At 32.3% G+C, this 57,671-nt stretch carries 51 protein-coding genes and 2 tRNA genes (1 of these 53 running past the window's edge); 15 read left to right on the top strand and 38 right to left on the bottom strand.

Translation table 11 applies throughout. The features are described from left to right. The 3 genes from WNY60_RS13800 to WNY60_RS13790 form a co-directional block, all read right to left on the bottom strand. Nucleotides 1-43, bottom strand: the 5' portion of a protein-coding gene (locus WNY60_RS13800) for a hypothetical protein (protein WP_342862700.1). The gene continues 1,724 nt to the left of window position 1, outside the view; only the first 43 of its 1,767 coding nucleotides appear in the window; its start codon is at nucleotides 41-43; its stop codon lies off the left edge, out of view. A 438-nt stretch (nucleotides 44-481) separates the two neighbouring features. Further along, a complete protein-coding gene (locus WNY60_RS13795) occupies nucleotides 482-1,417 on the bottom strand; it encodes a hypothetical protein (protein WP_342862699.1) in 936 nt (311 codons plus the stop codon). 191 nt (nucleotides 1,418-1,608) lie between these two features. Further along, nucleotides 1,609-3,795: a glutamine synthetase III gene (locus tag WNY60_RS13790; protein ID WP_145000546.1), complete on the bottom strand. Its 2,187-nt coding sequence runs from the start codon at nucleotides 3,793-3,795 to the stop codon at nucleotides 1,609-1,611. 188 nt (nucleotides 3,796-3,983) lie between these two features. Here WNY60_RS13790 and WNY60_RS13785 point away from each other — a divergent pair, with 188 nt between their 5' ends. Then, nucleotides 3,984-5,003, top strand: coding sequence for a glutamine synthetase beta-grasp domain-containing protein (locus tag WNY60_RS13785; RefSeq protein WP_145000548.1), 1,020 nt, complete (start codon nucleotides 3,984-3,986; stop codon nucleotides 5,001-5,003). A gap of 82 nt (nucleotides 5,004-5,085) precedes the next feature. Here WNY60_RS13785 and WNY60_RS13780 read toward each other — a convergent pair whose 3' ends face one another. Next, a complete protein-coding gene (locus WNY60_RS13780; protein ID WP_145000550.1) occupies nucleotides 5,086-6,027 on the bottom strand; it encodes a calcium/sodium antiporter in 942 nt (313 codons plus the stop codon). 181 nt (nucleotides 6,028-6,208) lie between these two features. Between WNY60_RS13780 and WNY60_RS13775 the strand changes: the two genes are divergently transcribed. Together WNY60_RS13775 and WNY60_RS13770 are read left to right on the top strand one after the other, a co-directional pair. Next, the gene (locus tag WNY60_RS13775) at nucleotides 6,209-6,568 is read left to right on the top strand and encodes a BlaI/MecI/CopY family transcriptional regulator (RefSeq protein WP_145000552.1); all 360 of its coding nucleotides are present in this window, start codon (nucleotides 6,209-6,211) and stop codon (nucleotides 6,566-6,568) included. 2 nt (nucleotides 6,569-6,570) lie between these two features. Beyond that, nucleotides 6,571-8,469, top strand: coding sequence for a M56 family metallopeptidase (locus WNY60_RS13770; RefSeq protein ID WP_342862698.1), 1,899 nt, complete (start codon nucleotides 6,571-6,573; stop codon nucleotides 8,467-8,469). 71 nt (nucleotides 8,470-8,540) lie between these two features. Here the strand turns inward: WNY60_RS13770 and WNY60_RS13765 are convergent, their stop codons facing one another. Beyond that, nucleotides 8,541-10,508, bottom strand: coding sequence for an endonuclease (locus WNY60_RS13765; protein ID WP_342862697.1), 1,968 nt, complete (start codon nucleotides 10,506-10,508; stop codon nucleotides 8,541-8,543). 547 nt (nucleotides 10,509-11,055) lie between these two features. Here WNY60_RS13765 and WNY60_RS13760 point away from each other — a divergent pair. After that, nucleotides 11,056-11,208: an SsrA-binding protein gene (locus WNY60_RS13760; protein WP_145000557.1), complete on the top strand. Its 153-nt coding sequence runs from the start codon at nucleotides 11,056-11,058 to the stop codon at nucleotides 11,206-11,208. A gap of 65 nt (nucleotides 11,209-11,273) precedes the next feature. Continuing rightward, nucleotides 11,274-11,347 (top strand) — tRNA-Arg (locus tag WNY60_RS13755). A gap of 113 nt (nucleotides 11,348-11,460) precedes the next feature. Here the strand turns inward: WNY60_RS13755 and WNY60_RS13750 are convergent. From WNY60_RS13750 to WNY60_RS13655, 20 genes are all read right to left on the bottom strand, one after another. Further along, nucleotides 11,461-11,736 carry a helix-turn-helix domain-containing protein gene (locus WNY60_RS13750; RefSeq protein WP_191101293.1) on the bottom strand — a complete coding sequence of 92 codons (276 nt, stop codon included), beginning with the start codon at nucleotides 11,734-11,736 and terminating at the stop codon, nucleotides 11,461-11,463. 407 nt (nucleotides 11,737-12,143) lie between these two features. Next, nucleotides 12,144-12,584: a heavy-metal-associated domain-containing protein gene (locus WNY60_RS13745; protein ID WP_339876274.1), complete on the bottom strand. Its 441-nt coding sequence runs from the start codon at nucleotides 12,582-12,584 to the stop codon at nucleotides 12,144-12,146. 21 nt (nucleotides 12,585-12,605) lie between these two features. Then, nucleotides 12,606-14,384 carry an efflux RND transporter periplasmic adaptor subunit gene (locus WNY60_RS13740; protein WP_339876277.1) on the bottom strand — a complete coding sequence of 593 codons (1,779 nt, stop codon included), beginning with the start codon at nucleotides 14,382-14,384 and terminating at the stop codon, nucleotides 12,606-12,608. Then, on the bottom strand, nucleotides 14,374-14,856 hold the full coding sequence (locus WNY60_RS13735; RefSeq protein ID WP_138434445.1) for a DUF305 domain-containing protein: 483 nt from the start codon (nucleotides 14,854-14,856) through the stop codon (nucleotides 14,374-14,376). Before WNY60_RS13735 ends, WNY60_RS13740 begins: the two co-directional genes overlap by 11 nt. A gap of 18 nt (nucleotides 14,857-14,874) precedes the next feature. Next, nucleotides 14,875-17,376 carry a heavy metal translocating P-type ATPase gene (locus tag WNY60_RS13730; RefSeq protein WP_342862695.1) on the bottom strand — a complete coding sequence of 834 codons (2,502 nt, stop codon included), beginning with the start codon at nucleotides 17,374-17,376 and terminating at the stop codon, nucleotides 14,875-14,877. A gap of 86 nt (nucleotides 17,377-17,462) precedes the next feature. Continuing rightward, nucleotides 17,463-18,701 carry a TolC family protein gene (locus tag WNY60_RS13725; protein ID WP_191101287.1) on the bottom strand — a complete coding sequence of 413 codons (1,239 nt, stop codon included), beginning with the start codon at nucleotides 18,699-18,701 and terminating at the stop codon, nucleotides 17,463-17,465. Continuing rightward, a complete protein-coding gene (locus WNY60_RS13720; RefSeq protein ID WP_342862694.1) occupies nucleotides 18,698-22,405 on the bottom strand; it encodes an efflux RND transporter permease subunit in 3,708 nt (1,235 codons plus the stop codon). Before WNY60_RS13720 ends, WNY60_RS13725 begins: the two co-directional genes overlap by 4 nt. A gap of 324 nt (nucleotides 22,406-22,729) precedes the next feature. Further along, nucleotides 22,730-23,143, bottom strand: coding sequence for a hypothetical protein (locus tag WNY60_RS13715; protein ID WP_342862693.1), 414 nt, complete (start codon nucleotides 23,141-23,143; stop codon nucleotides 22,730-22,732). Between the two features lie 63 nt (nucleotides 23,144-23,206). Continuing rightward, entirely contained in the window at nucleotides 23,207-25,168 is a 1,962-nt protein-coding gene (locus tag WNY60_RS13710) for a heavy metal translocating P-type ATPase (protein WP_191101285.1), read from the bottom strand. Continuing rightward, entirely contained in the window at nucleotides 25,165-25,527 is a 363-nt protein-coding gene (locus WNY60_RS13705; RefSeq protein ID WP_191101284.1) for a DUF3703 domain-containing protein, read from the bottom strand. Before WNY60_RS13705 ends, WNY60_RS13710 begins: the two co-directional genes overlap by 4 nt. Nucleotides 25,528-25,583: 56 nt before the next feature. Further along, entirely contained in the window at nucleotides 25,584-25,997 is a 414-nt protein-coding gene (locus WNY60_RS13700) for a transcriptional repressor (protein ID WP_191101283.1), read from the bottom strand. A 2-nt stretch (nucleotides 25,998-25,999) separates the two neighbouring features. Beyond that, nucleotides 26,000-27,205, bottom strand: coding sequence for an efflux RND transporter periplasmic adaptor subunit (locus WNY60_RS13695; RefSeq protein ID WP_191101282.1), 1,206 nt, complete (start codon nucleotides 27,203-27,205; stop codon nucleotides 26,000-26,002). A gap of 4 nt (nucleotides 27,206-27,209) precedes the next feature. Next, entirely contained in the window at nucleotides 27,210-31,544 is a 4,335-nt protein-coding gene (locus WNY60_RS13690) for a CusA/CzcA family heavy metal efflux RND transporter (protein WP_191101281.1), read from the bottom strand. A gap of 92 nt (nucleotides 31,545-31,636) precedes the next feature. Continuing rightward, the gene (locus WNY60_RS13685) at nucleotides 31,637-31,948 is read right to left on the bottom strand and encodes a DUF6660 family protein (protein WP_224742434.1); all 312 of its coding nucleotides are present in this window, start codon (nucleotides 31,946-31,948) and stop codon (nucleotides 31,637-31,639) included. Nucleotides 31,949-32,535: 587 nt separating this feature from the next. Then, on the bottom strand, nucleotides 32,536-33,732 hold the full coding sequence (locus tag WNY60_RS13680; protein WP_191101279.1) for a primase-helicase family protein: 1,197 nt from the start codon (nucleotides 33,730-33,732) through the stop codon (nucleotides 32,536-32,538). 2 nt (nucleotides 33,733-33,734) lie between these two features. After that, nucleotides 33,735-34,052, bottom strand: coding sequence for a hypothetical protein (locus WNY60_RS13675; RefSeq protein WP_191101278.1), 318 nt, complete (start codon nucleotides 34,050-34,052; stop codon nucleotides 33,735-33,737). A gap of 6 nt (nucleotides 34,053-34,058) precedes the next feature. Next, the gene (locus WNY60_RS13670) at nucleotides 34,059-34,460 is read right to left on the bottom strand and encodes a hypothetical protein (protein ID WP_041301242.1); all 402 of its coding nucleotides are present in this window, start codon (nucleotides 34,458-34,460) and stop codon (nucleotides 34,059-34,061) included. A gap of 72 nt (nucleotides 34,461-34,532) precedes the next feature. After that, complete coding sequence (locus tag WNY60_RS13665) at nucleotides 34,533-34,865, bottom strand: helix-turn-helix domain-containing protein (RefSeq protein ID WP_013868959.1); 333 nt, start codon at nucleotides 34,863-34,865, stop codon at nucleotides 34,533-34,535. 111 nt (nucleotides 34,866-34,976) lie between these two features. Continuing rightward, entirely contained in the window at nucleotides 34,977-36,026 is a 1,050-nt protein-coding gene (locus tag WNY60_RS13660) for a hypothetical protein (protein WP_191101277.1), read from the bottom strand. A 2-nt stretch (nucleotides 36,027-36,028) separates the two neighbouring features. After that, nucleotides 36,029-37,273 (bottom strand): site-specific integrase, encoded by a 1,245-nt coding sequence (locus WNY60_RS13655; RefSeq protein WP_191101276.1) that lies wholly within the window; start codon nucleotides 37,271-37,273, stop codon nucleotides 36,029-36,031. Nucleotides 37,274-37,557: 284 nt separating this feature from the next. On the opposite strand from WNY60_RS13655, the gene WNY60_RS13650 reads away from it, so the two are divergent. Next, nucleotides 37,558-37,761 carry a DUF2892 domain-containing protein gene (locus WNY60_RS13650; protein ID WP_342862691.1) on the top strand — a complete coding sequence of 68 codons (204 nt, stop codon included), beginning with the start codon at nucleotides 37,558-37,560 and terminating at the stop codon, nucleotides 37,759-37,761. Nucleotides 37,762-37,807: 46 nt separating this feature from the next. Here WNY60_RS13650 and WNY60_RS13645 read toward each other — a convergent pair whose 3' ends face one another. From WNY60_RS13645 to WNY60_RS13615, 7 genes are all read right to left on the bottom strand, one after another. Next, a complete protein-coding gene (locus WNY60_RS13645) occupies nucleotides 37,808-38,083 on the bottom strand; it encodes an ATP-dependent Clp protease adaptor ClpS (RefSeq protein WP_145000780.1) in 276 nt (91 codons plus the stop codon). A 96-nt stretch (nucleotides 38,084-38,179) separates the two neighbouring features. Beyond that, the gene (locus WNY60_RS13640) at nucleotides 38,180-39,010 is read right to left on the bottom strand and encodes a M57 family metalloprotease (RefSeq protein ID WP_342862689.1); all 831 of its coding nucleotides are present in this window, start codon (nucleotides 39,008-39,010) and stop codon (nucleotides 38,180-38,182) included. Between the two features lie 235 nt (nucleotides 39,011-39,245). After that, entirely contained in the window at nucleotides 39,246-40,085 is an 840-nt protein-coding gene (gene prmA, locus WNY60_RS13635; protein ID WP_342862739.1) for a 50S ribosomal protein L11 methyltransferase, read from the bottom strand. A gap of 146 nt (nucleotides 40,086-40,231) precedes the next feature. Continuing rightward, nucleotides 40,232-40,981, bottom strand: a complete 750-nt coding sequence (gene tpiA / locus WNY60_RS13630) for a triose-phosphate isomerase (protein ID WP_339809582.1) — start codon at nucleotides 40,979-40,981, stop codon at nucleotides 40,232-40,234. An 11-nt stretch (nucleotides 40,982-40,992) separates the two neighbouring features. Beyond that, nucleotides 40,993-42,069 (bottom strand): ABC transporter permease, encoded by a 1,077-nt coding sequence (locus WNY60_RS13625; RefSeq protein WP_339809609.1) that lies wholly within the window; start codon nucleotides 42,067-42,069, stop codon nucleotides 40,993-40,995. A gap of 98 nt (nucleotides 42,070-42,167) precedes the next feature. After that, the gene (locus WNY60_RS13620; RefSeq protein WP_342862688.1) at nucleotides 42,168-43,496 is read right to left on the bottom strand and encodes a BT_3928 family protein; all 1,329 of its coding nucleotides are present in this window, start codon (nucleotides 43,494-43,496) and stop codon (nucleotides 42,168-42,170) included. Nucleotides 43,497-43,530: 34 nt separating this feature from the next. After that, entirely contained in the window at nucleotides 43,531-44,070 is a 540-nt protein-coding gene (locus WNY60_RS13615; RefSeq protein ID WP_145000792.1) for a DUF1599 domain-containing protein, read from the bottom strand. Nucleotides 44,071-44,185: 115 nt separating this feature from the next. Here WNY60_RS13615 and folP point away from each other — a divergent pair, with 115 nt between their 5' ends. From folP to WNY60_RS13595, 4 genes are all read left to right on the top strand, one after another. After that, nucleotides 44,186-45,010: a dihydropteroate synthase gene (gene folP / locus WNY60_RS13610; protein ID WP_342862687.1), complete on the top strand. Its 825-nt coding sequence runs from the start codon at nucleotides 44,186-44,188 to the stop codon at nucleotides 45,008-45,010. Continuing rightward, nucleotides 45,003-45,680: a hypothetical protein gene (locus WNY60_RS13605; protein WP_342862686.1), complete on the top strand. Its 678-nt coding sequence runs from the start codon at nucleotides 45,003-45,005 to the stop codon at nucleotides 45,678-45,680. The genes folP and WNY60_RS13605 overlap by 8 nt, the downstream gene beginning before the upstream one ends. Before the next feature lie 40 nt (nucleotides 45,681-45,720). Further along, nucleotides 45,721-46,506 (top strand): diadenylate cyclase CdaA, encoded by a 786-nt coding sequence (cdaA, locus tag WNY60_RS13600; protein WP_145000797.1) that lies wholly within the window; start codon nucleotides 45,721-45,723, stop codon nucleotides 46,504-46,506. 73 nt (nucleotides 46,507-46,579) lie between these two features. After that, a complete protein-coding gene (locus tag WNY60_RS13595; protein WP_145000800.1) occupies nucleotides 46,580-46,981 on the top strand; it encodes a hypothetical protein in 402 nt (133 codons plus the stop codon). 58 nt (nucleotides 46,982-47,039) lie between these two features. Here WNY60_RS13595 and WNY60_RS13590 read toward each other — a convergent pair whose 3' ends face one another. Continuing rightward, entirely contained in the window at nucleotides 47,040-48,815 is a 1,776-nt protein-coding gene (locus WNY60_RS13590; protein WP_342862685.1) for an ABC transporter ATP-binding protein, read from the bottom strand. After that, nucleotides 48,808-49,557, bottom strand: coding sequence for a tRNA pseudouridine(38-40) synthase TruA (gene truA, locus WNY60_RS13585; RefSeq protein WP_342862684.1), 750 nt, complete (start codon nucleotides 49,555-49,557; stop codon nucleotides 48,808-48,810). The genes WNY60_RS13590 and truA overlap by 8 nt, the downstream gene beginning before the upstream one ends. 154 nt (nucleotides 49,558-49,711) lie before the next feature. Between truA and WNY60_RS13580 the strand changes: the two genes are divergently transcribed. Beyond that, nucleotides 49,712-50,206, top strand: a complete 495-nt coding sequence (locus WNY60_RS13580) for a metallophosphoesterase family protein (RefSeq protein WP_342862682.1) — start codon at nucleotides 49,712-49,714, stop codon at nucleotides 50,204-50,206. Nucleotides 50,207-50,264: 58 nt separating this feature from the next. On the opposite strand, the gene WNY60_RS13575 is transcribed toward WNY60_RS13580, so the two are convergent. After that, on the bottom strand, nucleotides 50,265-50,678 hold the full coding sequence (locus tag WNY60_RS13575) for a DUF4293 domain-containing protein (RefSeq protein WP_145000808.1): 414 nt from the start codon (nucleotides 50,676-50,678) through the stop codon (nucleotides 50,265-50,267). A 260-nt stretch (nucleotides 50,679-50,938) separates the two neighbouring features. Here WNY60_RS13575 and rho point away from each other — a divergent pair, with 260 nt between their 5' ends. Next, nucleotides 50,939-52,624 (top strand): transcription termination factor Rho, encoded by a 1,686-nt coding sequence (rho, locus tag WNY60_RS13570; RefSeq protein WP_342862681.1) that lies wholly within the window; start codon nucleotides 50,939-50,941, stop codon nucleotides 52,622-52,624. Nucleotides 52,625-52,943: 319 nt separating this feature from the next. Here the strand turns inward: rho and rpsT are convergent, their stop codons facing one another. The 3 genes from rpsT to proS form a co-directional block, all read right to left on the bottom strand. Beyond that, on the bottom strand, nucleotides 52,944-53,195 hold the full coding sequence (gene rpsT / locus WNY60_RS13565) for a 30S ribosomal protein S20 (protein ID WP_028282655.1): 252 nt from the start codon (nucleotides 53,193-53,195) through the stop codon (nucleotides 52,944-52,946). Between the two features lie 30 nt (nucleotides 53,196-53,225). After that, nucleotides 53,226-53,297: transfer RNA gene (locus tag WNY60_RS13560), tRNA-Glu, on the bottom strand. 146 nt (nucleotides 53,298-53,443) lie between these two features. After that, nucleotides 53,444-54,922 (bottom strand): proline--tRNA ligase, encoded by a 1,479-nt coding sequence (proS, locus tag WNY60_RS13555; RefSeq protein WP_145000812.1) that lies wholly within the window; start codon nucleotides 54,920-54,922, stop codon nucleotides 53,444-53,446. Between the two features lie 101 nt (nucleotides 54,923-55,023). Between proS and WNY60_RS13550 the strand changes: the two genes are divergently transcribed. From WNY60_RS13550 to WNY60_RS13540, 3 genes are all read left to right on the top strand, one after another. Next, nucleotides 55,024-55,959: a hypothetical protein gene (locus tag WNY60_RS13550; protein WP_342862679.1), complete on the top strand. Its 936-nt coding sequence runs from the start codon at nucleotides 55,024-55,026 to the stop codon at nucleotides 55,957-55,959. A 20-nt stretch (nucleotides 55,960-55,979) separates the two neighbouring features. Then, the gene (locus tag WNY60_RS13545) at nucleotides 55,980-57,500 is read left to right on the top strand and encodes an outer membrane protein transport protein (RefSeq protein ID WP_342862677.1); all 1,521 of its coding nucleotides are present in this window, start codon (nucleotides 55,980-55,982) and stop codon (nucleotides 57,498-57,500) included. A gap of 94 nt (nucleotides 57,501-57,594) precedes the next feature. After that, a partial coding sequence (locus WNY60_RS13540) for a dodecin domain-containing protein (RefSeq protein WP_342862737.1) occupies nucleotides 57,595-57,671 on the top strand: 77 nt, incomplete at its 3' end.

The following is a 57,671-nucleotide window of genomic DNA, read 5'->3' as shown; positions in this document are numbered from 1 at the left end:
TTCCACACATTAGCGCAGCTGCGCTGAAAAATACTTTTTTCATGTTTAAATATATATTGATTAATAGCAATTCAAAGATAAAGAATTTATTCACTCCTAAAATTTGATAACCAAAAAAACATGTGTTTTTAACTATATATTCGTTAATAATTGAGATTTACACGTTAAAACGCATGTTTTAAAAAGAATTTTCCTACAATATTTTTGGATTCAAAATAACACCTAAACCCCTAATACACTTGAATATACGTACAACTACGTATAAAAAAAGAGCAAAAAAACCGTAGTAAGACAACGCACCTTAACCTTTGTAGTCTTCCTAATATAATTTTAAAGAAATTTAAAGAGAATAAATAATTCAAATTATATGTTGAAGAATTTTTTATTGACCTTACAATAATTACTTCAATATAATTTATAGGCATAAAAAAAAGAGGATTCTTTAAAGAACCCTCTTTTTTAAAATAACACTTTTTTAATATTAATCGTTTTGAGTAACGATAGATATATTAGAATCACCTATTTGATCTACATCACTCATATGTGTATTACCACCTTGATCAACTGTACTTGCATTAAAATTACCAGATTGATAAACATCACTTAAATGAGAAAGACCAATTTGACCTACCATACTACTATTAGAGTTACCTAATTGCAACGTTGCAGAATCGTTTTGATCACCATTTTGTATAGTAGAGGCCATATTATTATTTCCTGTTTGACTTGTTGTTTCAACATTATCATCTCCATCTTGTGATACATAAGAATCGTTTAAATTACCTATTTGATCAACTAACGAAGAATTATTAATACCTACCTGAAAAACTCTAGATTCATTATTGTTACCAATTTGATCTACATCACTAAAGTTATCTCCTCCTGTTTGTTTTTGGTTAGAAAAGTTTCTGTTTCCAACTTGTGTTAAGTAAGCTGTATTTCCTGCAGACTGATTAGGTACTGCGTTTTGATTTTGTCGTCCTACATTTCTGTTTCCATCTTGATCAATATCTCCAAAGTTATTGTCAAAACGCTGGATTTGAACTGATTTGTTTCGGTTACCAAATTGGTTTGTGTAAGCTATATTATCTTCTGCTGCACTTGTACCTTGATCAATACGAGCGTTGTTTCTGTTTCCTTCTTGATAAACATCACCAAGATTTCTATCTCCTGCTTGCTTAACTTTAGACTTGTTTAAATTTCCTAATTGAAATACATCAGAGTCGTTTGCTTCACCACTGTTTGGATTACCTGGAACAGATCCATATTGATCTACATCAGAGTCATTATTTGCTCCTTGTTGGAATACGTCAGAGTCGTTAGAAACACCAGTTTGATCTACATCACTAACGTTTGATTGCGCGAGCATGACTGACCCACACATTAGCGCAGATGCGCATAGAATGATTTTTTTCATTTTGAATATAATTTGATTAATAGCATCTCAAAGATATATATTATATGTATCAAAAAATGATAATACCATATAAATCAGCATATTTAAAGCAACTTTTCGATAATCTCATAATTTTCTCGGACAAACAGAATTATAGAGCACAAAAAAGCCTCAATAAATATTGAGGCTTTTTTTTATAACTATTTATCCATTTATTTAGTAAACAACAACTCTCTGTACTTTGTTAAAGGCCACAACTCGTCATCAACTAACAATTCAAGTTTATCACAGTGGTATCTAATATCATCAAATAAAGGCTTAACCTTGTTACAATAAGCTTTAGCTTTGGTTTCTATATTTTCATCTTTATTAGACTTTTTACGTGCTTCAGTCATTTTAGTCACGTTAGAATTAATAGATGCAATATGCTCTGAAATTTCTTCAATTAAATTAAGTTGTTCTTTCGCAAACTTTTTAAAATCTGCTCCATAGATCTCTTTTAACCCTTTTACATTTTTAATTAGTATATTTTGATATCTAACAGCTGTAGGTACAACATGGTTTCGAGCAATATCACCTATAACACGACTTTCAATTTGCACACGAAGTACATACTCTTCCATTTCAATTTCATAACGCGCTTCAGACTCAATCTTATTCATGACACCTAAACCTTCAAACAGCTCTAAAGTTTTTTTAGATACTTTTGCCTTTAAGGCTTCTGGTGTCGTTTTATTATTACTTAAGCCTCTTTTTTCTGCTTCCTTCTCCCAAGCTTCACCATATCCATTACCTTCAAATAATATGTTTTTAGATTTTTTGATGTATTCTCTTAATATATTAAAGATAGCATCATCTTTTTTCATATCCTTTTTCTCTATTAAGGTATCTACCTCTTTTTTAAAGTCGATTAATTGTTTTGCAACAATACTATTTAAAACCGTCATTGGGTTAGCACAATTAGCAGTAGATCCAACCGCTCTAAACTCGAATTTATTTCCTGTAAAGGCAAAAGGAGACGTCCTATTACGATCAGTATTATCTAGCAATACATCAGGTATTTTACCAACAACATTAAGTTTTAAATCTGTTTTTTCTTCTGGAGACAACTTGCCATCCGTTACATTTTCTAACTCATTTAAAGTTTTAGTTAACTGATCTCCTATAAATACAGATATAATGGCAGGAGGCGCCTCATTAGCTCCTAAACGATGATCATTACTTGCAGATGCAATTGCAGCACGCAGCAGCTCTTCATTATCATATACCGCTTTAATAGTATTTATAAAAAAGGTTAAAAACTGAAGATTACTCATAGGTGTTTTTCCTGGTCCTAATAAGTTAACTCCAGTATCTGTACTTAAACTCCAATTGTTATGCTTCCCAGAACCATTGACTCCTGCAAAAGGTTTTTCGTGAAATAGAACTTTAAAATTATGTCTGTCTGAAATCTTATCCATCACATCCATTAATAATGAATTATGGTCTACAGCCAAATTAGCTTCGTCATAAATTGGTGCTAATTCAAATTGATTAGGTGCCACCTCATTATGTCTAGTTTTTACCGGAATGCCTAATAGCATGCACTCTGTTTCAAGATCTCTCATAAAAGCCATAGCACGATTTGGTATTGTCCCAAAATAGTGATCATCTAACTGTTGTCCTTTAGCTGGAGAGTGTCCTAATAATGTACGACCTGTTTGCACTATATCTGGTCTAGACATTGCCAAATCACGATCTATTAAAAAATACTCTTGCTCCCAACCTAAAGAGGCATTTACTTTTTTAACATTTTTATCAAAGTACTTACACACAGCTACAGCTGCACTATCTACAGCCTGTAATGCTCTAAGTAAAGGCGTTTTATAATCTAAAGCTTCTCCTGTGTAAGACACAAAAACGGTTGGAATACACAATGTTGTACCATATATAAAAGCAGGAGACGTTGGGTCCCAAGCTGTATAACCACGAGCTTCAAAGGTATTTCTTATTCCTCCATTAGGAAAACTTGATGCATCAGGTTCTTGTTGCACTAATTGTCCACCTCCAAATTTCTCTATTGCTAATCCGCCTCCAATAGTTTCAAAAAAAGCATCATGCTTTTCTGCTGTTGCACCTGTTAAAGGCTGAAACCAGTGTGTGTAATGAGTTGCTCCTTTAGAGATAGCCCATTCTTTCATTCCTGTAGAAATATGATCTGCAACTATTCTATCAATTTTTTTTCCCAATTTAATAGCATCACTAACACTTTCAAAAGCTTCTTTAGTTAAATATTGACGCATGGTGGACTCATTAAAAACATTGCTTCCAAAAATTTCTGAGCGTCGTTGTTTTTCTTCAATTACAACAGGACGTCGTTTTAATGATTCTTTTATAGCATGAAATCTTAATGTTGACATATTCTTTTTTTTAATTAGTTGAATTACGAATTTACAAAAAATAACACTTGTAAAATGTCATACCCTAAAAAAAACAGGGTTATTAACATTCTTTTAATAAAATTACCAATTACACCCATATTTTTTTAGAGGTGAATTCAATTTTATTCTATATTTGCCTTAACATATAACTAAAATGAGTTTTTACCATGAAAAAATCTAAATTAGAATACATCTGGTTAGATGGATACTTTCCAACACAAAACATGAGAAGTAAAACTAAAGTTGAAAATGACTTTAGTGGAAAATTAGAAGACTGCCCAATTTGGTCTTTTGATGGTTCATCTACTAAACAGGCTTCAGGAGGCGCTTCTGATTGTCTTTTAAAACCTGTCGCAATTTACCCAGATCCTGCAAGAAGAGATGGTTATTTAGTAATGACAGAAGTTTTAAATGCAGATGGCACACCACATGTATCTAATGGTAGAGCCACTATTGAAGATGAAGATGAAGATTTCTGGTTTGGTTTTGAGCAAGAATATTTTATAATGGATAACAAAACACAATTACCTTTAGGTTTCCCTATTGGTGGTTATCCTGCACCACAAGGTATGTATTACTGCTCTGTTGGCGGAAGACATACACATGGTAGAGATTTAGTTGAAGAGCATGCAGACTTATGTATCGATGCTGGCCTAAACTTTGAAGGAATTAACCAAGAGGTTGCTTCTGGACAATGGGAATTTCAATTATTTGCTAAAGGTGCTAAAAAAGCAGGAGACGAAATCTGGATTGCAAGATATTTGCTTGACAGATTAACTGAACAATATGGTTATTATATTGAATACCATCCAAAACCATTAGGTAAAGATATGGATTGGAATGGTTCTGGTATGCACGCTAACTTCTCTAACACTGTTTTAAGAACATGTGGTAGCCAAGAAACTTACGAGAAAATTTGTGAAGCATTTAGACCAGTAGTTAAAGAGCACATTGCGGTTTACGGAGAGTTTAACGATCAACGTTTAACTGGAGATCACGAAACAGCATCAATCCATGACTTTAGTTATGGTGTGTCTGATAGAGGTGCATCTATACGTATTCCAATTATCACTGTAGAGAAAGGATGGAAAGGTTGGTTAGAAGACCGTCGTCCAGCATCAAATGGTGATCCATACAAAATAGCAGGTCGTATTATTAAAACTGTAAAATCTGCTAATATTAGTTAATATTGATTACATAGTTAAATCCATTAAAAAACGCTTTCTATAACTAGAAAGCGTTTTTTTTATATATAAACGATAAACTAAATTACCCTCTAAAAACTAATATTATAAAAACTGCATAAATCAATACTAAGCCAAAACCTTTAATTTTACCAATTTCATGCTGCTTAGGCAACAATCCTAGCACTAAAACTAAAGCTGCAAAAATTAACATCCAAAATATATCTCTGGATAAAATTAAAGATTCTGTTACAGGAATTGTCTTTATCATAGATGTTAAACCCAACACAGACCCAATATTAAAGATATTTGATCCAATCAAATTCCCTAAAGAGATTGCTTTTTCCTTTTTAGCTGCTGCAATAACCGATGCTGCCAACTCAGGCACGCTTGTACCAATTGCAATCATAGTTACACCAATTACCGCTTCACTAACACCCAAGCTTGTAGCTATTTGAGTAGCACCTTTAACTAGCCATTCACTACCAAAATACAAAGCTGCTGCACCAATAAATAACCAGATACCAATTTTAAAGTTAGACACCACAGCTAAGGCATCATCCACTTCCTCTAAATCATCCGTAGATTTTTGTGTTTTAATCAAATAGACTATAAAAACAATTAATCCAACAAAAAGCACTAAACCTTCCATAGCAACTAATTGGTTATCATTCCATAAAAAATAATATAACGCCATAGAAAACAACATCATAACTGGCCAAGTCAATTTATAAAAAGACTTATCTATTGCGATTGCACCTACAATTGCTGTTATACCAAGCACTAAACCTATGTTTGCTATATTGGAACCCACCACATTATTAATTGCAATTGCAGGCGACCCACTTAAAGCTGCTTGCAAACTAACCAACAATTCTGGCGCAGATGTCGCAAAGGACACAACTGTCATACCAATAACAATTTTAGAAATATTAAGCTTAAAGGACAAGGCTACAGATGATCGCACCAAAAACTCTCCTCCCACTACTAATAATACAAAACCTAAAATAAGATATACTACACTCATAATGATATAATTTTTGCGAAGATACATTTTGAAATCTTCAAAAAGAATTAGGACTTAATTTTTTTCGCTGTAGCGGAAAACACTTTTGTAAAACTAAAAAAATAGTTAAAAAACTACATTTATAGTTATATAACTATTTTTTTAGTTATTATTGTATTAACACAAAAACAAACATCTGATTATGCAAAAGTTAACCAATAAAGAAGAAGAAATAATGCACATATTATGGAAGCTTGAAAAAGCTTTTGTAAAAGATGTCATGTCAGAAATAAAGGACGACAAACCACACTACAACACTCTATCCACTATGGTTAGAAATCTGGAAGAAAAAGGCTATGTAAGTTACGAAGCATTTGGAAAAACACATCGCTACTATCCTATAATTTCTAAAGAAGCCTATCGTAATAAATTCATGAATACAGCAATAGACAATTACTTTAATAGCTCTTATAAAAATGTAGTGTCTTTTTTTGCTAAAGAAGAAAAAATTAGCGTTGAAGAATTGAAAGAAATTATTCGTTTAATAGAAAACCAAGATTAAACATGGATTATTATATAAAAGGGACTGCCATAATAATACTTTTTTACAGCTGTTATAAATTGTTTTTACAACGCGACACTTTTTTTCAAGCCAACCGTTGGTTTTTACTAGTAGGCCTATTTGCTGCAACAATACTACCTGTTATAGTGATACCTATTTACATACACTATACACCTACACAAATAAACCTTCAAAACAACCTTCAATTTACTTCGTTACAATCGACTACAGCAACAAATTTTGATATTTGGTCACTAGTTCCTGTTTTATACATCATAGGATTTCTTTTCATCTTAGCAAAGGTGTTACTTCAATTTTTATCATTATACAAACTGTTTAAAAACAAAATGCAGACCAAAGAAGGTCCTTTTATATTTATTCAAACTAAAACACCAACAGCACCTTTTTCTTTTTTTAATCGCATTGTTATTAATAGCAATCAATTTACCAAAACAGAGCTTGAATATATAATCACCCACGAGAAAATTCATGCTTCGCAATATCACTCTATTGATATTATACTAATACAATTAGCCACTATCGTGTTCTGGTTTAATCCGTTTATTTGGTGGTATAAAAAAGAAATTCAACAAAATCTAGAATACATTGCAGACCACCAAACACAACAAAAAATAAAGTGTCCAAAAAGCTATCAAACAGTTTTGTTAAAAGCCAACTTAAATCAAAATCAATTAGCTTTTACTACTAATTTTTATCAATCATTAATCAAAAAACGAATTATTATGCTACAAAAATCAAAATCAAAAAACAGTAATTTATTAAAACTCACTATCGTATTACCTTTTTTAGCGCTATTTCTAATGAGTTTTAATACAAAAAAAGTATATATCGCTAATGCGGAAATACAACAAAATCCAACTATTAACGAAACATTTATAATCACCTACAAGTCTACTGACCAACAGCTTGAAAATATTAAAAATAAGTTAGAAGACCAGTTAGACGGAATAAAAATTAAATTTTCAGACATTAAAAGAAACCAAAATAATGAGATCATAGCTTTAACAATAGCCACAAAAAATATAAATCAAATAGATTTTACAAAACATATCACTTTTAATAAATTAGACAGTACACCCATAAATAACACTACTTTACAAATTGTAAATAACCAGCTATTAGTAAGTGATGACAAAAATGGATCTGTAGTTGCTATATCAAAAAATTGGACCACAACATCAACAACGACTCCATTAATTACAGAACAAGTTAGCAATAAGACCAACACAATACATACCCAAGATAATGGTGACAATATTAAACTAATAATAGAAAACACAAACCAAGAAAGCAACATATCAAGCTATAAATTTCAAACCACAAATAATGGAGAAGAAAAAAGCAAGCTTGTCATAGAAGAACAAAGTAACACACCCTTGCTTGTTATAGATGGTCAATTAACAAACAAAACTATTAGCTCTTTAAAGACAGAAGAAATAGCAAAAATGAGCATATTAAACGAAAAAACAGCCATTACAAAATATGGTGCAAAAGGAAATAATGGAGCAATAGAAATTACAACCAATAGCAAAACCACTGAACAAAATAGCAAATGGATAATTGGTGAAAAAGTTGAAACAACAAGCTTATTCTATATTAACGAAGAGGATGCTTCAAAAAATAGAAGCACATTACATATTGATAAAAACACACCTGACTTGGTTTTAAACCAGCACAAAGCGTTTTTAACAAGTCAAAAAATAGATATCCAATTCTCAACCATAAAACGCAATAGTAAGGATGAAATTATCAAAATTAAAATCTCAACAAAAGACAAAAAAGGAAATAAAACTAAAACGACTTATCAATCTAATAAAGGAATAAGTCCTATAGAAATAAATTTAGATGGTACAGGAGAATTAGAAATAAATTCAAAATAAGTTACCAAATAAATCTATTAATAAAAAAGCCCAAACTATATGTTTGGGCTTTTTACTGTATAGCATAAATACTATTCTACAATTATTTTTTTTGTAATACGTTTATCTTCAGTTTCAATTACAACCATATATAAACCGCTTGCTAGTTTTAAATCAATATAGCTATTATTAATAACCGTTTGTGATAAAACAGCTCTTCCTTCCGAAGAAAAAATTGACAAATCATACATTTGATTTTCTCCTGAAATAAATAATTTATCTGTTACGGGATTTGGATATAGTTTTAAAGTTTTAGTTGTAAAATCAGCAACACTTAAAGACTGATTCCATGTGTTACCAACTTGATTGCCCCAAATATATTCAACCAAATCAGGTTGATCAATAAAAGGGTTTCTATTTACCTGCCATTCATAAACCACATTGTTTCTGTTCATTTCAAAATCATCTGGCGGATCGTTTCTATGCCAATCTAAAAGCGTCGCTAAATCACCCATTTGACCTGATACGCTAGGATAACCGTTTACAACACTTAATCCATTATAACGGATTTGCATATACAAAACACTTCTAGCAACATCACCTTTAAAGCTTCCTGCTGTACCTGCAGGTCCATTGTATTCTCCGTAGTGTTGATTTCCTCTAGAACTGTTTTCTGGTCCATCTGCAGCACGCAATGCGTGTCCATCACTATTACCATGACGTAGGGAATCTGCTGTGGTATTCCAAAACACATCTTTACCGTCTCTAAAGTCATCTAAATCAATACTATTGTAACCTGCTAATGACCTTGGAAAAGTATGTTCTCTATTCCAAGTACCTGTATTATTAGATGTTGTCTGATAGTCTAACTTTGGACGACCAATCTCAGAGTATACTAGCCAAACCTGATTACTATTAGCAGGATTTTGGTCTGCTGCTTCTAAAATATCTATTATATCAGAATAGGTTTGCGCTTTAACCACGCCTTCTTCTGCAACGATGTCTTGCAAAGCTTGCTGTAAAGCAACTCCAGATAAGCCATCTAAACTATCATAATAACCAGCAGGTTGAGTACTAGACACAATACCATAAGTTGGGTTTAAAGGTGTTCCAAACGGAGCAACAACAAAATCATTATCCACAACTCTCACTTCTAAGTTATTGTTAAGCGCAATATAAACCGTAGGCAAACTAGAAATCACAATTTTTAAAACCTCATCACCTTCATCTAAAACATCGTCTATTAATGTGATCGTTGTAGAAATAGTATTTTGCCCTAATGGCAAAACTACAGATGTACTTCCTGAAAAATCAGAGGTATTAAATCCTCCATTATTTAAAGTAAAATCAATAGTTAAATCAGAATCCACATTTTGCTCTGTAGTAAAAGTAATATCAAAAGCAGCTCCTTCGTCAACTTGCGTTTGCGTTACAGATGTTAACACACCATTTAGTATAATACCGCTTCCATCATTTAATGCTCTTGGTGTTGGCACTGTAGACACATAAGTTACACTATCTGGATTACCCAAACCGTCATCAAAACGCTGAATTGAATTTGTATTATTTCCAGAACCCTCATTAATCTGCTCAGTCACACCAAGCAATGCCATTAAACCTGTATCATCAGAATCCGCAGTATCATAAACTAATGCATCCACTAAATTAGTCTGTGTAGCTAAAGTCCCTTCCGGAAAATCAGTATCATCACCTAAATATACAGCCACAGCATCTGGACCATTTTGAATAAGATTAGCTGGTATAATTAACTGAGGAAAAGGAGAAACACCTGTACTACCAATTAATAATAAACCATTAACATCGGTCGTATAACCATCTAAGTCTAAGGCAAAGTAACTTGAATCTCCTCCAGATGCAGAACCATTAAACAGCACAACGACATATCCATCTAAAGAAAAGTTAGGCGTACTTGATAGCAGCTCTATAAATTCTTGATCATCAATTCCTGGTGTATCAGAGTCTAACTCGTTTATAACAACAGATTGAGAGTACCCTATTGCCGAAATAAGTATAATAAAAAGTAAAGTAATTTTTTTCATCCAATTATTTTTTTGCAAAGATAGCAGATATTATTAGCTGACCTTTTAAACAATAGTTAATTAACTTTTTAATAATCAAAAATAATCAAAACCTCTTTTTTGATTTAAAAACATAACAAAATCCCCTAGAAAAAAAATATACTATTAAAAAAAGCCCTACATAGATATCAAATAGAAACCATAAAATAACTTTACAACTACAAATTAAAACCTTAATGAAGACAGTTAATAAAATATTGAAATAGATTAGATCTTTTTACTTTAATAAGTAAAGTCAAATGTATAGATATATCCTTTTTTGCTTGGAGAATAATATCTAAAAAATATATCTTCAAAAAACAATCCTGAAAAGTATTGCTATTATTAACCCTTAAACTTAAAATTATGCTAACAATCGCCCAATTAGTAATCGATATTATAACATCGATTATACTTTAAACCAAAAAAATGTAAAACTTAGTCTAGAATAGGTTTTACTATTTTTAAATATTAAGGGCTATTTGGCTATCAATTACTAAAGCAATAATTTTGAATTTAAATTTAAATTATGAAAAAAGCAGGATTCAAGCTTTTAGCAAAGCTCAATAAGCTTATACTACCAAGTTACACGAAACAAAAATTAGACCTCAGCAAAGCCACTAAAATACAGTTGGCTATTTTTGGATGGAAGGTATTTGTTACAAAAAACGCATTAAATTAAATTAATTCATCAAAAAGTTTTGATGTTATTATAAAAAAGTAATATATTTGCACCCACAAAAAAAAGGCCTCGTGGCGCAACTGAATAGCGCACTTGATTACGGCTCAAGAGGTTACAGGTTTGAATCCTGTCGAGGTCACTAATAAAACCAATACTTTACAAAGCTTTTGTAAATGTTGGTTTTTTTTATTTGCAGAAAATTTGCAGAAAAATAACTGTATAATTTCGCTATTACTGCCTGTATAATTATTGTTATTTTCTGAGTATAGCTAATATTTCCTGTTTATTGTAATAGCGTTTATTACCAATAGCGTAACTCTTTATAATACCTTTGTTTGTCCAATTCCAAAGTGAAACTAAACTAATTTTTAAAAAATCTGCCGTTTCTTGTCTTGTTAAATACGCTTCATTTCCATTAGTATGCAAATCATTTAAATAATGTTTTATTTTTATTAAAAGCTTATCTGCTACTCTATCTGCTAATTCATCTACTGTAATTTCTTGTACTTCTATTGTTTTTGTTATCATACCTTATTATTTTTTATAAAATGAAAGTTAACGAAATGAAGCAAACAAAAACTTGAGGTAAGATAGACGTCTAAAAAAATGAGAGAAGTGAAGCTATTGCTTCTATTATACAACTTAGCTTTGGGTCAGTTTTGTTGCGGAATAGAGGTTTTAAGCATTAGCAATAGCCCTTTGCTTTTTTATTGTACTAATTTATTTATATAGATACTTTTAAATAAAACAAGCAATGTGCTATTATAGCGTTGGATACAAGTATTATAACATAAAACCAACTATGTATTGCTCGCGTAATAACACAAAGGATTTTGAGCTTTCGACAGACTCAAATCGAAGCAAGCAAAAAAACTAGGTTCTGACTTGTATGGAATAAAAAAGAGCCTTCCGAAAAAGACTCTTTCATTATTGATCTAATGGTCGTGGTTTGAATGGTCATCACTTTTTTCCTCACCAGATTTATTCATTATCATATCGTGTTTATATTGACAGCAAGATGGAAGACTGTTAAATGCCTCTTCATCACCAGCTACTTTTTCGGTATCATAACCTGAAGCTGCGATTGCTTTATGGATTGCCATTGCATCCGTTTTTGAATCATCAAATGACACATCAATCTTCTTTTTATCAACGTCCCAATTGGCACTTGCCACACCTTCAACACCGTTAGCTGCTTTTTCGATAGTGTTTTTACACATTCCGCAATTTCCTCTTACACCAAAAGACAGGTCTGTCATTGCCATATCTTTAGACATTTCAGTAGTTGTGGTTTCTGTTTCTTTTTTGGTTTCGTTTTTACAACTTGTTAAACCTAATGCTGCTATTACAGCTACACTTAAAATTACTTTTTTCATTGTTTAAAAATTTAATTGTTATTATTCTATTACTTGTTTTACTTCTCCACAGGTTAGCATTGCTTCACCAAAATATGGGTTGATTACTTTTTCTTCTTTGCTCAACCAATATGCACCATTATTGTTATCTGCCATTGGACAAAATTCCACATAAACCTTTTCATTGACACCAAATAGTTGTACAGCATTGATTAGATGTGATGATAAATGTTTAAAAAGGTCTCTTTGTGATTCTATATCGGACGTTTCAGAAATTGAAGTTGCAGAAGATTTTATTTCGCCTTCTAATGACATCCAATGGTTATGCGCCTTATTATCTGACAACAATTTCATATCTACTTTGTTCAATTCATTTAATAAAGTTTTTGTGCTTGTTGAAGTACTTTTTGAATCTTCTTTTACTAAAGCATCTTTTAAATTGATATACGCATTGAAAACAGCTTTTAACTGCTCTTGAAATTTCGCTGATACTTCCAAACGCTCATTCATATTAGTGTGGTCACTTTCTTTGTTAGATGCATTGTTATCCATACCTAAATGACCTTCGTGTCCAGTCATTACTTTACCACCATCTTTATTCATCATAGACTTTTTCCCTTGTAATTGTGCTGCTGCATCAACCGTAAATGTACCGTTAGTCACTATTTCATTTCCAACAAATAATCCTTCTACAACTTCATATTCATTACCAATTTGATTGCCTAATTTAATTTCACGCATTTCAAAAATAGGTTGGTCTGGATTTGTTTTAAGGTACACCACAGAACGTTCACCTGTCCATAACACAGAAGATGAAGGAATTGTTAATAGGTCATCATTATTAGCTGTACTGCCTTCAATATTTGCGGTTACAAACATTCCTGGTTTAAATACATCGTCCTTATTGCTTAAAACAACACGTAAGTTTACAGTTCTTGTTTTCGTGTTTAAAACTGGGTCAATGAAATCTACTTTACCTTTAAACTCTTTATTAGGATAAGCATTGGTTGTTATCATCACTTCCTGTCCTTTTTTAAAGCGGTCAATCTGATTTTCATACACATCAAAATTTCCCCAAACCGTGTTTAGATTAGCAATTTTAAGTAAGGGTTGTCCTTGTTTAATGTAATCGCCTTGCTCTACCAATTTTTCTGTAACAGTACCCGAAACGGTCGCATAAACAGGAAAGTTTTCTTTTACTTTCCCTGTTTCTTCAATCTGATTGATTTGATTTTCAGAGAGCTTCCATAATTTCAATTTATTACGGACTGCTTTGTATAAAGCAGGTTGTGATTCTTTTAAAGATGCTGCTGTAATTAATTCTTGTTGTGCTGCATAGAGTTCTGGTGAATAAATGGTTGCCAATAATTGACCTTTACGAACTTCTTCGCCTGTAAAACTCACATTCAAGCGTTCAATTCTACCTGAAAAGTAACTGACTTGTACTGCATTAGCTTCTTCGTTTTCAGCAATTTTACCAGATAATTTGATAGTATTGCCTTCAACATTGCCTTTACCAACAATAGATGTTTGAATATTAGCTAAAGCCATTGCGTTTTCAGTCAATTTGAATTGGTCTGCTAATAAACCATCACTTCCACCATCAGCAGGAATTAAATCCATACCACAAATAGGACAATCGCCTGATTCTGGTTGCATAATTTGTGGATGCATAGAACACGTCCACATTTGATTGGTTTCTGAAATGGTATCGTGATTATGTACTGTATCTTTTTTTGATGAACCACCAAAAAGCAACCAACCCAATAACACACCTACTACGAGTATGCCAATATATATGACTATTTTATTATTTTTCATTCTCTAATCGTTTTATCATTGCTTTCATTTCTCCTATTTCTTTACGTTGTGCTTTTATAATGTCTTCTGCTAATTTCTTAACTTCTGGGTCTTGAATATCTGCTCTTTCACTTGTTAAAATAGCGATAGAATGATGTGGTATCATTGCTTTCATCCAAAGGACATCACCAATAATTGGTGCTTGTGTTCTTACCAACCCTAATGCACCTACAAACAGAATAAAACTACCTGCGAGTATGGCGATATTCTTCTTTTTATCATTATACATTTTTCGCATAAAAAACCACATTATTACTGCCATTGTTGAAATTCCTAAACACGTCATATAGAATCGTGTTAAACTAAACCATACGTGGTCTATGGAATAGGTGTTTAAATACATTGTGATGTACATTGCTACAAATGAGCAAGCCAACATTATAAAGAAGGTTTTGTAATTTCCTTTGTTTGAGTGTTCTTTTGGATTTTTCATAATTATTTGATTTTATAGTTATACTTTAATTGTTCTTAATCGTAGTGCGTTACCTATTACCGAAACCGAACTAAAACTCATTGCTAAAGCTGCTATCATTGGCGAGAGTAGTATTCCGAAGAATGGAAACAACACACCTGCTGCAATAGGTACACCTAAAGTGTTGTAGATAAGTGCAAAAAATAGGTTTTGCTTAATGTTCTTCATTACAGCATTACTCAATTTTTTTGCTTTTACAATACCGTGTAAATCGCCTTTTACTAAAGTTATCATAGCACTTTCTATCGCTACATCTGTTCCTGTTCCCATTGCAATACCTACATCACTTTTTGCCAATGCTGGTGCATCATTAATTCCATCACCTGCCATAGCAACTACTTTTCCATTTTTTTGTAGTTTCTCTACTTCTTTGAGTTTGTCTTCTGGTAGCATACTGGCTTTAAAATCTGCAAGATTTAGTTCTGATGCTACTGCTTGTGCTGTATCGTGATTATCACCTGTTAGCATTATTACATCTATCCCTTTATCTTGAAGTGCTTTAATCGCTTTAGCACTTGTTTCTTTTATCTTATCGCCTATAACTACATATCCAACTACGGTTTTATCTATTGACAAATAAGAAACTGTTTTACCCTGTTTTTGGTAAGATTTAGCTTCGTCTTTCATTTTAGAGATAATATCTGCTTTGGCATATTCCATCATTTTAGGATTACCTAATGCTACTTTTTTATCTTTTATGGTCGCTTCAACACCTTTTCCTGTGACTGCACTAAAATCTTTGGACTTTAAAATTTCTGCGTTGTGTTCTTTGCCATATTTAACTGTCGCTTCTGCTAAAGGATGTTCGCTATTGGTATTTAATGACACGATGTATTGTAGCACTTCTTTTTCGCTTAAAGCATCATTAAAAGCACCAACGGTTTCAACTGTTGGCTTTCCTTCGGTAATTGTTCCTGTCTTGTCAACGATAAGCGTATTTACCTTATCCATTTTTTCAAGAGCTTCAGCATTTTTAATCAATACACCATTTTGAGCACCTTTACCCACACCAACCATTACAGACATTGGTGTTGCTAAACCTAAAGCACAAGGACACGCAATGATTAGTACTGCAATCGCATTTACAAACGCATACACATAAACTGGTTCTGGTCCCCAAATTGACCATATAATAAAAGTGATAATAGAAATAAGAACTACAACTGGCACAAAATAACCTGAAACTTTATCTGCTAAATTTTGAATAGGTGCGCGACTTCTACTGGCATCATTAACCATATGAATGATTTGCGATAATAGCGTGTCACTTCCTACCTTTTCGGCTTTCATTAAAAAGGATTGATTACCATTAATTGTTCCGCTACTTACTTTATCTTCTTGAGATTTGTTTACAGGAATAGGTTCTCCTGTAATCATAGATTCGTCAATAGTTGTTTCGCCTTCAGTTATCACACCATCCACAGGAATTTTATCTCCTGGTTTCACTTTTAGAATATCATTTAATTCTATCTCGTCAATACTGACTTCAATTTCTTCACCATCTACTATTTTTATGGCTTTATTAGGTGCTAACTTTAGTAACTCTTTTACTGCCGAATTGGTTTTACTATGCGCACGAGCTTCTAACAACTGACCTAAAAGCACTAACGTTAGAATAACTGTTGCTGCTTCAAAATAGACGTGAACTGCACCTGATTCAGTTTTAAATTGTTCAGGAAATACATCTGGAAACAACATCCCAAATACACTAAATAACCAAGCCACACCTGCACCGATTCCAATGAGTGTAAACATATTGAGATTCCACGTTTTTATGCTTTTATAAGCACGCTCAAAGAACATCCAAGTAGCATAAAAAACAACTGGAATGGATAGTGCAAATTGAATCCAATTCCAATTTTTCTGTTCCATTATATCATACAATGGATTGTTATTAAGCATTTCGCTCATAGCAATTAAGAAAATAGGTAATGTGAATACAGATGCTATCCAAAATTTCTTTAATAGCTTCTTATATGTTTTTTCTTCTGCTGAACTATCTGCTTCCATTGGCACTAAATCCATCCCACAAATAGGACACGAACCTGCTTCGTCTTTGACAATTTCTGGATGCATAGGACACGTCCATTGTTCCTTTGAAGTTGCTGATAGATTTTGTTCTTCCACCAAATCCATTCCGCAAACAGGACAATCGCCTGGTGCATCATAAGTTTTATCGCCTTCGCAATGCATAGGACAATAAAATGTGCCTGTGCCTTTTCCTTTGGGTTGCTCTTTCTTTTTATCATTTGAATGCTGATGTTGTTCACCTTGTTTATGAATACTGTATCTATCACCATCCTTTTTTAAGGCTTCTTGAAAAGTTTCTATGGGAATATGCGATTCCATCTCGATGGTAGCTTCTGCCTTATCTAAATCGACTGTTGCTTTTGAAACACGTTCTATTTTAGAGAGCGTTTCTTCAACGTGACTGCGACAACCGTTGCAAGTCATTCCGTGTATGTGATATGTGTGTTTCATCTGTTGTTATTTATTTTTTAATGGTCAGATGTAATTCGCTTTTTAAAATCTTGAATAGTTTTATAATAATACATCCGCTCATTTCATTATTGCTGTGTTAAATAATTAATGATTGTACTTTGCACATAGTAGGTCTTCACAGATTCTATTTGGTTCATTTGAAACTTTAGCTGCAACTCTTGAATATCCAAAACATCATTAAAATCAATCGTTCCTGTTTCGTAGCTTTTGATTAAAATGTCTTCTGCATCTTTAGCTTGCTTTAGGTTTTTGGTTTGGGTAGCATAACTTATTCTTGCAGAAATGCGTTCGTTAATCGCTTTATCTAAAAGTGTTTCCAAAGCATTTAAACGCTCCTGTTTTTGAGCAGTAATTTCTTGCTGTTGCAACTCATTTTGTTTGGTTTGGGATTTATATTTCTTATTGAAAATTGGGATAGATACCGAAACCATTGGCATTACAATATCCTTTCCGTTATCACTAAAATCCATATTTGGTCTTTCGGAAACATTGATATAATCTAATCCGAAACCAATCATTGGACTACTTTCTTTTCGATTCAACAATTCGGATTGTTCTATGGATTGATACAGTTTATCATATTTCAGTAATTCAGGATGTAATGCTAAATTTTCAGTAGTGATTTCAAAATCTTCTGAAGGTATCAGTAAACTATCTACCACATTCACGGTAACATCATTATCTCTATTCAATAGATTATTGAAGTTAGTTTGTTCTGCTAAAAATTGTTGTTGCAATACCTCTTGTAATTGTTGCATTTCGTTTTGACGCATTTGCAAGCGCAACACATCTACTGCGGATGCTTTACCAACCTCAACAGAAGTTAATGCCAACGTCTCATAAGTTTCTAATAGTTTAATGTTTTCAGTTAAGACCTCTTGCTTTGCTTTGTTGGCGTATAGATTATAATAGGATTGTGATACCGAAGTCATTAGTTTTCGCTTTGCGATAACAATGTCCTCGTATTTAGCATCTGCCAATGAACTTACATAGTTTTCTCTCGAAGAAATGGTTCCGAACCACGGTAACATTTGTTTAGCAGATACCTTAAAGCGTTGTGCACCTGTTCGTGTTTCTGGTTCACTTGCAAAGTAACCAACACCAAATTCGGTATTAGGAATGGTATTGACTTCGTTTACTTTTTCAGAAGCTCTTTTGTATTGTAACTCAAACTTTTGAATCTCTGGGTTGTTCGCTACTGCTTCATTGATTAACGTTTCTAATTGCTGTGCATTTGCAAAGAGACTCAAGAATAACGAACAAAGAATAAAGACTGTTTTTATGTGTGATTTTATCTGTTTCATTTTACAGTTCTTTTAAGTTGAACTTCCGCTTTCCAGCTATATAATACTGGAACTACAAATAAGGTTATTAAGGCTATAAGCATTCCACCAAAACTTGGTATTGCCATAGGTATCATAATGTCGCTTCCTCGTCCTGTTGATGTAAGTATTGGTAATAATGCTAAAATGGTTGTAGCTGTAGTCATTAAACACGGTCTGATTCGTTTTTCACCTGCTTCCACTATGGATGCTCTAATTTCTTTTTTATTTTCTGGTGTGTTTCTATCGAATGTTTGGGTTAAATAAGTTGCCATTACTACACCATCATCGGTTGCTATACCGAAGAGTGCAATAAACCCAACCCAAACTGCAACACTTAAATTGATTGGGTGCATTTGGAATAAATCGCGTAGGTTTTCACCAAAGAAATTGAAGTTTAAAAACCAACCTTGACCATAGAGCCAAATCATTATAAAACCACCTGCAAACGCTACTGCGATACCTGTGAATACCATTAGTGATGTCCCTACAGAACGGAATTGAAAATACAGAATTAAGAAAATGATGGCCAATGCTAACGGTACAACAACCGATAAGGTTTTTTCTGCTCGTAACTGATTTTCATAAGTTCCTGTGAATGCATAATTGATTCCTTTTGGCACTACCAGTTCGCCAGAATCTATCTTTTCTTGGATTAGTGCTTGTGCATTTTCAACAACGCTTACTTCTGCAAAGCCATCCAATTTGTCAAACAGTACATAACCTACCAAAAAGGTATCTTCACTTTTAATTACTTGTGGACCTTGTTCATAGCGAATGGTTGCCAATTCGCTTAATGGCACAGGACTTCCTTTTTCAACAGGCACATAAATCTGTTGTAAATCGGTTGGATTAGCTCTTAATTCTCTTGGGTATCGTACTCGAACACCATATCGCTCTCTACCTTCAACGGTTTGGGTTAATACCATTCCTCCAACTGCAACTTTAAGTACATCTTGTACATCTTGTATTGAAATACCATAACGTGCAATTTTTTCTCTATCAATATCAATTAACAAATAGGGTTTCCCTACGATACGGTCTGCAAAAACAGCTTCTTTTTTAACACCTTCAGCTTCCTTGATAATGTTTTCTAATTGCACACCAAACGCTTCAATCTGCTTTAAGTCTTGACCTTTTACTTTAATTCCCATTGGTGCTCGCATTCCTGTTTGAAGCATTACCAATCGGGTTTCAATAGGTTGTAGTTTTGGTGCAGATGTAACACCTGGTAACTTTGTAACTCTTACGATTTCATTCCAAATATCGTCTGGTGATTCAATTTTTGGTCGCCAGTTACGATAGTACTCGCCATCATCATCTTCAATTAATTGAGACCTTTTTATAGTGCTAAAAATGATGTTTTCGGAATTATTAGGATTAGAAACCAAACGACCATCCTTCAATTCAAAGAAGCCATCATCATTTATTTTGTAGCGTTGGCGTACTCCGTTTTCATTCAGCATATATTCTGGTTTGTACTGAATGATATTTTCATACATTGAAAGTGGTGCTGGGTCTAAAGCTGATTCTGTACGACCTGCTTTACCAACTACGGTTTCAATCTCTGGAATACTGGCGACAGCCATATCCAATTGCTGTAAAACACGTTTGTTTTCTTCTACACCAGAATGTGGCATCGAGGTTGGCATTAGTAAAAATGAGCCTTCATTTAATGAGGGCATAAACTCTTTACCTGTGTTTTTCATAATGAAAAAACCAGCAATTACAATTGCAGTCGGAATTGAAAGAAATAGTAACTTATTATCTAAACACCATCTTAAAATGCGTGTGTAATATTTGATGAATAATGAGAAAGCACCTAATAAACCAAAGCAAATAACACTCACAAAAATGAGATTCCAAAAAATGCTTTTATCAACGCCTAACGGTCTCCAATATTCGGCTAACAAGAACACAATAGCTGATACTGAAATAATGATATTGATAAGATTAGCTTGCTTGTCTGTTATCTTACTTTGAAGATTGAAACCTGCTGTAATTCCAAACGCTATCAAAATCAATCCTAACCAATATCCATAGACTATTGCTACGATTCCGAATGCTATTAAAACGCCATTTAAAACATATTTAAAAGTGTTTTTAATGTTTTTCTTTCTGAATAAAAATGCAGCAAACGGTGGAATTAAAAATAACGCTACTATTATAGAAGCTGTTAATGCAAAGGTTTTTGTAAAGGCTAATGGTCTGAATAATTTACCTTCAGCACCTATCATTGTAAAAACAGGAATAAAACTGATAATCGTAGTCATAACTGCCGTTACGATTGCGCCTGAAACTTCGGATGTTGCGTTATATACTACTGTGTTAATGGATTGATTTCCATCATCTTCATCTAAATGCCGAATAATATTTTCTGATAGTATGACACCAACATCGACCATTGTACCAATAGCAATAGCAATACCTGATAAAGCGACAATGTTGGCATCTACACCAAAGAGTTTCATTGCAATAAATACCATTAAAACTGCAACAGGTAATAGTCCAGAAATTAGTACGGAAGCTCGAAGATTAAACACCATAATAATTATTACTAAAATGGTAATCAATATTTCAAGAGTTAAGGCTTCATTGAGTGTACCTAAAGTTTCTTGTATCAGTTCTGTTCTGTCATAAAAAGGCACTATGGTTACTTGCGATGTTCTTCCATCTGCCAAAATTTTTGAAGGTAATCCTGCACTTAATTCATTAATTTTTTCCTTTACGTTATTAATGACTTCCATTGGGTTTGCTCCATAACGAGCTACCACAACTGCACCAACAACCTCTGCACCTTCTTTATCTAATAAACCACGTCTTGTTGCAGGACCTAATGAAACTTTACCAATATCCTTTATCTTAATAGAAGTGTAATCTTCGGAAGTAACTACTGCATTTTCAATGTCTGAAATGGATTTCACATAACCCAAACCACGAACTAAATATTCGGCTTGGTTAATTTCCAATGTTTGTGCACCAATGTCTTTATTGCTTTCCTTAACTGCTTTTACAACTTGGTTTAAACCAATGTCGTATTGACGCATCAATTCTGGATTCACATCTACTTGGTATTCCTGTACATAACCACCAATAGATGCAACTTCAGATACACCACTTGCAGAGGACAGCGCATACTTTACATAGTAATCCTGAATACTGCGTAACTCTTGCAAATCCCAACCACCAGTTACATTTCCGTTGTCGTCACGACCTTCAAGCGTGTACCAAAATATTTGTCCTAATCCTGTGGCATCTGGACCCAATGCAGGATTAACACCTTCGGGTAATAAACCACTTGGTAAGGAATTAAGTTTTTCGAGAATACGACTTCTACTCCAGTAAAATTCGATGTCTTCTTCAAAAATAATATAGATACTTGAAAAGCCGAACATAGAAGAACTACGAATGGTTTTTACTCCAGGAATCCCTAACAAGGATGTGGTTAATGGATATGTAATTTGATCTTCTATATCTTGTGGCGAACGACCATCCCACTTTGTAAATACAATTTGTTGATTTTCTCCAATATCCGGAATGGCATCAACAGCCACAGGATTACTTGGTAAAAATCCTGTATCCCAATTAAAAGGTGCATTTACTGTTCCCCATCCTACGAAAAGGACGAGAAGTAGTACTGCAACGAGTTTATTCTCGATGAGAAATTTGATTGCTTTATTAAGCATAAAATTTGATTATTAAACAGTTAGACATTGGTAGAATACCTGATAAACTTCAAAATAATCGATTGAATTAGTTTACTCACATCTATTCTATAGCATAAATAGGTGTTCGTAATGTGCTTCGCAGTTCTATTTCCTTTATATTTCAATATAAAATAGAACCGTAACTTTGGCTATGCTTATATTTTCTATTTCATCTAAAGAAAATATAATTCAAATTCACTATCAATCATTTTAAAATTCATTCGGTATTAAGAAAACACCGAATACAGCAAATTATCCTTACAACATTGCTGTCATAGGATAAAAGAGTCTATTGTTTAAAAATCAAATTAAATAAGTCTCGTCAATCTTGAAGATTTGCTTTATGACGAGTGGTGGTTCGTATTCTTCAAAAGAAGATACATTGTTATCTAAACCTTCAAAAAGGTTAATGTAAGTGTAAACAAATGAAGCGATAAATACCTGTTGATCAAATGAGATTTTGTCAACTTGCAATTGTAATTCATCTTGACCATCGACAACTAATTGTTCCTCATCACAACAATTTTTCTTGGTGATTGAACAACCATCAGTTGAAGGTTTTTCCATTTCCATACCGCAACCTTTGGCTTTATGGAAAATAGCCGTTTCTACTAAAGTATCTCCACAATAATGCATATTCACAGTAAATGACATTATAGAGAATAACACTACAAAAGCCATTGCTAAAGACATTATTTTATGGAAAATTTGCTTCATATCTAATTGCAAATGTATAAAAATTTTACAACTATTGATTTTATTTAACAGAAGTTTAATTGACTAATCTGCTAAATCCCAACTCATACGTTGTAATCTAACTGCATTCAAAATTGCTAATAATGCTACTCCTACATCTGCAAAAACTGCTTCCCACATTGTAGCTAAACCACCTGCTCCCAAAATCAAGACAATGACTTTAACACCAAATGCTAAAATGATATTCTGCCAAACAATTTTTCGTGTGGAACGACTTATTTTTATTGCTCTTACAACTTTTGAAGGTTGGTCGGTTTGAATGATAACGTCTGCTGTTTCAATAGCTACATCACTACCTAAACCACCCATTGCAATACCAACGTTACTCGCTGCTAAAACTGGTGTATCGTTAATACCATCACCTATAAAGGCTATTTTGTTTTCAGGATTTTTCTTTAAAATTTCTACTTCGTTTAATTTATCTTCTGGTAGCAAACCACCTTTAGCATTTTCGATGTTCAACTCTTTAGCGACTTGTTGCGTAATGGAATCTTTATCACCGGAAAGCATCATAATATTTTTAATGCCTACTTTGTGTAATGCTGTAATAGTTTCTTTTGCATCTTCCTTTAATTCATCTGCTATGACTACATAACCTGCAAATTGATTATCGATTGCAACTAATACTATCGATTCTACAATAGATTCCGTTTCAGATGGAACATCAATATTATTAGTAGTCATTAAGGCTTTATTTCCTACTAAAACTGTTTTACCATTTACAATGCCTTTTAAACCTTTACCTGCAATTTCAGAAACGTCTTGTGCTTCAAAATCCTCTCCTTCAGCCTTATACTCTAAAATTGCTTTAGCAATTGGATGTGTGGATTGTTCTTCCATCGCCATTAAGTATTGCATAAATTCGGTTTCATTCCAACCGATTGCTTTTACTTCTTTGATTTTAAAAACACCTTTGGTAACGGTTCCTGTTTTGTCCATTACCAAAGTATTTATCTTGGTCATTGCATCTAAAAATGAAGCACCTTTAAATAATATTCCATTTTTTGAAGCTGCTCCCAATCCACCGAAATAACCTAATGGAATTGAAATCACTAACGCACAAGGACAAGATATTACCAAGAAAATTAATGCTCTGTATAACCAATCTCTAAAGACATAATCATCTACAAAAAAGTAAGGTATAAAAGTAACACCAAAAGCTAAAAACACTACAATTGGTGTGTAGATACGAGCAAACTGTCTGATAAACAATTCTGTTTTAGATTTACGTGCTGTAGCATTTTGAACCAAGTCTAATATTCTCGCAATAGAACTGTCTTCAAACTTATTGGTTACCTCAACTTCAATAACGCTTTCTAAATTAATACTACCTGCGTAAACCTTGGCTTCTTTCTGAATAGAATCTGGTTTGCTTTCGCCTGTTAATGCTGCTGTATTTAAAGATGCTTTTTCGGATAATAAAATACCATCCAATGGAATTTTTTCGCCTACACGAATTTGAATTTTCTCTCCAATATTTACAGCTTCTGGCGACACACTAACATAATCACCATCACGAAATACATTGGCTTCTTTTGGCCTAACATCCAATAATGCTTTTATATTTCCTTTTGCTCTATTTACTGCTGCGTTTTGAAATAATTCACCTACTGCATAAAATAGCATTACTGCAACACCTTCTGGATATTCACCAATTATAAATGCACCAATTGTAGCAATAGACATTAAAAAGAACTCGGTAAAAACATCGCCTTTTATAAGACTTTTCCATCCTTCTTTAATTACTGGAAATCCAACAGGAATATATGCTAAAGTGTACCAAACTACTCGAATCCATCCTTCAAATTGAGGAATGGTATCAAAATAATCTACAGCGATACCTACCATTAACATAACAAAACTTATAATAGCAGGAATGTATGTTTTGAATGCACTTCCATTTCCGTGGTCGTGACCATCATCGTGAGAATGTTGTTCTTCTGAATTTGGTTTTAAATCTTTTAAATTGACTTTCTTTTTTTTCATTTAATATCTAATAATTTTTCAATGTCATTGGGAATAGGCATTCGTTTTAATGGTGGCACGTTTGCTCCACCTGTATTACCAAGTGGAACGTGATTTATAAATGATTTCCAGCCACCCACAAGCAACCTAATTATTTGACCTATTACTTCTTTAGTATCTTTTTGTCTAAATCCAAACTTTAGCATAAGCCAATGTGAATAGGTATGTTCTATAGGATAAGATTGTCCTATTATATGACTACGTTCTAAATGATACCAAGCATCACCAAATTGTTTATTTTCTAAACAGAAACTGTATTGTTTTATTTCTTCGTTATACGCCTGTTTTAGATTTTTAGGTATTTTAGTATTAAACTTCATATCCTCTAATTTTGGATAAATGTACTTTAATAGTAAGTGCAATGGAAGTGCAATAATTAGACACTACACTTATCGCAAATACCTTTTACCACCAAATTTACATTCTCTGACACAAAACCATCTGGCACTTTTATTTGAGGTATTTTATGTTCTGTTAAGCAAATGGTTTCATTGCAATTATTACAATGGAAATGTAAGTGCAAATCGGTTTCAATTTCACAATTACATCCCTTTTCACATAATGCATATTTTGTAATCCCTGTACCATCGTCTATTTGATGCACAATAGCCTTTTCTTCAAAGGTTTTAATAGTTCTGTATAAAGTGGTTCTGTCTGCTTTTGCGAAAGCATTTTCAATATCACTTAAAGTAACAGCGACCTCTTTTTCTGCAAGAAACTTATATATAAGCAAACGCATTGCTGTAACACGAATATTTTTTGACTCTAATACTTGTTCTATTGTTTCCATAATTAATGTGCGTGTTCTGCTTCTCCTTTTTTCATTTCTGCGTTAAGATAATAAGCATTGTTATAAGCAAATTTTGTATTACTTTCTATGTTTTCAGTAAATTGAACCGATACCCAATCACCATCTTTAGTGCCTAACACAACTTCGATAGGTTTAAAGCTCCAATCGTCATTTTCTTTTTCTACTGAAAACACATAATATCTTTCGCCTTCTTTTATAATTGCACTTTCTGGTAAAGCTTTTGTTTGGGTATTATCTACTTGAATTTTACCTTGAATATACATACCAGGAATTAAGTTACCTTTTTTGTTTTCTATTTCTGCGTGAACGTGGACTGCTTTTGGGTTGTCCTCAAAGGTTTTGCTTACGGAATAGATTTCTGCGATAAGCTCTGCATTTGGTATGGATTGTACCGTAAAGTTAACTTTCTGACCTTTCTGTACTTTATAAACATCTTTTTCAAAAACCATTAAATCGGCGTGAACGTGATGCGTATTTACAATTTCAAATAATTCGGTTTGTGGCTCTACATATTGACCTGTTTTTACTTCAACTTTTTGCACAAAGCCTTCTATTGGACTTCGCAATGCTATGCGCTGTGCAATTGTTCCATTGCGAACTGATGTAGTGTTAACGTTGAGTATTCTTAATTGCGCTTCTAAACCATTAACCATTGCTTTTGATACTTGATATTCTGCTTCTGCTTTCTGGAAATTAGCACCAGAACCAACACTAGCATCGTATAATTTTTGTTGACGTTCATAATTTTTCTTTGCAAGCTCGCTATTGCTATAAGCGTTTAAATAATCCGTTTGCGCTTGTATGATATTTGGGTGCGATAGATAAGCCACAACTTGACCTTTATTAACCTTATCACCTTCAACCACTTCAATTGAAACGACATTTGCACCAACAACAGTAGTAATAGCTGCTTCGTTTTGTGGTGGTACTTCTAACGTTCCGTTTGCTTCTACATAGCCGCTCATATTACGTAATGCTAACGTATCTATTTTCATTTTCAATGCATCGAATTGCTGTTGTGAAAGCATTACTTCGTCTTCATCGTGATGCTCTTCGTTAACTTCTGTTTTTTCTTCCTCATCGTGGGAATGACCATCATTCTCGTTATGATTTTCTTTATTTCCGCAAGCTGAAACAAATATGGCTAACACGATTACGGTAAGGATTTTATATATTTTGTTTTTCATTGTCTTATTTATTAAAATATTGTAATTGAAATGTGCTTTCTAAATAGTTTACTAATGCAGTCTGTGCTTCCAGTTCCGATTGAATTGCTTCTTTTATCAACTGCGTAAATGCAGTATAATCAATTTCGCCTTCTCTATATGCCAGTAATGCACCTGTTTTTTGCTCTTTTGTTAATGGTAAAACTTGGTCTTTGTAAAACTCCCAAGATGTTTTCCATTTCATATAATTTTCTTTAGCCTGAACAAACCTTGATTGTACTTCCTGTTTTTTGAACGCTACATTGGTTTCTGCTATTTCTTTATCAATTCTAGCACTTCTAACTTGTGCTTTGTTAGTACCTGATAAAAACGGAATTGAAATTCCTGCTTGATAGGTGTAAAATCCTGAATTGCCATTTACTTTCTGTATACCACCTTGAAGATTGAACTTTGGCAAATTATCTGCTTTTGCAGCTTTATATTTAGCTTCCGCTTCATCTACAATGTTCTGCGACATACTGTACAATGGATGACTTTCAATACTGAACGTTTCCATATCACTATCTATCGCTACCTCAAATTCATCTGAAACTGTAAAAATTTCTTCTGATACCAACCACAAATTGAATTGCTGTAAGGCAATAAGATAATTACTATAGGCTTGCGCTTTTTTATTCTGAATTTGAAACGCTTGATTTTTTGCTGCCGAATATTCTAATTTAGAAATAGCTTCGACTTCATAATTTAAAGCTACTGCTTGCTCGAATTTGGAATAAATGGAATCCAATTCCTTATACAAATCATAGTTTTGTTTCATTTGATAGCAATTAGACCAAGCTTTTTTAACTTCCAATTCTAATTCCAACTCGGAAAGTTGAAAGGCTTTTTGTGCCAATTGAATGCGTTGTTCTTGTAGCTTCTTTTTAGAACCAATGCCAAATACATCGATATTTGATTGACCAATACCAATGGTTGTATAGATGCCATTTCCATTATCAATTTCTTCTCCACCTGTAAAAATTTGAGTCGTTCCGAAATCATAGGCAGTCGATTTTAATTGTTCTTGTTTTGTAATTTCCAACTGCTTTTGCTTCAATAATGGATAATTACTTTTTGCGAGTTTAACAGCTTCCTGTAATGAAATTTCGGGAATTGTATCATTCAACTCTTGTGCATTACTTTGTGGTGAAAAACCAAATAGTAATAATACAACTGCTGTTGCTGTTACTAACTTTTTATTTGGCTTAAACGTAAAATATTTGTTTTCTACCCAATGATATAAAATTGGTAAAACAAATAAGGTAAGCAAAGTTGAAGTTAATAATCCACCAATAACTACAGTTGCCAAAGGACGTTGTACTTCTGCACCAGCTGATGATGAAATAGCCATTGGTAGAAAGCCTAATACATCTGTAAAAGCAGTTAGCATAATAGGTCTGATTCTTCGTTTAGTACCTTCAACTATTCTATCCTTTAAATTAGTTACACCTTCGTCTTTTAATTCGTTGAGTCCACTTATCATTACCAATCCATTTAATACCGCAACACCAAACAACACAATAAAACCAACACCTGCCGAAATACTAAATGGCATATCACGCAACCATAAGGCTACAACACCACCAATAGTTGCCATTGGGATGGCTATATAAATCATTAAGGTTTGAGGTAGTGATTTTAATGCAAAGTATATTAGTATAAATATGAGTAATAAGGCGATAGGCACAACGGTTTGTAATCGGTTGCTGGCACGTTCCAGATTTTCAAATGCACCACCATATCGAATAAAATAACCTGATGGTAATTCCAGTTGTGCATCTAATTTTGACTTTATTTCAGTGACCAGCGATTTTACATCACGTCCTCTTACATTTATCCCTACATAGGTTCTTCGATTAGTATTGTCTCTACTTATTTGCATTGGTCCTGCTTTGTAGCTTACATCTGCAATTTCACGCAAAGGAATTTGAGCACCTGAAGGTAAATTGATATACAGGTTTTGAACATCTGAAATATCCTTACGGTTTTGATCACTTAATCGTACTACTAAATCGAAGCGTTTTTCACCTTCAAAAATCACACCTGCTGTACCACCTGCAAATGCAGATTGTACGGTTTGATTAAGCGTATTTATTTGAAGTCCATATTGCGCCAATTTATTCCTGTTGTAATTGATTGTCATTTGTGGCAAACCTGTTGTGGCTTCCGCTTTCATATCGCCAATACCTTCAGTACCTGCGATAATTTTAGATATTTCTTCGGCTTTTTGAGATAGAATGTCAATGTCTTCACCATAAAGTTTTATGGCAATATCTTCACGAACACCTTCTAATAACTCGTTAAAACGCATTTCAATAGGTTGTGTAAACTCATAATTAACACCAGGAACCATTTCAACTGCTTCTTTCATTGCTTCAATCAATTCATCTTTTGATTCTATTGTAGTCCATTCACTTTTAGGTTTCAGGATTACAAAAACATCGGCAATATCCATAGGCATCGGGTCGGTTGGAATTTCGGCAACACCAATACGACTCACAATTTTATCGACTTCTGGAAATTTTGCTTTTACTATTTGTTCTATTTTGGTAGTAGTTTCAATAGTTTCTGTAAGTGAACTACCTGGTTTTAAAATAGCGTGAAATGCAATATCGCCTTCATCGAGTTGCGGAATGAACTCGCCACCCATTCTTGAAAACATAAAAACGGTTATTCCGAACAACACAACTGCAATACCAATTACCCATTTCCCTTTTCGCAAGGCTCTAACCAATAAGGGTTGGTATTTGTCTTCAACCCAATGTACAAATCTATCTCCATAGGATTTATTATCATTTTTTGGTGCTCTTAATATTAGAGCTGACATCATAGGCACATAGGTTAAACAAAGTACCATTGCACCAATCATAGCAAAAATAAAAGTCAAAGCCATTGGTTTAAACATCTTTCCTTCAATACCTTGTAAGGCTAAAATGGGTAGAAAAACTATAAGGATAATCAACTGACCGAAGAAGGCAGCATTCATCATCTTTTTTGAAGCATTAGAAGCAACTTTATCTCTTTCTTTAGATGTAAGTTGTTTCTTTTTCAAAACTTGTGATGCTATAAGAAAAACAGTGCTTTCAACAATAATTACAGCACCATCTACAATGATTCCGAAATCAATTGCTCCTAAACTCATTAGGTTTACCCAAACATCAAAAACATTCATTAAAATAAAAGCGAATAATAAGGATAATGGAATAGTAGAGGCAACTATTAAACCTCCTCGCCAATTACCTAACAAAAAGACCAACACAAAAATGACGATTAATGCACCTTCAATAAGGTTAGTTGTTACTGTAGAAGTTGTTTCGCCAATTAATTTACTTCGGTCTAATAATGGTTCAATAATTATGCCTTCTGGTAACGACTTTTCAATTTGAGTCATTCGCTCTTTTACATTGGCAATAACATCATTGGAATTAGCTCCTTTTAGCATCATTACCAATCCACCTACAACTTCTCCTTCACCATCTTGGGTTAATGCACCGTAACGAATTGCAGAGCCAAATTGTACTGTTGCAATATCACCAATAGTGACAGGTATATTATTAATATTCTTGACAGTGATTTTTTTAATGTCCTCTAAACTTCTCACCAAGCCTTCACCACGAATAAAATTAGCTTGATGGTTCTTTTCAATATATGCACCTCCTGTATTTTGATTATTGGCTTCAAGTGCATTAAACACATCTGTAATGGTAAGGCCAATAGCATTTAAATCGTTTGGGTCAACCGCTACTTCGTATTGTTTTATTTTTCCACCAATAGCGTTTACTTCTACCACACCAGGAACCATTGCCATTTGACGCTGTACAATCCAGTCTTGCATTGAGCGTAAATCTGCAATGTTGTATTTGTCTTTAAACTCTGGTGCAACTTTTAGTGTGTATTGGTAAATCTCTCCTAAACCTGTTGAAATAGGACCCATTGTAGGTTCGCCAAATCCAGCAGGTATTTGCTCTTTGACTTCGTTTAGTTTTTCGGCTACTAATTGGCGAGGTAGATATGTTCCCATATCATCATCAAATACAATAGTAACCACAGATAAGCCAAAACGAGAAATTGACCTTATTTCCTGAACATCAGGAAGATTGCTCATTGCCACTTCAATTGGATAAGTAACAATTTGCTCAATATCTTCAGTACTTAAATTGGGGGATTGTGTTATAACCTGTACTTGGTTATTGGTAATATCTGGAACAGCATCTATTGGCACTTTGGTCATACTCCAAATACCTGTTCCGATTATGGTAAGCGTAAGCAAACCAATAATGAATTTGTTATTGATTGAAAAATCAATGATTTTATTAATCATAGAAAATGTATTAATTCAGTTAAAAAAAATGCAAATGCTTTCCTGAAAGTGAAAACATTAAAAAGGGATATAGCTATCCTTTAAAAACTGAATTAAGCTTGTGGCGGTTGCCAAATATTAGATTGGAAATCAAATCTATAATTTGACTGATAAGTAGACACTAATTTTGTGGGAATTTTATTGAAAGTTAATAACTGAAATATTGCCAAAGGCTCATAGCTAATTGACATACCACAACAATTACAAATACAAGTAACAGGACAAGAATCGTCACTATCCTCTTGATGATTATGTTCAGCAGTTATTTCCTCTTGCTGTTGGTCTTCTACATTTTGACCATCAGAACAAGGCATTGCAGATAATGCTAACATTGTTATAGCTAATATGAATGCTAAAAATTTCATCGTAGCAAATATACAAATTATTAAATGCAATGGTTGTGCAATTATTTTATTTAAGCCACAACCTTTACTTTCTCTTTTAGAGTTTCAAGATGCTTCAGCATATTGCTTTTACAACATACCTCACGAGCTAATTTAGGCGCGTGACCTATCACTTTGGTTAATTCCTTTATTATACTCATCTTATTAATTTCTACATATTTTTTCTCTAGTAAAAATATTATCGTTTCTTATATAAACTTGTAAATTGTCTTATAATAAGCATTTTCTCATTTACTCAAATAAAACCAAAGCCAATAGACCTTGTTGTTGATTGTTGCTAATTTGTTTGAAACAATAGAATAATAAGGGTTTTAAGAGTAAACAAGCTGTACACAATGTAGCAACAATTAAAAAAGTTGTTGTTGTTGTTGTTGTTGTTGTTGTATGTTGTTATGTGGGTTTAATCAAATGTTGTAGTATGTTGTTTAGTTTAATAACATAGCCAATGTAATAGAATAAGAAAACGTGTGATTGTTGTTTTAATGTTGTTGAGTTGTTTATTACCGTAAGTACTAGCTAGCATAGCATTACAGTAGTTTTGCAACAAATCAACTTAACTCTTTAAACATTTGTTTAGTAAAAGTATAATGACGACCTCTATGAGTTGTTTCTTCAACAATAGGAGTGTTTGAAACTGATGTTGACATATAATATTTAGTATATGTACTATTCTTAGATTCTAATTTATATTCATTTTTTATTAACTCAGATAATTTAAAAGAATTGGTTCTTATATTATTTTTACTAAGCTTATCTACCAAGTCACCCAATGAATACTTTAATTCTTCTTTTTCAAACAAGGCAAACTCATCTGACAAAATTTGCTCTAATTCTTTATCTATAAAGGTTTTATTACCGTTAATTAATATATCTAATGCTTCTGTATGAATTTGCTCTTTAGTAAACCACATTCTTGTTTTTCTAGGACATGAAATCTTTCTTTTGTTTATAAAATGGATAAAGTGCGGTAACTCTTTTTTTAACGATTCTAAAAGGTCTGGTCGGTCATTTGATAAATCGAAAGGAATAATTTTTCTAACCCAGTATCTTACTTCTGAATTATCTATGTAAACAAAATTCTTTTCGTTGTTGGAACATAAAATAAACTTACCAAAAAAATTTCCCTCAACTTTATCTTTACCTTTAGCTTCACTTTTATAAGTTTTTGCAGTAGATAGATTTTTCAACCTTTCACTATCTTCTCTTTTGTCTAATAAAACTTCATCAACAGCAATAATTAACTTTGAAGCCCAATCTGAATTAAATCTACTTCTAAAATCCTCATTATTATTAATTGTCATATTATTTTGGAATATAGATTTTACCCAATTTAAAAAAGTGGTTTTACCTGTATTTCGCTCATTACTTACTAAACACAAAATTGGTAAAACTTGTGTTGGATTTTGCCATAAAACACTTAAGTAATCTAAGCCTAAAATATATTGCTCACCAAAAATATGCTTGAGAAATTTTTCTGTTTCTGGAAAACTACCTTTTTCAAATTTATGTTCTAATTTTTCATATTTATTATAAAACCCATTAATTACACGTTTATAATTAGTATGCGATGGGATTAAACAAAAACCATCATATTTTTTTATATCTTCAATGTACTCCTTACCATGGTCGGTTATAATTTCACTTTTTGACCAAGGATTCAACATTTTTATAGTGTCTTTGCTGTTTAAAGGCATATTAACTTCTTTAAAGTAAGCTGTACCTATTCTTAAATATTTTTCACTCATAACTAAACGTTTACTGTTAAACTAGCCAATTTGGAATAATCGATTTTTTCAAATTTTGTAGTAAAATAAATTTTCACATCAACTCCTTGAATTGAACTATCTACTTTACACATTTTAATTATTTCTTTCTCAATTTGACAAAGTGGCAATCTTGGGTTATAGTTAATTACTTCTATTGCCAATTTTATTTTTGCTATTAAGTAACTTAATTTTTTAATTGAAAGCGCATTATTTTCATTTGCATATTGACTTAATAAGTCTTTGTGTATATCCTCTATTATATTTAAGCCATCTGGCTTATATGTTTTATTATTTTCCATTTCTTATTATTTATAAATTAATATTTGCTGAGCTGTATCGAAATAAGCTCTAGTACCATCATATCTTGGAGGTAGGTTTTTGATTAAAATCACACCCTGATGAGTCTTATTAATTAGTTTTTTTATATCTCCTTTTGTTGCAGGTTTATTTTCTTCTTTAGTAAAGATATTTGTAACAATGTTTGTAGCTAAAGTTCCTACAGCTGCGTTTCCTACACCAGACCAACTCATTTTATTGATTGTTGATGGTTTTTCTTGATTCTCTTTTGTAGGTAAATTTCTAGTTACCTTTTTTCTTTTTGTAAAGGCGTTTACTCTACAACTATTGCTACAATATTTCTGTTTATACCTTCTTTTTGGAGTGTACTCGACACCACAATAATTACAATTGTATGTATATCTATCCATTTTGCGTTAATTTAACGTTAGACTAACGATTGATTAAATCGCTCTAAATGAAAACTTTTATTAAGCCTTCAATTATTTAAGTCTCTTTTTACGGTTAGACAATAAGGTATCGACATCAGATTCAAGCTCTGTTGTGCATTTTTGCTTTCCTTCTTTTATCCATTCTATTATCTCGGACTTGAAGAAGAATAAACGACCGTTTTTCTTATGGTGAGGAATGGTGTTTTTTTGACAATAGTTATAGAGTGTTGGTTTTGTATAACCAGAAAACTTAACAATGTCATCAATAGTTTGCGGGTCATCCGTTTGGGATAACGTTTCTGCCTTTTCAATTAAGGCTTTTAATTCTTTGAGGTCTCTTTTTACCTCTGCAACATCTAGTTGCGTTTGTTCAAATGCTATCATTTTTAAATGTTTTAAATTAATATTTATCAATGATAGCGGTTAATTACAGGTTATTTATAATTTCCGTAAGTGCAGTAGTAAAAAACGTAGTACCAGTAGTAAAAAAAGTAGTTACTTTAGTAATTGAATAGTTTTACTAGGTTTTTTATCAAAATTAACCTTAACATTTTTAAAATTCCATCCAACGAAGTTATCTGTAAGTAATTCTACAAATTTATCTAGAACTTGACCAGTTCCGAAATATTGATAATAACTTTCATAAAACTCCCTAAACCTATATTTAACTAAAGTGCTCTCTCCTTTAGGAGCCATATTGAACTTCTGTTTTTTTAAATTAGGGATTCCACAAAATGCTTTCTTTATAAATATATCAAATTGTTTTTCAGTTAGAAACGGTTTACCGTTTTTACTGTTTTTTTCTGTAAAGATTTTAAAATGGTCAACAGCTATTTCTATTGGCATGGATTGGTTAAACACATTTGTGTAATTACTATAATCTAAAGTATTATTAATAGTAGGTGTGTGTGATGTAGATTTTTTTAATTCACTTTCAATAAAATATGCATCTTTAAAATATTCTTTTTTTTTAGTGAAAAAATTTTTGGAAGTTTTAAAAATTTGCTGGTAGGTTTCATCTAAACCTACTAGTATATTTTCCTGATAATTAAGAACGTCTAAAATCTCATTTATCATTTCTAAATTTTTCAGATTATCAGCTCCTAAATCAAAGAGTTCTTTATGATATACTAATCTGTATTTAGTCATTAATTCTTGTGATTTTAAAAAATCATCATACTCAAAATCACCGTCGAATTTAATATTTAAAGTATTTAAATAACTCAAGATGAGCTCTTTTTTCTCACTCTCATTTAAAACTTCGTCGAATATAAAAAACTCTAAAGATGCAAAAATAAATAATGGTTCTAAATCTGTATGAACAACTATGTTATTCCCAATATCAACTGTATTTGATAAGTGCTTTTCTATTTTTTCTCTATATAATTCATCATCATTTAAATAATCTTTGATTAATTGAAGGTGAATTTTTTCTTCTTTAACAGCAGTATGCTCTATAATCTCTTCTAGTTTTAAGTCTGCATTTAAAGGTGAAATACTTGCCAGAATAGTAATTAATTCGTAAAACTCTTCTTTATATATCATATTTAAAAATTCATTATTGAGTTTGCAAATTCTTTTTTAGCTTCATCTTCAAAACCAGCAAAATAGTTTTTAGTTACGCTTAGATCACTATGGTTTAATGCTTCACTAATAAATTCCATACTAGCGCCTTTTCGTAAAGAATTGGTTGCGAAACTATGTCGAGCATAATAGAAGCTTATATCACTCGGTAATTTATTAGCAACAGCCAACCTTTTTATGTGATCGTTTATATAACGTGTAAAGTTTTTTATTTTTTTATGCTGTTCGTTTGCATCATCATTTTCATTCAAAATATCAAAAACAAAGCTATTTTTATTTTTGTTACCATACTTTTCTATAATACTATTTGTAAAATCAGTTAAGTAGATAATGATTTCGGTTTTCTCAGCTTTTTTATCAAAAGTTTTGGCTCTGTAATAAGTAAATTTATCCTCTTTAATATCAGAATATTTTAAGAGTGCTATATCTTTTGGGTTTATGCCATTACAAGCAAAACTAAAAAACCAAAAATCTTTAGCTTTTGATTCATTCTCGTTTGCAGGTTTAGCATCAAATAAAACTTTAAGTTCTTTAGAGTTTAAAGCTTTTTTCACTTTTTTTGTTCGTAATATTTGATATTTACTTTTACCAAAAGGATAATACTCTTGGTTAAGGTCTTTAGCTTCGATTGCATTATTAAAAATAACCCGTAAAGTTCTAGTGTATATTGCTATAGTTGTATAGCTCTTACCTTTTTTAACCATATAAGACTCGTAATCTCTTAACCAATCAACATTTATTTGTTGAAATTTTAGCTTCTCTATAGGACAATTTTTAACTTCATTACTGAAGGTTCCTAACGAGTTTAATGTGTATTTAAAACTTTCTGCTGTATTTATCTTATTCTTTTTGATACAATTCTCAATAGCTACGTTAAAGTGAAATTGAAGATTATTTTTATCAGAAGATTTTCTAAACAACTTAAATTCAAAATTTTTAAAATCAAAAACACCCAATTTACTAGCTTCATCATTAGCTCTATTTTCTATAGCCTGAAGTTTCAGTCGTAATTCTTTATTTTCACCACGTAACTTTTTGTTGTTTGGATTTAACCAAATTTCTTGAAATTTCTTTTCTGTTAAATCAATATCTAAATTATACCATTTCTCTTTTTGAGTTTCTTTTCCATAAACACGAAGTTTTATTGGATACATTCCAGACTTTTTCTTTCTACGATTATCTAAACGAATTGAAATATTGTAACCCATGGCATAAATGTTTCTGCAAATATATATTATTTGCAGAAAATTTGCAGAAAAATAGTGTAATAGACTATTATTAAATATTAACAAATAGTAAACAAACCTCTCAAAACAGTGATTTACAGAGTATTTACACACAAAACATGTAGCGACGATAAGTAGGTTTTATTGATTACGGCTCAAGAGGTTACTGGTTTGAATCCAGTCGAGGTCACGGAAAAAAAGCAAGCTACTATAGCTTGCTTTTTTTATGACTTATACTTACATTTAGATACTTAACACCTTTTATCATGAAAAAAAATATGGGAGCTTTAGATAAAAGCTTAAGAGTATTAGTTGCTGTACTAATTGCACTATTGTATTATCTAAATGTTATTACCGGAACTCTAGCTTACGTTTTAATGGGTATTGCAATAATGTTTTTAATAACCAGCTTTATCAATTTTTGTCCACTTTATACCATATTAGGTATAAACACGTGCAAACGAAAGTAATTACAACAAAAAAAAAAGAGTCTTTAAAATTAAAGACTCTTTTTTTTTAAATTATTTCAGCACTTAATCCTGCTTCTAATAACATTGTACATCGTGGTTCTAATTCTTTATAGGCTCCAGTCTTAACTGTACATTGTCCTTTATAATGTACCAAAATTGTACATTGCTCTGCTTGTTCTGGTGTATGGTCACAAGCATAAATTAAAGTATCTATGACGTGATCAAACGTATTAACATCGTCATTATAAACAACAATTTCATTATTAGGTTGTTCTAAGGTACTTACCTCGTGTTCTTCTTGTATTTTTTCTTTTGTACTCATACGTACTATTTTTTTTTATAAAAGTAAAAAAATATTAGATATAAAAAAAGACTTCTGTCGTCACAGAAGTCTTTTGTAAATTATATCATATTACTTTTAATACATAATTTGAAGCGCATTGATATCGTCAGTTCCAAACTCGCCATCCTCTCCACTACTAAAGCATGCTAGCATAACAGATGTCTCTGGATTATTACCTCCTAAATCTATTGCACCAATAGATCCTGCTCCTTCATTTTGATTTTGACCACAACTAGCTCTATTAAACCAATCTGTGTGTCTAAAACCTATGGAGTGACCAATTTCGTGCGTAATAACATGCTCCACAACATTAGTATCGTAGTTGTCTAAACCATAAATTTGAACAAATTTATGCGGATTACCATTACTTGGAAAACCTGCAGATCCTCCTGCTCCAGATTGACTAGGATTATGATATACTACCATGTCTTTTGAAGAGTAATTAGTCCCAAATGATAATTGAAATGAAATTGAAACTCCGCTTAGCGCATTGTAATTATCAACAGCCCATTGCAAAGCAGTTCTCTCTTTGGTTGATAAGGCATTACTACCACCTGTATATCCAATAATAGTAATGGTTTTACCCTGTGACACTAAATTATTTGTACGATAATTTCGCTCTGATGCTGAAGCATCATCATCTAAGTTTAAAATGTCTTCTTCGCTCATAAAAAGATCACCTTCAACTTCAATCATTTCTTTAGTTGAACCATCAGGAAGCATGAAGTCTACTATTTTAGCATTGTCGGTATTAATTTGTGCTTTTGCCAATTTAGCTAAAAGATCTGCAGACACTTCTCTTGCTGCAACTTCTTCGTCTATAATCGTGTCTTCGTTTTTTTGACATGATTGTAATCCTAGAATAAAACATAGGCTAGCTAAAGCCATAAATTTAATTTTCTTCATATTTGGTTGAATTTTAAATTAATAAATGGTTTGCTTTACGTAAAATGTTTCACACAATCTTAAAATATTAGGTTAAGGATATTTTGCTATTAATCTTATGTGAGATAATTATCAGGTCAAAGATAATTGTTTAAAAAAGAAGAATCCTGAGGTTTTAACCACAGGACTCTGTTTATTTTTAATAAAATTGTTAAAATTTTATGTATTTAATCGATAATTGTGATTTTAAGCAATTTTACTGCTTCTCAAACTTAAGTGCAACCCAATTATTTTTGGTTAATGTATCCTTTAAAAAAAGTTGATTATTATTACACTCCTTTTCTATCATTGGGATGTCTTCTTGATAAAAACCACTTAAAAACAAGGTACCGTTTGCATCCAAACATTTAGAATATGCTGAGATGTCATTTAACAAGATGTTACGATTAATGTTTGCTATAATACTATCGTACTTTTTATCTTTTAAAAGTGCTGCTTCACCTTCATAAACAGAAATATGTTTACAATTGTTACGCTCCACGTTTTCTAAGCTATTTAAGTAGCACCAGTTATCAATATCTATAGCGTCTAATGGTTTTGCACCTTTCATCTCTGCTAGTATCGCTAAAACAGCTGTACCGCATCCCATATCTAAAACGGACTTATCTGTAAAGTCATTTTTAAGAATATGCTGGATCATCATGTGTGTGGTCTCATGATGTCCGGTTCCAAAACTCATTTTTGGTTCGATGATAATATCGTATTGCGTGTCAAACTTATCATGGAATGGTGCACGTACTGCGCACAGATCATCGACTACTATTGGGTTAAAGTTTTTCTCCCACTCTTCGTTCCAATTGGTTTGCTCAATCTCGTCAAAGGTATAGGTAATTTCAAACTCGTCTGACTTTAATATTTGGATATCGTCCAAAATAGTGTCTGTGTACTCTTCTTTTTGAATGTATGCTGTAACCCCTTCTTCGGTTTCTACAAAACTTTCAAATCCTGCGTAACCTAGTTCTGCTATCAGGATTTCTGTTCCTGGTTGCATGGGTTGCACTTTAAAGTAATACCCTATGTAAATAATATTTGACATTATAATTTGTACTGTATTTTGCAGATTAGCCTGCGTTAGCGGTTGTAGTGGCATCCTTTTTTTGCTGCCACATATGGCAAAAAAAGATATAACGGAAGACGCGACCCTTGTGGTAACGCCCAAATTATTTTAATTTTTATTGTTATTTAAAAGGCATTTACGATTGCGTAAAAATCTTCGGCTTTTAAGGCTGCTCCTCCAATTAATCCACCATCTACGTCTGGTTTTGAGAAAATTTCTTTGGCGTTTGCTGGTTTTACACTCCCTCCGTAAAGGATAGTCATGTCGTCCGCCACTTGGTTACCGTATTTGTCATTTAATGTTTTACGGATAAATTTGTGCATGTCTTGTGCTTGTTCTGGACTTGCTGTTTCTCCAGTTCCGATTGCCCATACAGGCTCATAAGCCAACACGATATTTTTGAATGCTGATGCGTCTAAATGAAACAATGCGTTTTTGATTTGACTTTCTACTACAGCTTCGTGGTTTGCTGCTTTACGGTCTGCAAGTTCTTCTCCAAAACAGAAAATTACGCGTAAGTCTTTAGATAAGGCTTGGTCTACTTTTTTAGCTAAAATAGCATCGTCTTCGTTAAAATATGCACGACGCTCTGAGTGACCCAAAATTACTGTTTGGATACCTACGCTTTTAAGCATGTCTGCACTTACCTCTCCTGTGTATGCGCCATTTTCTGCGAAGTGCATGTTTTGTGCAATAACCTCGATATCGTCATGTCTTGTAGCTTCAAAAGCATGCCATAAGTTGGTAAATGTTGGCGCAATCATAACCTCTGCATTAGATGTTTTTGTTTGTCTTTTTAAATCTGAAATTAATGCTTCTGATTGTGGTAAATCGTTATTCATTTTCCAGTTTCCGGCTACTATGTTTTTTCTCATGACGTTACGTTTTATTCTAATTTAACTTTTGGATCTAACCAAGTGTATATTATATCTACAAAAATATTAATTATTATGAATAGTAAGGCTATTATTAACACAGATCCCATAATTACAGGTAAATCTAAGGTGTTAAGTGCGTTTACAATTTCTTTCCCTAATCCGTTCCAACCAAAAATATACTCCACAAACACTGCGCCTGCTAGCATACTTGCAAACCAACCTGAGATTGCAGTTACTACTGGGTTTAATGCGTTTTTAATAGCGTGTTTTTTAATAATCTGAAACTCTGATAATCCTTTTGCTCTGGCTGTCCTGATATAATCTTGATTAAGTACTTCTAATAGGGAGTTGCGCATTAATTGTATCACGACTGCTAATGGCCTTATCCCTAATACGATTGCTGGTAGGATTAAGTTTTTCCATTTTACGTGCATTTTTTCGCCAAAATCATCCAACTCGTAAAGACTTCCTGTCATTTCTAGATTAGTGTATTTATGCAATACAAATCCAAATAACCATGCAAATAATATGGCGCTGAAAAAGGATGGTACACTCATACCTAAGGTACTCAATATTTGAATGGTTTTATCTAAAAAAGTATCTTTTTTTAATGCAGAAACCACGCCTAATATAACACCTAAAAAGATTGCGATTAGTATTGCTGAAACTGCCAATACAAACGTATTGGGTAACGTCTCTGATAATACTTGGCTTACTTTTTTACCTTGCTTTGTAAAAGACTCGCGTAGGTATGGAAATTTAACAACCATTGTAGTATTGCCAATTGCAAATAGTTGTGTTGCTGCGTATTTATTTTGACTTAAATAGGTGTAGTCACCTTCTGTTTTTGAGTGAAATGATACTGGAGACAAATCGTTTAAATAATACAAATATTGCGTAGCAACAGGCTTATCAAAACCGTATTTTTTTTTGATAATTGCTAGTTGCTGACTATCCTCATTTTGACCCAACATCATTTGTGCTGGATCTCCTGGAAGCACACTAAATAATAAGAATATAACGGTTATTACACCAAATAATGTAAGTAATGCGTAACCTGTTTTATTTAGAAGGTATGTTATCAGTGGGTATATTTATTTTAAATACGTTGTTTTACTGTTTTACAAATTAATGTGTTTCTAGATATAATTTGCTTATGCTTTACAAATCAATAGAAGTTATGTTATTCTGTTTTTTTTGTTACAATTTTTACAATACTTGTGTAATTTTTACCAGTAGCTGTGTTTATTGAATCAATAACCGTTTTAACCTCTGAAGCTCCTTTAAAAACAGATACCTTTTCAATTTGATCTTCACTTAACTGTAAAGCTTCAAACGCTTCTTTATTTAAAACTTTATCATCAACTACATGTGCTGTTCCATCATCTATAACCTTAGATGCTGGTCTATCTACTTTTGGTAGTTCTAATTGATCAATATCATTCCAATGTACTTTTTGGATGATGGTCCCTTTTTCTAATTTTAATAATCCTGGATTAGAACGGATGATTGTTTTTAAAGCAGTCTCGTCACAGAAATAATACTCAAAACCTAATTTATAATTTGAGATTACACCATTTGCCTCATCTGGACCAGATGCTGTTAATCCAATAACATCATAACCATTTGCGATTGCTTTGTCTGTAATTTGTTTTACAGCCACTAAACCATCACTTTCAGATTTTGCTAAATTGTAATTAACTACCAATAGTACATTTGGTCGCGTTAGGATGTCCTGAGTAAAATCCTCACCATCTTTTTCAATTGAAAAATCATGTATTGGTGGCTCATAACCTTCCGATATTGTTTTTGTTGTCACTGTAAGATATTCTCCTGGAGATTCAGGGTATGAACCGTCTGTTATATATTGTTTTTCTGTACCATTTTCATTAAACGTCCACGTATACTCAATTACTGGTTGTGGTGCATCATCTGGCACAATCATGTTATCTGTAATGTTGTTTCCTATTTTAAATGGTCTAAAATCAATACTTGGTAAATGCATTAACACATGGTAAGCAAAACCTAAACAAGCTATAAAACTTAATAAAGACAAAATAGTGGTAGCTAGTTTACCAAAAAATGGCTTAACGTATTTTATTCCAAAGAAAATAATTAAAATTAAAACTAATAGAAAAACATCTTTACCGAAGCTTTCCCATGGATCCATTTTCATGGCATCACCAAAGCAACCACAGTCTTTTACTTTATCAAAGTACGCTGAATAAAAGGTTAAAAATGTGAAGAATATTATCATTAATAATAAACTCCAAATTGTAAATTTAGGTTTATATCCAATAATTAAAAATATACCTAAAAGCACCTCAAAAACGACTACTATTATTGAAATCCCTAAAGCATAAGGAATAAAAAATGGTAAATCTAAAACGGTTGGTCCAAAATATTCTTCTAATTTAAAAGCAAATCCGATTGGATCATTAAGCTTTATAAATCCTGAAATAATAAAAAATATACCAACAAATATTCTTAAAAAACCGACTATGTATTTCATAACTATATATAAATATCAAATTGCAAAAGCAATTTTATTGTTCTGTTAAATGTATCATTGCAAAAATGGCGTAATTAATCATGTCTTGATAATTAGCATCAATGCCTTCACTTACTATTGTTTTACCTGAATTATCTTCAATTTGCTTAACACGTAATAATTTTTGTAAAATTAAATCGGTTAAACTACTAACACGCATGTCTCTCCAAGCCTCTCCATAATCATGGTTTTTGTCCTTCATTAACTGCTTTGTTGCTTTTACTTGTTCGTCATATAAAACAGTCGCTTCTTCGACTTCCAAATCTGGCTGCTCTACCACTCCTTTTTGGAGTTGTATTAATGCCATAATACAATAGTTGATAATCCCGATAAATTCGCTTTGCTCACCTTCGTCAACTTTACGCACATCGTTTTGTTGCAAACCTCTAATACGTTGTGCTTTTATAAAAATTTGATCGGTTAATGATGGTAAACGTAAAATTCGCCATGCACTACCATAATCTGTCATTTTATTAATAAAAAGGTCACGACAGGTTTTTATTACAGCATCGTATTGTTTTGAAGTATCTTGCATATTTGATAAACTCTAATTGAATTTTGCGTAAATTTCGCATAAAATTATTTAAAGTTCAAGGTTTAGGGTTTAAAGTTTTACTAACGTTATCCCAACACCATATTTAAGTGTATCAATGACAATAAATTGTAAAGGCAAACTTATAGATTTAAGTACTCCAAAAGTAATGGGTATTTTAAATGTAACACCAGATTCTTTTTTTGATGGTGGACGTTATAAAGATGAAACTTCAATAATAAAACAAGTAGAAAACATGCTAAATGAAGGTGCCACGTTTATTGACGTTGGTGCTTACAGCTCAAGACCAAATGCGCCATTTGTAAGTGAAGACGAAGAATTGCAACGCATTGTACCAATAATAAAACTTTTGGTTGGTCATTTTCCAGATATTATAATATCTGTGGACACCTTTAGAAGTCAAGTAGCAAAAGCAACTATTATTGAAGGTGCTGCTTTAATTAATGATATTTCGGCAGGTTTATTAGATGACAACATGCTACCAATTATTGCCGACTTACAAGTCCCATATATAATGATGCATATGCGTGGTACACCACAAACTATGCAAACACTAACCCAATACAGCAACTTAATCAAGGATATTAATTTTTATTTTTCAGAACGTATCGCCAAAGCGCGCGAATTGGGTATTATAGATTTAATTTTAGATCCTGGTTTTGGTTTTGCTAAAACTTTAGAACAAAATTTTAAACTTTTAAGTAAGTTTGAATTATTAAATATTGCAGAATTGCCAGTATTAGCAGGTATATCCAGAAAATCTATGATTTACAAAACCTTAGATACTACAGCAGCAAATGCTTTAAACGGAACAACCGCTTTACACGTGATTGCACTACAAAAAGGAGCTAAAATTTTGCGCGTGCACGATGTAAAAGAAGCTAAAGAATGTATCACACTATATAACAAATTACATGCTTAACAGATTTATATTTATTACTGTACTATTTTTATTTTTTTCTTGCGGAAACGAAAAAGTAATACAACTACCAGAAATACAAAATGCAGAAATAACTCAGATTTTAGACGTCTCTCCTGCTTATATTTTTTATGATGAAACCAAACAAGATAGTGTTGAGTTAAACCGAAAAAACTTAATTATTTCTACTAACTGGTTAGTAAACGTTGACAAGCGCTTAACATTAGAACAAGCGTTACCATCTATAATAAAACTACAAGAGAAGAAGCGTAATGCAACCATGCATAAAAATGAAAAAGCTAGAAATTATTACACTTGTAATGATACTAGTATTAAAAATTTAGGCTTTATTGATTTTACTGAAGTTGTATACATAAATGAAAACGAAGAAGGAATTTCAAATAAGCCTATAAATGAAGACAATAAAATTATTGATATTATGTGTTTTTCAATAGATGATATTAAAATATCAATAGATAATAAAACTATTTCAAGTGATTTTAGCCAACTTAAAAAGCTAATACAAAACGAAATTGAACATAATGGAAGTTATATTGTTTTAGGTTTTAAAAAAACGTTATTATTCCAAGATTACATTTCATTAAAATCAATAATAAAAACCTTTGAAACTGAAAACACAGAAATTAGTAATAACGAATTCATTTTTGATTAAATCAATCCAATTATATTAATTTTACAAAAACCCTTTTCCCTTGGAAATATTTAAAGACATTTTAAAATTCAGTTGGATAGACATGATTGATGTGGTGTTAGTAGCACTACTACTCTATTATGTATACAAGCTGGTTAAAGGTACTGTAGCTATTAATATCTTTATTGGTATTGTAGTTATTTATTTTATATACTTAACGGTTGAAGCCTTACAAATGGTTTTACTTACCAAAATCTTGGGTGGTTTTATAAGTGTAGGTTTTATTGCGTTAATTATTGTATTTCAGCAAGAAGTCAGAAAGTTTTTGTTAATGGTTGGATCCACAAACTTTGCTAGTCGACGCAAGTTTTTAAGTCAGTTAAAGTTTTTAAAGATAGAACAAGGTACATCCACAGATATTGATGCTATCATCTCTGCTTGCAATAAAATGAGTAGTTCTAAAACTGGTGCTTTAATTGTGTTAGAACGTAATAATAATCTTGATTTTTTAGCCAATACAGGTGACGAAATGAATATTAAAGTTACACAACCAATTATAGAAAGTATCTTTTTTAAAAATAGTCCACTACACGATGGCGCCATTATTATACAAGATAATATTGTTAAAGCAACACGTGTTATTTTACCTGTAAACAACGAGAAAAACATTCCGCAACGTTTTGGATTACGTCATCGTGCTGCTGTTGGTGTTACAGAGCGTACTGACGCTATTGCAATTGCAGTAAGTGAAGAAACTGGACAGATTTCATGCTTTAGAAATGGCGAATTCCTTCCGTTTGAAAACACTATTGAATTAGCTCAAATTTTGAAAGATGATTTAGAGTAGGTCTTATTTCTATTCTGTTAAACATTTTATTCTACAACCATTTTATGCGTTTTCACCTTAATTAAAAATTAAAATGAACATTATTTATAACGAAAAAGAAAATACCATAGACATTAAAGATGGATTAAAGTCTCAATATTTTATGATAAAAGCTTTGATGATTTTAAACCTATTAAACGCTATTCTTAACGTTTCTTATATTAGTGAAAGCGGAATTGGTTTTATGCAAATAATCTGGCTTATATTAGGATTAGTATCCATAGTAGTCCTATATTTTTTCATTTTTAAAAAATCAAGTCAAGAAAAAATTGATACAAAAACAATTGTTAGTTTGACAGAAAAAAAAGTCTTTGGTGCAAAACGATTATCACTACAATTAACCAATGGAAAACATCGTGATTTGGCTTACTTAAAATCTTCTGAAGAAATTATTAAAGTAAAAAAAATGCTTAGTAAATTAGGCATCTCTGCTTAATTATAATATAATCAACTAAATACTAGTTACTTTTCTATATTATTTGGTTTATCAAAAATTAACTAGCCACCTTTTCTGCTTGCAAAAACTGTACTTCGTATAAGTTTTTATAATAGCCATTTTCTTTTTTAAGCAACTCGGCATGTGTTCCTTGCTCTACAATTAAACCAGCATCCATAACAATTATATTATCTGCTTTCTGGATCGTTGCTAATCTATGAGCAATAACTATAGAGGTACGACCTTTAGTAATTTTCTCTGTTGCTGTTTGTATTAATTGTTCTGAATACGAATCCACAGATGACGTTGCTTCATCTAATACCAAAATACTTGGGTTAGTTACATAGGCACGTAAAAAAGAGATTAATTGGCGTTGTCCAGAAGACAACATAACACCTCTTTCCTTTACATTGTAATGGTAACCATTTGGAAGACTCATTATAAAATCATGTATCCCAATATCCTTAGCTGCTTTGACCACATCAGCTTCGGTAATATTTGGATTACTAAGTGTAATATTGTTTAAAATGGTATCTGCAAACAAAAACACATCTTGAAGCACTACTGCTATTTGCTGTCTTAAAGAGACTAATGTATACTCTTTAATATCTACATTATCCACTGCTATGCTACCCGAATTGATTTCGTAAAAACGATTTAATAAATTTATAACTGTACTTTTACCTGCACCTGTTGCACCAACAATAGCAACCGTATCTCCAACATTAACATTAAAACTAATCCCTTTTAAAACTTCTTCATCCTCCACATAACTAAAGTGTACATTTTTAAAATTAATAGCTCCTTTAAAGTTATCTGCTATTAAGTTTCCAGCATTATCAATATGCGATGTTGTATCTAATATTTTAAATACGCGATTTGAGGCAATCATACCCATTTGCAGCGTATTAAACTTATCTGCTATTTGACGTAATGGTCTAAACAACATTGGGATCATGGTAATAAACATAAATAAATCTCCAGGTGTAACATTACTACCTTCAACTAAAATATTTAAACCACCAAACCACACCACTAAACCTGTTGTTAGCGATCCTAAAAATTCTGCAATCGGAAAAAATATCGAGTTATACCAAACCGTTTTTAACCACGCTTTTTTATGACGATTATTAATTTCTTTAAAGTTTTTATACTCGGTATCTTCTCTTGTAAACAGTTGTAAAATTTTCATACCTGTTACACGCTCCTGCACAAACGAATTTAGGTTAGAGACCTCATTACGTACATCTTCAAACGCACGTTTCATGTAACGCTGAAAAATTTTAGTTGCAAATAAAACAATTGGTAACGTTACAAACACAATTAAACTTAATTGCCAGTTGTAATATAACATTGCACCAGATATAACAACCATAACTAATAAATCTCTAACAATGGTAAATAAACCATCACCAAAAACAGATGCAATACGTTCCATATCTGTAACAGCTCTTGTTATTAAAACACCTACTGAAGAGGTGTTAAAATATTTCATCCTGAAGCTTAAAATATGGTCAAATAGTTTAACACGTATGTCTTTTACCATTTTTAAGCCTAACCACGACGAGTAAAATATAAAAAACAATTGTAGCAAAACTTGTGCTACCAATAGCACAACCATTAATACTATAAGATATACAAAACCACTGTAATCTTTTTTAACAAGATGCTCGTCAATAATTTCTCTAAGTAAAACAGGTGTTGCAATACTTAAAGCACCTAAAATTAAAACAGACACTATTAATGCGTAAAAAACGGTTCTGTAAGGTTTTGTGTATTTAAACAAACGTTTAAATAGCTGTAAATCAAAAATATTTTCTTTAGTCTTAGTCATTTAATTTTATAGTATCAGGATACTCAACTTTTATTAGATATAAACCTTTAGCAGGTACGGAATAACCAGCTTCACTTCTATTTTTAGATTGTATTATTGTATGCATGTCGTTAACTTCCAACTTACCAACACCAATATTTATTAGCGTACCAACAATTGCTCTAACCATATTACGCAAAAAACGATCTGCTTTAATTGTAAAATGAATTTCGTCCTCTACCACATCCCATTTTGCCTCCATAATATCACAATTATAGGTATGTACATCTGTATTAGACTTACTAAAGCACTGAAAATCTGTGTAATCAAATAATATTTTAGTTGCTTGATTAAGCTTATCAATATCTAAAGACTGTTTTAAAAAATAAGTCTGATCAAAATTAAAAGGACTTTTCCTTAACGCAATTCTATATACATAAGCTCTGCTAGTTGCATGAAAACGAGCATGAGCGTCTGGTATTACCTTAAATATGGACTGAATAGCCACATCTTTAGGTAAAAAAGAATTTAATTTATACTGCAACGTGTCAATATTAAATGCAACATCTGTATCCATATGAGCAAACAACTGTTTGGCATGTACACCTGCATCTGTACGTCCTGCTCCCATAACAGTAATAGTTTCTCCTAAAATAGTTGATAGTGCTTTTTCTAAAACTTGTTGTACAGATATAGCGTTGGGCTGATTTTGCCAACCATGATAATTTGTTCCGTTATAAGCGAGTTCTATAAAATAGCGCAAGAAAGCTGTATTTTTACATTCTAAAAAGCAAAGATAATACAAACACAGAAGCTTCAACTCACAAGCCTAAAGTTTTAAGAATAGTTTACAAAAAAATAAATTTAAGTTTAGCACTTTTGCAGAAACAGATCCGCCCGAAAAAATTTTGGTATAAATGAAAAAAATATTACTACTATCAGACACACATAGTCATATAGATGATGCTGTACTTAGTCACGTCAAACAAGCTGACGAAGTCTGGCATGCTGGAGATATTGGTGACCTTAAAGTTACAGATGCTATTAAAGCATTAAAACCACTTCGTGCTGTTTGGGGTAACATTGATAATAATAAAGCTAGAGCTGAATTCCCTGAAAACAATCGGTTTACTATTGAAGGTGTTGATGTTTGGATTACACACATTGGAGGATATCCAAATAGATACAATATTAGAGTAAGAGAGGAAATTACTAAAAATCCACCTAAATTATTTATTTGTGGACACTCACATATATTAAAAGTAATGCAGGATAAAAAACTAGGTTTATTACACATGAATCCAGGAGCAATTGGCATCCATGGTTTTCATAATGTACGTACCATGTTACGCTTTACCATTGATAATGGTAAAATTGAAAATCTAGAAGTTATTGAATATCCAAGAAAATAAAAAAACCGAAGCTTTCGCTTCGGTTTTTTCTCGCACTAATACTACTAAGATGTTAGGTTTAACGTAGACGATCTACAGATTTTACAAGATCTTCATCCTTCTTAATGGCTCTATTTGATAAAATCAAAAAGACGATAGAAATAACAGGGAGGAAAATCGCAACACCTTTCTCTGAAACATCATTTGCTTCTCCAGATGCATTTAGTATTCGATACACGAAAAATCCTAGTAAAATTAAATTTAATATCTGATTAAGTCGTCCCAGCATAAATTGAGACTTTCTATTTTTAAAGCTAAATATTGAAACTAATGCTAATAACGCTGATGCCAAAAACAAACCAAAAACAAGTAGCTCATCTTTTGCAAACACAACAACCTCATTAGTTGTTGTCCATAACTCAAAGACAAAAATAAGTCCACCAGAAATTGCAGCAACAATTAATAAATATATGGTTTGTATACGTTGTAACATATTAAAGTTTCAAATGGTATGAATGACAAAAATATAGTTTCTTTTATTATAAATGAAACATACATCATTAAAAATTTAGACAATTATTAAAATGAATAAACATTAGTACTTAAATAAAAAATTAAAATAAAAGTTGTATAATTGCGTAACGGTTTGCAACACTCACACTAGCAAGACGTTAATTCTTCAGAAGTATATCTTATTTTCTTCAAGAAATAATCAATTCAAATTACATCAACACATAAGTTAATTCAACATCAATGTTTGAAATCTCACAATTAAAAGAAATGAAGCTACCTGAATTGCAGGATATAGCTAAAAAACTGAATGTCTCAAAGTTTCGTTCATTAAAAAAATTAGATTTAGTATATCAAATACTAGATAAGCAAGCAGCAGACCCAAAAGCTGTTTTAGAAGTAAAAAAAGAGGATACACCTGTCAAAAAAGCACCTGCTAAAACAGAAGCTTCAAAAAAGCCAGCTACGCAAAAACCAAAAAGAGCTAGAGTTAGTAAACCTGCACAACAAAAGGACAATACTAAGCAACCTCAATTAGATTTAAAACCTGAGGCAGAAGCAAAATCAGAGGTTGGAGATAAAACACCTGCAACAAAAGCACCTGCTAAACCACAACCAAAAAAACCGGTTCATAATCATCAAAAAAATAAGCAGTCTAACGACAATAAAGATGATAAACAAGGTGATAACAAGCAACCTAATCGACAAAAACATAACAACCAAAAGAATCAAAAAAATAACAATCAAAAAAATGGTAACCAACATAACGGTAACAAAGACAGTCGTAACCGTTACAGAGAACCAGATTTTGAATTTGACGCAATAATAGAAAGCGAAGGAGTCTTAGACATCATGCAAGATGGCTATGGTTTTTTGCGTTCTTCAGATTATAATTACCTTTCATCACCAGATGATATTTATGTATCACAATCTCAAATCCGTTTATTTGGATTAAAAGTAGGAGATACAGTATTAGGTCAAGTAAGACCACCAAAAGAAGGCGAAAAATATTTCCCTTTAATTAAAGTAAGCAAAATAAATGGTCAAAACCCAAATGTGGTTAGAGACCGTGTTGCTTTTGAGCATTTAACACCATTATTTCCTCAAGAAAAATTCAATATTGCAGAAAAGCAAGCGACTATTTCTACACGAATTATGGACCTGTTTGCACCAATAGGTAAAGGACAACGTGGTATGATAGTATCACAACCAAAAACAGGTAAAACAATGCTTTTAAAGGATGTTGCCAATGCAATTGCTGCAAACCATCCTGAAGTATACCAAATGATATTACTAATTGACGAGCGTCCTGAAGAAGTAACAGACATGCAACGTAATGTGCGTGGAGAAGTTATTGCTTCTACTTTTGATAAAGAAGCGCATGAGCATGTAAAAATTGCTAACATCGTATTAGAAAAAGCAAAACGATTGGTAGAATGTGGACATGATGTAGTAATCTTATTAGATTCAATCACACGTTTAGCCAGAGCATACAACTCCGTACAACCAGCATCAGGAAAGATACTTTCTGGAGGTGTAGATGCAAACGCATTACACAAACCAAAACGTTTCTTTGGAGCTGCACGTAACATAGAAAATGGAGGGTCACTAACTATTATTGCAACAGCATTAACAGAAACAGGATCTAAAATGGACGAGGTTATCTTTGAAGAATTTAAAGGTACCGGAAATATGGAGCTACAATTAGACCGTAAAATATCTAACCGTCGTATTTTCCCTGCAATTGATTTAACATCATCAAGTACACGTCGCGACGACATATTACTAGATGCTTCCACAATCCAACGTATGTGGGTAATGCGTAAATACCTTGCAGACATGAACCCTGTAGAAGCTATGGAATTTATAAACGACCGCTTTAAACAAACCAGAAACAACGAAGAGTTTTTAATCTCAATGAATGGTTAAACACTAAAAACATAAACTAAAAAAAAAGCCTTAACAATCGTTAAGGCTTTTTTATGCACTAAAGTAAACTCTTAAGTTTAGCAGTTTTTAATTTTAGGGCGTTACCTATATCCTGATTTAAGATCAGGTTATAGGTCGCGTCATCCGTTACAAGTTTTGGCTCAAAGCGCAAGCTCGCCAAAAGCTATCCACTACTACCGCTAACGCAACACCAAAGGACGGTATCTTCATTAAAAAACAAAGACTACCAAAATATAAGGCACAAAAAAAGTGCTTCATTAAATGAAGCACTTATAATTTTATAGAAACTAAAAGCTAATTATAAAGCAGCTACGTGCTTAGCTAAACTAGACTTTAAGTTAGAAGCTTTGTTAGTGTGAATAACATTTTTCTTAGCTAATCTGTCTAACATAGATACTACAGAAGGAAATAAAGCTTCAGCTTCTTTCTTGTCTTCTAATTCACGTAATTTTTTAATAGCATTACGTGTAGTCTTATGTTGGTACTTATTTAACAAACGCTTAGCTTCGTTACTTCTGATTCTTTTTAAAGTTGACTTATGATTTGCCATTTTTGTTTCCTTATTTTTTTATAAAAATTGTAGCCCGTAGGGGAATCGAACCCCTCTTACATGGATGAAAACCATGCGTCCTAGCCGATAGACGAACGGGCCATTTGATTATTGAGAGCGCAAATATAAAACATATTTTTTAAACTTACAACCCTTTCAAATAACTTAGCAACGTTTCCATTGCGGGTGCAAATATACAACTATATTTAAGTGTTGCAACAATTTTTATAAAAAAAATTAAAAAAAAATTAATACGCTTTTGCAAACAATACGCGACGTGCTGATTCTCTGCCAGTAAGCACACAAATTCCTTTTTCAATTTTTCCTTCTAAAGGCATACATCTAATCGTAGCTTTGGTAATTTCTTTAATTTTATCTTCAGTTTCTGCAGTTCCATCCCAATGCGCAGAGATAAATCCACCCTTTTCTTCTAAAACTTTTTTAAATTCCTCAAAAGTATCTACTTCTGTGATGTGATTATCTCTGTAAGTTTTAGCTTTATTAAATAAAGTGTCTTGTATTTCTGTCATTAATCCTTCAACCTTATCAATTAAACCATCCAATGCAACAACCTCTTTAGTTAATGTATCACGTCTAGCAAGCTCCACTGTTCCATTTTCTAGATCTCTTGATCCTATTGCTATTCTTAAAGGCACACCTTGTAATTCATGCTGTGCAAACTTAGCTCCAGGTCTATGCGTGTCTCTATTATCAAACTTAACAGAAATGTTTTTACTCCTTAGGTCTTTCATTATGCCATTTACCACTTCGGTAATAGCTTCTAATTGTTCGTCAGTCTTATATATAGGAACAATAACTACTTGATTAGGCGCTAAATTTGGAGGTAAGACTAAACCATGATCATCACTATGCGTCATTATTAATGCTCCCATTAATCTAGTAGACACTCCCCAAGATGTTGCCCATACATAATCCTGTTTCCCTTCTTTTGATGTAAACTTCACATCAAATGCTTTTGCAAAATTCTGCCCTAAAAAGTGAGACGTACCAGCTTGTAAAGCTTTTCCATCCTGCATTAATGCCTCAATACAATACGTTTCATCAGCACCTGCAAAACGCTCACTTTCGGTTTTCAATCCTTGTATTACTGGTATAGCCATAAAGTTTTCAGCAAAAGTGGCATATATATTATTCATTAATTCTGCTTCTGTGATTGCTTCTGCTTTAGTAGCATGTGCTGTATGACCTTCTTGCCATAAAAACTCAGCTGTTCTTAAAAACAAACGCGTACGCATTTCCCAACGTACCACATTAGCCCATTGATTGATTAATAAAGGTAAATCTCTGTAAGATTGAATCCATCCTTTATATGTATTCCAAATTATAGCTTCACTAGTTGGCCTTACAACTAACTCCTCCTCTAGCTTAGCATTAGGGTCCACTCGTAATTTACCTGGATTATCTGGATCGTTTTGTAATCTATAATGTGTAACGACTGCACATTCTTTAGCAAAACCTTCAGCATTTTTTTCTTCTGCTTCAAATAAGCTCTTAGGCACAAATAAAGGGAAGTATGCATTTTGATGACCTGTCTCTTTAAACATTCTATCTAACTCCGCTTGCATCTTTTCCCAAATAGCAAACCCATAAGGTTTAATAACCATACATCCTCTTACTGCTGAGTTTTCTGCTAAATCAGCTTCTACCACCAGTTCATTATACCATTTGGAATAATTTTCTGCTCTACTTGTTAGTTTTTTACTCATATATAGTCTTTTGGCACAAAAATTGTGATTATGTTAAATAATAAAATAGTTGGACAAAACTAACTATTTTTGTAATGTTCAACAATTAAAAACAACACGATATGAAATTAATTAACTACTTAACTAATAAAGTACAGGTTTTTACTGTTCTTTTCACTGCTTTAGCATTAAGTTCTTGCGGTTCTTACCAATATGTTGGACAAACTACTGATGGCATATATGATACTGGAACTGAAAACAGACAGTATGAGTCTGAGGCTATACCTGCAGAAAATAATAATGACTATTACTCTAATTATTTTAAAGAAAAAGCTGATGAAGCAGAAATATATAGTCAGACTGAAGAAATATTTACTGACGTTGACACTTATCAAGGTAACTATGATGATTCTATAGAAGTCGCTGAACAGAATGCAGGTTGGGGAGCGACTAATAGTAATGTTATAATCAACATACACGATACTGGTTTTTACAACGACTATGGATGGGGTTGGAACAGACCTTGGGGTTGGAATGGATGGTATAATTGGGGATGGAACAGTCCTTATTCTTGGAGATATGGTTGGGGATGGAACAATAGTTTTTACAACTCTTACTGGAGATCACCATACTACGGTTTTAATAATTTTGGTTATGGTTATGGTTATAGCTATACCAGTGGTTACCATAGAAGAGGCATATCATACAATTCCGGAAGAAGAGGTTCACTTGTTAACAGAAACTCTGTTTTAAGTTCAAGATACTCTAGAAATTCAGCTGTTAGACCAAGAACAAATACTACAACTAGACCTAGAACAAGTACTACAAGACCAAGAACAAACTCTACTTCTAAACCTAGATTAAATACGACTAGACCAAGAACTAATACTTCAACTCCTAGACCAAGAACTAATACATCTACGCCTAGACCAAGAACAAATACATCAACTCCAAGAAGTAACAATTCTACACCAAGAAGCATCTCTACACCTAGATCAAGTACTCCTTCTAGAAGTCGATCTACTTCTGGAGGTAGTTCAAGAAGAGGAAGAGGTTAAAATACAAAATCAAATTTGCTATGAAAAAATTATTTATACTAGTCATAGGTGTTATATCTGTGTCTGTAAGTCAAGCTCAAAACATAAATGACGCATTAAGATACTCCAGTGGAGACATTAAAGGAACCGCAAGATTTCAAAGTATGAGTGGTGCTTTTGGAGCGCTTGGAGGAGACTTAAGTGCTTTTAGCGTAAACCCTGCAGGTTCTGCAGTATTTACAAGTAGTTACGCCTCTGTATCTTTAGGTATTGAAAATAATAAAAACGACACTAATTACTTTAACGGAATGAATAATTCATCAAATTCTTCAGTTAACTTAAATCAAGGTGGTGGTGTTTTTATTTTCAAAAACACCAATGATAATTCTAAATGGAGAAAATTTTCATTGGGGATTAATTATGACATCTCTAAAAATTATGAGGATGATTGGAGAGCTAATGGAACTGGTAATACTAGTATTGGCCAATATTTTTTAGCTAATGCACAAGGGTTACGTTTGGATGAAATATCAGCATTTCCTGGTGAATCCACCACCGAAGCTTATGCCGAAATAGGTAGCGCTTATGGATTTGATAATCAGCAAGCCTTTTTAGGGTATGACTCATACATCTTAGAGCCTGAAACTTTTGATGATGATAATCAAAACTACACAAGTAACATTAGAGGTAATTCATTTAAACAAGATTACAGCTATGCAGCAACAGGTTATAATGGTAAGATTAGTTTTAATGTTGGTACCCAATATGGTGATGACACTTATTTTGGATTAAACCTAAATTCGCACTTTTTAAATTACGAACGTTACACTAGTTTATACGAAACCAACTCAAATGAAAACTCTACTGTAAGAGACGTTTTATTTGACAATACACTATCTACAAATGGATCAGGTTTTTCTTTTCAATTAGGTGGTATATTTAAATTAACAAATGAATTAAGAGCAGGTTTAACTTATGACTCGCCAACATGGATGAGTTTACAAGACGAAACAACCCAATATTTAGAAACTTTTGTAATTGATGATACAAATGGAAACTTTTATAAAGTTGTAGATCCAAACATTGTTAATATTTATGAAACCTATCGTTTACAAACACCTAGTAAAATTACAGGAAGTTTAGCTTACGTATTTGGCACAAAAGGTTTAATAAGCTTTGATTATTCTAGAAAAGATCATAGTAAAACAAAATTTAAGCCTACGTCAGACACTTACTTTAATTATCAAAATACATTGATTGAAAATGCATTAACTGCAGCCTCTACATATAAGATTGGTGCAGAATACAAACTAAACCAATTTAGCTTTAGAGGAGGTTATAGAATTGAAGAAAGTCCATATGCAGACAAAAACACTATTGGAGATTTAAAAGGCTATTCTCTAGGTTTAGGTTATAATTTTGGAAATACTAATTTGGATTTATCTTACAGCAAATCTCAACAAGATAGAAACTATCAATTATATGACACAGGACTTACTAACACTGTCGCGATAGACAATTCTAACTCAAATATTACATTAACATTAGGTTTTAAAATTTAATACCCTTTACAAACTATATTTTAAAAACCTGAACTTAACGTTCAGGTTTTTTTTATGATTAATAACTTTTAAGTCTATTAAAAATTTAAATATCATGGCAGTATTAAAAGTAATCGAAGTATTATCAAACTCTGATAAAAGTTGGGAAGATGCAACTAAAAAAGCAGTAAA

It is taken from the genome of Olleya sp. AS48 (assembly GCF_038900355.1).
In the GTDB taxonomy this organism is placed as follows: domain Bacteria; phylum Bacteroidota; class Bacteroidia; order Flavobacteriales; family Flavobacteriaceae; genus Olleya.
The sequence above is the reverse complement of the archived record's forward strand: the minus strand, read 5'-3'. Positions and strand labels throughout refer to the sequence as shown.

Bases quoted from the DNA above. Each gene is read 5' to 3' on its own strand.
- WNY60_RS13795 (WP_342862699.1), bottom strand. From the start codon at position 1,417: ATGAAAAAAATCATTCTATGCGCATCTGCGCTAATGTGTGGGTCAGTC.
- WNY60_RS13790 (WP_145000546.1), bottom strand. From the start codon at position 3,795: ATGTCAACATTAAGATTTCATGCTATAAAAGAATCATTAAAACGACGT.
- WNY60_RS13785 (WP_145000548.1), top strand. From the start codon at position 3,984: ATGAAAAAATCTAAATTAGAATACATCTGGTTAGATGGATACTTTCCA.
- WNY60_RS13780 (WP_145000550.1), bottom strand. From the start codon at position 6,027: ATGAGTGTAGTATATCTTATTTTAGGTTTTGTATTATTAGTAGTGGGA.
- WNY60_RS13775 (WP_145000552.1), top strand. From the start codon at position 6,209: ATGCAAAAGTTAACCAATAAAGAAGAAGAAATAATGCACATATTATGG.
- WNY60_RS13770 (WP_342862698.1), top strand. From the start codon at position 6,571: ATGGATTATTATATAAAAGGGACTGCCATAATAATACTTTTTTACAGC.
- WNY60_RS13765 (WP_342862697.1), bottom strand. From the start codon at position 10,508: ATGAAAAAAATTACTTTACTTTTTATTATACTTATTTCGGCAATAGGG.
- WNY60_RS13760 (WP_145000557.1), top strand. From the start codon at position 11,056: ATGAAAAAAGCAGGATTCAAGCTTTTAGCAAAGCTCAATAAGCTTATA.
- WNY60_RS13750 (WP_191101293.1), bottom strand. From the start codon at position 11,736: ATGATAACAAAAACAATAGAAGTACAAGAAATTACAGTAGATGAATTA.
- WNY60_RS13745 (WP_339876274.1), bottom strand. From the start codon at position 12,584: ATGAAAAAAGTAATTTTAAGTGTAGCTGTAATAGCAGCATTAGGTTTA.
- WNY60_RS13740 (WP_339876277.1), bottom strand. From the start codon at position 14,384: ATGAAAAATAATAAAATAGTCATATATATTGGCATACTCGTAGTAGGT.
- WNY60_RS13735 (WP_138434445.1), bottom strand. From the start codon at position 14,856: ATGAAAAATCCAAAAGAACACTCAAACAAAGGAAATTACAAAACCTTC.
- WNY60_RS13730 (WP_342862695.1), bottom strand. From the start codon at position 17,376: ATGAAACACACATATCACATACACGGAATGACTTGCAACGGTTGTCGC.
- WNY60_RS13725 (WP_191101287.1), bottom strand. From the start codon at position 18,701: ATGAAACAGATAAAATCACACATAAAAACAGTCTTTATTCTTTGTTCG.
- WNY60_RS13720 (WP_342862694.1), bottom strand. From the start codon at position 22,405: ATGCTTAATAAAGCAATCAAATTTCTCATCGAGAATAAACTCGTTGCA.
- WNY60_RS13715 (WP_342862693.1), bottom strand. From the start codon at position 23,143: ATGAAGCAAATTTTCCATAAAATAATGTCTTTAGCAATGGCTTTTGTA.
- WNY60_RS13710 (WP_191101285.1), bottom strand. From the start codon at position 25,168: ATGAAAAAAAAGAAAGTCAATTTAAAAGATTTAAAACCAAATTCAGAA.
- WNY60_RS13705 (WP_191101284.1), bottom strand. From the start codon at position 25,527: ATGAAGTTTAATACTAAAATACCTAAAAATCTAAAACAGGCGTATAAC.
- WNY60_RS13700 (WP_191101283.1), bottom strand. From the start codon at position 25,997: ATGGAAACAATAGAACAAGTATTAGAGTCAAAAAATATTCGTGTTACA.
- WNY60_RS13695 (WP_191101282.1), bottom strand. From the start codon at position 27,205: ATGAAAAACAAAATATATAAAATCCTTACCGTAATCGTGTTAGCCATA.
- WNY60_RS13690 (WP_191101281.1), bottom strand. From the start codon at position 31,544: ATGATTAATAAAATCATTGATTTTTCAATCAATAACAAATTCATTATT.
- WNY60_RS13685 (WP_224742434.1), bottom strand. From the start codon at position 31,948: ATGAAATTTTTAGCATTCATATTAGCTATAACAATGTTAGCATTATCT.
- WNY60_RS13680 (WP_191101279.1), bottom strand. From the start codon at position 33,732: ATGAGTGAAAAATATTTAAGAATAGGTACAGCTTACTTTAAAGAAGTT.
- WNY60_RS13675 (WP_191101278.1), bottom strand. From the start codon at position 34,052: ATGGAAAATAATAAAACATATAAGCCAGATGGCTTAAATATAATAGAG.
- WNY60_RS13670 (WP_041301242.1), bottom strand. From the start codon at position 34,460: ATGGATAGATATACATACAATTGTAATTATTGTGGTGTCGAGTACACT.
- WNY60_RS13665 (WP_013868959.1), bottom strand. From the start codon at position 34,865: ATGATAGCATTTGAACAAACGCAACTAGATGTTGCAGAGGTAAAAAGA.
- WNY60_RS13660 (WP_191101277.1), bottom strand. From the start codon at position 36,026: ATGATATATAAAGAAGAGTTTTACGAATTAATTACTATTCTGGCAAGT.
- WNY60_RS13655 (WP_191101276.1), bottom strand. From the start codon at position 37,273: ATGGGTTACAATATTTCAATTCGTTTAGATAATCGTAGAAAGAAAAAG.
- WNY60_RS13650 (WP_342862691.1), top strand. From the start codon at position 37,558: ATGAAAAAAAATATGGGAGCTTTAGATAAAAGCTTAAGAGTATTAGTT.
- WNY60_RS13645 (WP_145000780.1), bottom strand. From the start codon at position 38,083: ATGAGTACAAAAGAAAAAATACAAGAAGAACACGAGGTAAGTACCTTA.
- WNY60_RS13640 (WP_342862689.1), bottom strand. From the start codon at position 39,010: ATGAAGAAAATTAAATTTATGGCTTTAGCTAGCCTATGTTTTATTCTA.
- prmA (WP_342862739.1), bottom strand. From the start codon at position 40,085: ATGTCAAATATTATTTACATAGGGTATTACTTTAAAGTGCAACCCATG.
- tpiA (WP_339809582.1), bottom strand. From the start codon at position 40,981: ATGAGAAAAAACATAGTAGCCGGAAACTGGAAAATGAATAACGATTTA.
- WNY60_RS13620 (WP_342862688.1), bottom strand. From the start codon at position 43,496: ATGAAATACATAGTCGGTTTTTTAAGAATATTTGTTGGTATATTTTTT.
- WNY60_RS13615 (WP_145000792.1), bottom strand. From the start codon at position 44,070: ATGCAAGATACTTCAAAACAATACGATGCTGTAATAAAAACCTGTCGT.
- folP (WP_342862687.1), top strand. From the start codon at position 44,186: ATGACAATAAATTGTAAAGGCAAACTTATAGATTTAAGTACTCCAAAA.
- WNY60_RS13605 (WP_342862686.1), top strand. From the start codon at position 45,003: ATGCTTAACAGATTTATATTTATTACTGTACTATTTTTATTTTTTTCT.
- WNY60_RS13595 (WP_145000800.1), top strand. From the start codon at position 46,580: ATGAACATTATTTATAACGAAAAAGAAAATACCATAGACATTAAAGAT.
- WNY60_RS13590 (WP_342862685.1), bottom strand. From the start codon at position 48,815: ATGACTAAGACTAAAGAAAATATTTTTGATTTACAGCTATTTAAACGT.
- WNY60_RS13580 (WP_342862682.1), top strand. From the start codon at position 49,712: ATGAAAAAAATATTACTACTATCAGACACACATAGTCATATAGATGAT.
- WNY60_RS13575 (WP_145000808.1), bottom strand. From the start codon at position 50,678: ATGTTACAACGTATACAAACCATATATTTATTAATTGTTGCTGCAATT.
- rho (WP_342862681.1), top strand. From the start codon at position 50,939: ATGTTTGAAATCTCACAATTAAAAGAAATGAAGCTACCTGAATTGCAG.
- rpsT (WP_028282655.1), bottom strand. From the start codon at position 53,195: ATGGCAAATCATAAGTCAACTTTAAAAAGAATCAGAAGTAACGAAGCT.
- proS (WP_145000812.1), bottom strand. From the start codon at position 54,922: ATGAGTAAAAAACTAACAAGTAGAGCAGAAAATTATTCCAAATGGTAT.
- WNY60_RS13550 (WP_342862679.1), top strand. From the start codon at position 55,024: ATGAAATTAATTAACTACTTAACTAATAAAGTACAGGTTTTTACTGTT.
- WNY60_RS13545 (WP_342862677.1), top strand. From the start codon at position 55,980: ATGAAAAAATTATTTATACTAGTCATAGGTGTTATATCTGTGTCTGTA.